Here is a 57,671-nt window from a genome sequence, read left to right as displayed (position 1 = left end):
ATCCATATTTCTTTTTTTCTGGATCCCAGTGTCAGCTACTTGGATGACAACATTTGGTACGGACGATTTTCTGCTATTACACCAATCATAAAGTATCGCACTGTAACTCTGATCTCTTTTGCTGCCCTCACTTAATATTTTAGCTAATCTTTTTATCTGCTCAATCGTTTCACTCTGTAAATCGTGAATCTTATCTGGGGCACTTAGTTTATCTTTGATATACCCTAAATTATTTTCTAGAGCTGATCTCTTTATACATAAGGTATAGAGCAAATCACTCAGCTTGTTTTCATCAAATTCAGCTGCAATGATATTTATATCGTCCTGCACAGTTTCATTATGAAGCGTTTTTTCAAATATGATGGAATGCAATTCTTTACATTCGCTCAACGTACAATTTGGAGCGATACCAGCTTCTGTAGGAAAGCTGGAGATTAATTTGTAACAAAAGGCGTGTATAGTTTGAATATTAAGACCAAGATTTTCCAGTTCAGAAAAAAGCCTTCTTGCTCTTGTTAAATAATCTTTATTTTCTCTGGTTACACACTGGGCTAATTGTTCTAAATCTGCGACCAATATACCCTCTGGATATATTGCCCACTTACTAAGTGTACTGTAAATGCGATCCTCCATTTCATTTGCTGCAGCATTGGTGAATGTTAAGCAGAGAATATTTCTCTTATTCTCTAATAGAAGTCTTAATACTCTGTCTATTAAGATCTTTGTTTTACCTGTACCAGCTGATGCACTTACCCATACAGAGAAGTTAGGATTTATGGCATTTGATCTCATTAGGAGTGTATAAAGTTTGACTGAAGTGGCATTTCAAGTATAGTAAATAAGATAGTGTTAGTGAAGATATACAGATGGAAAGTTTTTGTGTAAAGGCTCCTGCAAAGATCAATCTTTTTTTACATATTATAAATAGAGAAGAAAGAGGGTATCATTTAATTGAAAGTTTGGTTGTCTTTGCTAAACTTTCTAGTTTTTTAGAGATAAAAGTAGGAGAAAAAAACTTTAGATATGATAACTCTACAGTTGAATTTGTAAATTCTGAGTTTAGAATAAATTATCGATATAATACTATAACGAGAGCAGTGAGTCTACTGCTTAGGCATGCTCCTGTACGCACTAAAGTCACTGTGAAGGTTGTAAAAAATGTACCAATTGCTGCGGGATTTGGTAGTGGTTCCTCAGATGCTGGAGCTGTGATACGCATGCTGGGAGAGCTTTGGAACATTGATAGGCAATTTTTAAATGATATAGCTTTAAGCGTTGGTGCTGATGTACCTGCAAGTATAGATAGTAAGCCAGTTTTTGTCAGAGGTGTTGGTGAGGAATTATGCCCCATTAAACAATGCTCTTTACCCACAAGTCTGGTACTTGTGAAACCGAAAAAAAAGTTTTTGAATACATCAGAAGTATTTTCCAAGTATAAAGAGGATTTCTCTCAGCCAATTAAGTGGAGTGATAACACTGAGGAGAATTTGTTAGAGCTTCTTAAAGAGACAAAAAATGACCTGCAAGAAGCAGCAATAAGTCTTGTACCTGAAATTCAGAATGTAATATCAACACTAGAGTCACAAGAAGGCTCTATACTTTCTCGTATGTCAGGTAGTGGTGTAGGGTGTTTTGGAATGTTTGATAGTGAAGAAAGTGCAAAAGCTGCAGCGGCAAATATCAAAAAGGAATATCCAGAATGGTGGGTGTGCGACACGGAATTAATGGTTTGATTTATGCCCTTAATTTCCAAGAAGAAAAATCTTATAGATGGTTACAGGGAAGAAAGATTTTGGGTAAATAATCAAGAATATCATGGCTCAATTATAATTTTTCCTGAAAAGGTGATTGAATTGAAAGAAAGTGATATAAATAACAAGGAGTATTTTAAATCTTTTTTAACAGAGGAAATAGAGATTTTGATAATAGGTACTGGTAAGATACGCGATTGTTCAATGAAGTCTTATCTTATGGAGCAAAAGAATTTAAATTTTGAATTTATGACGACGGGTTCTGCATGCAGAACCCATAACGTTTTAATATCTGAAGATAGATTTGTTGTCAGTTATCTGATAGCATGTTAGAGATATTTACACAGAGTTTTTTTATAAACAGTCTAATTGCGGTAATTATGATTAGCCTAGTCACAGGAGCTCTAGGGTCATTTATGATATGGCAAAGGTTATCGTATTTGGGTGATAGTTTGTCCCATTCTTCATTGCTTGGTATTGCACTTGCTTTGATCTTTAATATCAGCCCATCGGTAAGTATAATGCTCATTGCAATTATGTTTGCTATACTACTTTCTCTTAATTTTAATAAATTATACTCTGCTGATACGATATTGAACATAGTTACCAATGTAGTTTTATCATCGAGTTTAATACTTATGTCTTTTCTTCCATCAGGTAATAATAGTATTATTAGCTCACTTTTTGGTGACATATTAATGATTGACCAAAGTAATATAATATCAATTTTTCTAACCTCCGTAATAGTTACTTTGATATTAATATTTAGATGGCGCTATTGGCTGATGATTTCGATTAATCAAGATTTGGCAACAGTTGAGAAAGTAAATGTTAATTTTGTTAGGCTAGAATTTTTGATTATACTCGCTATCTTTATTGCAATTTCTGCTCAATTAATAGGAATATTACTCATTGCTGCATTTTTGTTAATACCTGCTGCATCAGCAAGACTCATTTCAAAAACTCCAATGCAAATGATTATTGTTGCAACAGTTTTTTCTGTGATTTCTGGAGTATCAGGTTTGATATTATCTGCAAGTTTTGACTTATTAACTGGACCTGCAATTATACTTATCGCAGCTGTGTATTTAATCATTGCTTATTTTATAAGATTGGTGTTAAGTAGATTGACTTAATTTTGGTCTCGGAAGTTCATAATTCATTAACAAATGAGTGTAACTATCTGAGCGTAAAGTAGTTTTTGCTACGTTGTTTTTATGTGCTAATTGTTAATTTGTGGAGTGAAAGATATGGCCGAAGGATTTTTTTCTAGATATATAGGACAGCCTATAAAAAATTTTTATAATTATGTTACGGGAAAGAAAGAAGTGTCTGATGATATGCAGAATACAGCAAATCAAGAAAGCTCAGAATTGTTGGAAACTGATGTGCAATCAAATGATGTACCACCAAATAGTGATAATATAATATAGATGGCATGAGAATCACGCCATCTAAAGTTAAAAAATTCCTTGAGAAACCCGATACTTTAAGTGGTGTATTAATTCATGGGAGTGACAATAGTAAGGTCGATATTTTTGTACAGGAAATAATTGCCAACTTGAATGAGTATTCAGTTCAGGTGATGGATTTTGCAGTAGTGAATAAGTCGCCTGGCTTGTTATTTTCCGAGTTGGCAAACATTTCGATGTTTACTAAAAAAAGGTTAGTTAAGCTGATAAATGTCAGTGGAAGTATATCTAAAGAGTTAAGAAACATATTGGATCATAATATAGGCGATCATTATATAGTAATGATAGCAAATGATCTTCCATATAGTTCTACAACTAAAAGTTATATGGAAAGCTCAAAAATTTTCGGTGTCATTACCTGCTATAAGGACAGCGGTAGTAATCTTTGTGATATTATATCAAGTTACTTGAAACAAAATGATATAGAGTGCACAAGTGAGATAATCTACCACTTGCAGTCTTATTTTAATCATAGCAAACTGCCTATATATTCAGAGCTTGAAAAATTAGTTTTATATCTAGGAAAAAGAAAAGATCTTAAACTTGCTGATATAGATCTATGCTTTTCAACCTCCGGCAATGATTATGTTACACTTGATAATCTGTGCTCTGCAATAGTGAGTAAAGACATGGGACAATTCATCAAAATTTCCGATGTATTGATATTACAAGAGAATTTTTCACCGATAGCATTAATCCGTATTATATCAAATTATTTTCTACGGCTAGAAAGCGTTTTGCTGTTAATACAAAATGGAATGAATGAACAAGCTGCAATTGACCAGCTGAGTCCTCCATTGTTCTTCAAACAATTGCAGAGTTTTAAATCTCATTTGAAAAGTTTGCAACTTTCAGAACTTAAGAAGATCTTAGAAAATTTGATGAGCTTGGAAGTGACTTGTAAAAGAACTGACTTGGACCATAAAATGATCTTTCAGCATGAGATTAACTATTGGTGTTATTCGTTCAGCAGAGTAGTAAAATAAGGTAGACGAGAAAAAACAACTAAATGTTGTCATGAAAGTAGCTGACACTGGGATGGCTTTGTTGCATCACTCAAGTAAAAAGAGCTAGCAGTTACTGACAAAATTCACTATAAGACAAGCATTTAACCTACGAAAGAAAAATATGTCACAAAAAATGAGAGTCAGTAACTGCCATGAATATAACAAATTTCTCCAAGAGAGGGGAAATATTTTTCATTTTATTAATGAAGCAATTGAGAATTGGTACGAAAAAGGTCCAAAAATGGCTGGTGGCAACTATATTTATAGCGATAAAGTTGTGATTTTAGTGCATATAGTCGCTAATCTCTTTAGAATTGGCTTAAGACAAACGGTAGGGTTTATAGAAGGGTATTTGCAGCAAATAGGAAAAAATTTGCAGATTATCAGCTATTCACAAGCTTCAAGGAGGTTTAGAAAACTCAATATTAAGATCAGTGACTGTAGAGTTAACAAAAATGATACGGAAGGTATTGAAATTGCCATAGATAGTACAAGTATCAGATAATACCCCTGGTCACAGTAAGGAAAATAGCGAAGTATCGCAGTTATAAACAGGTAAGAAAGCTGCATGTAATGCTGGAAATAGGTAGCAAAAAAGTCATAGCTGCAAAATATAGTAGAGGAGTTTATTCTGATCATTACGGAACCTGTGATCTTATTGAAAGAGTTGAAGCTCAATATAAGCACACTGTATGGAGATAGGTCATATAACCGAAAGAAATTATATAAATTGTGCAATGAACTTGGGATAAAGACAAAAATTCCTCTGCAAAATAATGCAGTAGAGCATCCAAAGTTAGACTATATGGCAGAGAGAAATGCTGCAATTAGACTAATAAAGTCATATGATAAAGATAATATAAAGATGTGGAAAAAGCAAATAAACTACGGAAAAAGATCTTATATAGAAAGTTTTTTCTCGCGACTGAAACAAATATTCGGATTTAATTTTCGTAACAAATCTGAGGTTAATCGTGAAAAGGAACTGCTACTCAAGTGTTATTTGCTTAACAAATTTACTGATTTTGGTATGGCTAAATTTGAAATAGTTACATGAATTTGTCGTAAATCACCACTACATGAAGTGTTATGCAACAAAGCCCACTGGGATCCAGAAATATGGGATATGTATAGAAGTTATTTTAAAATACAACGTTTTGGCGAGATTATGGATTCCAGTGTTAGCTACTTGAATGACAGGAGCAGAAACTGGAATGACAAGAAATCTAATATTTTCACATTTCCTGAACAATGCTTATTGGTGTCATTCAAAATACATTCGGTGCATTTAAACCTTTTGTATAATTCTTTGGCTTTCTTCTAACCTTGCAATAATGCTCTCTCTACCGATAAAAATTAATAATTTAGCGAGTTCTGGACCTGTTTCTGTTCCTGTTAAAGCGAGGCGCAACTGCATAAATAGATCTTTTGCCTTTATATCAATTGTCTGTCGAATATTTTTAACCCACTCTGATAATGTGTTTTCATTACAATCACCTTGAGGTAATGTGCTTAGCGCTATTTTTATAAACTCTTTATTAAGAACCACAGGTTCTATACCAAATTTGCATATTTTCCACCATTTGGCCACTTCAGAAAACTTTTCTATATTACTCCTTATAAAATACCAAAACTCTGAGCCAATTTGACTTAAACGATCTTGCACCATTTCAAATGGCATTTGTTGTAGCACTTTGCTATTTAGCTTATAAATTTCACTCAAGCTGAATTGTAAAGATGCTGAACTAAATTTTTTGATATCAAATGAGTCAATTAAAGACTGCATATCAATATAAGCTTCTATCGGATCAGATGTTCCAAGCTTTGCTAAATAGCTAGTTAGCGCCATTGATTCAATCTCATCTTCTCTTATGGACTTAATATCCAGCCCGCCTTTCCGTTTCGATATTTTGCTATCATCAAAGTGTAGTAAGGGAAGGTGGGCAAAGATAGGAATTTTCGCTTTTAATGCTTGAATCATTTGAATCTGAACTGCGGTATTAGTTACATGATCTTCCCCACGTACAACATGGGTTACATTAAAGTCAATGTCATCAATAACAGAAGGTAGCATGTACGTATAAATTCCATCTTCTCTTTTTACTACAGGATCGCTGATATGAATTGTTGCAATATTTATTTCGCCTTTAACTTCATCATTCCATTTTACAGTTTTATTTCTATCCAATTTAAATCTGAAATGTGGTTTTCGTCCTTCTTGCTCATAACGAATTTTCTCTTGCTCAGTTAAAAGCAACGCACCTTTATCGTAAACAGGGGGAAGACCTTGTTTTAATTGCAATTTTCGTTTAGTGTCTAATTCTTCTCTTGTTTCATAACATGCATAAATATGACCTTCTTTCATTAACTGTAAGAACACCTCGTTATAGCGCTCAAAACGCTCTGATTGCTTAAAACTTGAATTCCAATTTATGCCAATCCATTTTAGGTCTTCTATGATATTATCTACATATTTGATATCTGAACGCTCAAGATCAGTATCATCAAAACGTAGTAAAAATTTTCCATTTTGATTACGTGTGTACATCCAACAAATGAGTGCAGTGCGTATGTTTCCTACATGTAGGTAGCCAGTTGGGCTTGGAGCGAATCTTGTTAGCATTTAAATGATTACTTTAGTTTATTTTAATTTTATATAAATGTACTGCTAAAGCAAGATTCTTCTTTGTCTTGGTGTTAGTTGCTACAAAGTACAGCGAACATGAAACCTTTTTGTTAGAGTTCCATGATCTGCCTAAAATACTCTGAAAGCACGGCTTTAGTTATTTACTCTAAATATATTATACGTATACTTGTTATTAAATTAAATTTGAAATGATAAGAAATGAGTGAATTTAAATCAATCCGCAATATTGCAATAATTGCACACGTCGACCACGGAAAAACTACTTTACTTGATAACATGTTAAAACAAAGTGGCACGTTTCGTGAGAATCAAGAAGTTCAAGAACGAGTGATGGATAGTGGTGATCAAGAACGTGAACGTGGGATTACAATACTTGCAAAATGTACGTCAATAATGTGGGGTGATGAGAAAATCAATATCATTGATACACCAGGACATGCGGATTTTGGTGGAGAAGTGGAAAGGGTGCTCTGCATGGCAGATGGTGTATTACTACTGGTTGATGCTGCAGAAGGTCCAATGCCACAGACTAAGTTTGTGTTGTCAAAAGCACTAAAGGCAAATTTAAAACCGATTGTGATAATCAATAAGGTTGATCGACCAGACAGCAGAATTGATGAAGTACTAAATGAAATATATGAGTTATTTTTTAACCTTGATGCAACCAACGAGCAACTAGATTTTCCAGTACTCTATGCTTCAGGTAGAAATGGTTGGTGTGCTAAGGAGCTATCTGATGAGAGAAAAGATTTAAGCCCATTATTTTCAACGGTGATAGATTACATAAAACCTTCCGTTTATGATCAAAATGCACCTTTTGCTATGCTAGTTACTTTACTTGAATCTGATAAATTTCTTGGCAGAATATTGACAGGAAAGATTTACCAAGGAATCGCGCAAGTTAACTCAGATCTTAAGGTAATTGATCTTGATGGTCAAGTGGTTGAGCGAGGGAGATTAACTAAGTTACTCTCATTTTCTGGCTTAAAACGCGTTCCAGTAGAGCAAGCTGTAGCTGGTGATATCATTGCCATTGCAGGACTTGAGAAAGCTTCAGTTTCAGACACTATAGCAGCACCAGAAGTTACAACTGCGATCAGCTCAACTCCAGTTGACCCGCCAACAATGGCGATTACTATAAGCGTGAATGACTCACCTTTTGCTGGGCAAGAGGGAACAAAACTTACCTCAACTGTTATAAAAGATCGTTTATATGCAGAAGCAGAAACAAACGTTGCAATTACTGTAACTTTGGCTCCAAGTGGTGAAGCATTTGAAGTAGGTGGACGTGGTGAGTTGCAGCTTGGGGTACTGATTGAAAATATGAGAAGGGAAGGTTTTGAACTTTCAGTTTCACGGCCTCGAGTGCTGTTTAAAGAAGAAGATGGCAAAAAACTTGAACCTATAGAGGAAGTAGTAATTGATGTAGATGATGAGTATAGTGGAATCATCATGGAAAAACTTAGCTTTCGAAAAGGTGAAGTAACTGACATGAGACCTTCTGGTAGTGGCAGAACTAGGTTGACATTTTTAGTGCCATCAAGGGGATTAATTGGCTATCAAGGAGAATTTTTAACTGATTCTCGCGGCACTGGTATAATCAACCGTTTATTTCACAGTTATGCTCCACATAAAGGTTCAATTTCCGGAAGGCGTAATGGGGTTTTAATTTCAACAGACAAAGGCGAAGCAGTAGCGTATGCAATTTTTAATCTGCAAGATAGGGGAATTATGTTTATTAAGCCACAGGATAAAGTATATTGTGGCATGATCGTCGGTCAGCATAGTCGTGACAATGATTTAGAAATAAATGTACTTAAAGGTAAGCAATTAACAAACGTAAGAGCTTCAGGTAGCGATGAAGCTATAAAGCTTACTCCACCAAAAATAATGACACTGGAGGATATGATAGCATATATAGACGATGATGAATTAGTAGAAGTAACTCCAAAATCTATGCGTTTGCGTAAGAAGTTCCTCGATCCAAATGAACGTAAACGTGCAGGAAGGGCGAAGAATAAAGAGTAATCAACGTTCCTGATAAAAATCTGGATGAGCTACTCGGATAACACCATCATAAAGGGAACCAGTGTCAGTTACTTGAGCAGGTATTGGGATGACAAGAGAAGGCTACAAAGGTGTCATGCAAGTGGCTCATCCAGCTTTTTTATAATCATCGAAAACATTGTATTTTAACATTACTTTTATACTTATAAGTTTCTAGGCACTGGGTTTGTTGTAGACTTACTTTTACTTTACCCCCTTATTTTACCACTCCGCTTGTATATTTTTATATGAGGCTTTTTGCGAAAATTTTTCATTTTGTGTAACATGATATATATGAAAATTGATCACGAAGTTAGTATAATTATTGAGGCCATAGAGAAATTTGGTGGTGAGGCAAGGCTTGTTGGTGGATGTGTTAGAGATTCAATTTTACAGCGTGACATTCACGACATCGATCTTGCTACTAATCTGCTGCCTAATCAAGCAGTTAAAGCGTTAAAACTCCGTAATATAAAAACTATTCCAACTGGCTTAAAACATGGAACTATTACTGCGATTTTAAATAAAAGATCCTTTGAGATTACAACGCTAAGGCATGATATAAAGTGTGACGGTAGACATGCGAAGGTAGAATTTACTAATGATTGGCAAGCTGATGCTTCAAGGCGCGACTTTACGTTTAATGCTCTTTATGCGGACAAGCATGGCCATATATACGACTACTTTGGTGGCATTCAGGACTTAAAAACACGAAAGTTAAACTTTATAGGTAACGCTGAAGATAGGATTAAGGAAGACTATCTACGTATTTTAAGAGCGTTTCGTTTTCACGCTAAAATATGCATAGGAGATTTAAGTGATGAAATATTGGATGTGTGCAAAAAGCATTCGCACATGATTCAAAACCTCTCTGGAGAGAGAATAAGAGAAGAAATATTTAAACTCTTGGAATGCAATGATCCTGCTCCAACACTTAAGAGCATGCAAAAATCTGATGTTTTACAAAAAATTATTCCAAAAGAAGTAAAATGCGAAATTTTATCTTCACCACTTCTTATCAACACTAAACCTCCTATAAAACCCTCAGCGTATGTCCATACGCCTTTCCTAGATCCCACAATCGATGCACTAACAAAATTAGCTTTGCTTATTAGGACTGCTGAAGATAGAGCGAGTCTTGGGGAAGAAGTGAGCAAGTTTTTACGTCTTTCAAATAAGCAAAAGAAAAAAATATTATTTTTATTATCAAACAATATCAAAACAGAGCTTTCAGAAAAAGAGCAAAAGAAATATATATCTTTATTTGGTAAGGAATTATATTGTGACTTAATGAAGATTTGTGGTATTGAGTCTGGAACAAATGTTGATGAGTATATTTTATTTGCCAATATATTCAATGTTCCAAAATTTCCTTTATCTGGGGATGATTTAATAATCATAGGTCACCAACCAGGAAAAAGTTTAGGTAGAAACTTAGAATTGCTACGACAACACTGGGAAGACAGCTCCTACACTTTAACAAAGGAGGAGCTGATACTTTATGCTAAGAGCCTACTCTAGTTACTCTCTGAATGTTTGATGAAGTAGTGTGACGCATGGAAGAGTTAGGTGTTAATTTGTATTCTTTTTTAGCTTTATCTGTTAATTGATACTCGTTTACTCCTCCTTGAGTCTGATTACACATTCCCTGATCTGGGGATAAAAATTTATCTCTTATACTTGATGCCAGTTGTTGAACCTTATCTGAAAAACATTTTATTTGAGCTTCCGTTAACTTCTGCACAACAAATTTTTTGACTGAATCATTATTGCTATCATTTCCCTGAGCCAAAAATTTTGTGAAAGAACTTATTATTGCTTCACTATCTTTTTCATTGAAATACAACTTGTTTACACAATTTTTAACAAAATCTCCATTTTTAATGGAATGTTTTTTACCAACTTCTGTAACAACTTTGTTAACATTAGTTTCTATGATCGCTCTTCCAGATTGAACCAAATTCTCTTCCAACAGTGCAAGTAACTTATCACTTTCAAATTTACCATCACCTTGATTTGATAGAGACTTTATAGTTTCCTCAAGCACGTTATGGCAAAAGTGTTCTCCTTTAAATTCAGGAAAACTTTTTTTCAATTTTTTATTTTGATCAGATAAAAATTTATCGAGATTCTTATTCCCACGAAGCTTAGAGAAACCATTTGAAAATTTTGACTTAATAGAACCAGAAGTAGAGAAAATACTCTTTGTATCTGCTTTAGTTTTTTTATTAATATCTTCTGGCTTTTTACTAGCGTCTTTTTGCTTGTTTTGTAACTTTTGTTGTTCTTGATTATTTGACAATTGCTGTTGCTCCAACTGCTTTGGCGTGCTTGATAAGCTTCTCTTTAATTGATCTATTTCAGCTAACAGACCTTTATTTTCTTCCTGTAGTTTTGTAATATCAATTTTCGATCGATTTTCTGCTTGCTTATGTTCCTCTTGTGACTGCTTAATCTGCTTCTCTTGCTTTGCAAGTTCTTCTTTTAACATTTCTGTCAGATTCGAATGAGTTTCCTTTAAGATATCATCTATTCCCGCTGATTCCCACTCTTTACTTTTTTCTAATGCCTGTACTTGTTCTTGTAGACTAGTAATCTTACTTTCTAATTCTTTTTTCTCTGTTTCAGTAGCATTTAGTTTACTAATTGAATCACTTTTGTCTTTCTCTAATTGTTGTTTAAGATTCTCTACTTCAGCATCTTTTTCCTTAGCTTGTTCTTTCAATTCATTAATTTCACTTTCTAAATCTTGTTTCTTTTTTTCAATGGTATTTAGATTAGTCTTTTCTTGCTCTAATTGTTGCTGAGCACTTTCCAATTTTTTTCTAAATTCAGCATTTTTTTCCTCAGCTTGTGTGAATTCTGCTTGTTTCTCCTCAAGTTGACTTTTTAATTCCCTTATTTTAGTATCAGATTCTTTTTTTAACTGATCAACTTTACTTTCTAAATCTGTGTTTTGCGCTCGTAGGCTTTTATTCTCTTTCTTCACAGTTTCATCTATGTCTTTATTTGTATCAGCAAGTGAAGTAATTAATGTGTCTTGTTCTTTTATTCTTTTATCTTGATTAGATATGGTTCGCTGTTGTGCATTATTTTTATTCTCCATTTCCTTTTTCTCTTGTTCTAATCTTTCATTTAATTGCGTTAAACTACCTATTTTCCCATCTTTTTCTTCTACCCTTACTGAGAGCATTTCTATTTTATTTGCAAATTCTTTGCTGCACTCAATTAATTCTTTCTGCAAATGTAATATCTCCTCAGACTTTTCCTTGAACTGTGCTAAAAATTCTTCTCCTCTTTTTTGTGCAATTTTTACCAATTCACTATAGTTCTTTTTAAGTCCTGCAAGTTTAGACTTTAACTCTTCATTTTCTAATTCTAAGTCTTCAATCTGCTGTGCTTGTGCTGCAAAAAATTTAGCAAATATTTCTTTTTCCTCTCCTAATGATTTTACTTGTTCTTTAAGTTTAGTAATTTCTTTCTCTTTTTTAGTTAATTCCTGATTTAAATTTGACTGATTTTCCTCCTTCTTACTACCTTCTTTCAACTTTTCTTTTAATCTCTCATTTTCATCCTTCAATTCCTTTTCTCTGTTAGAATTTAAAAGATCATCAGTCTGAACCACATTATCTGCAATATTGTAATGTAGGATACTCTTTGCCCATTGATTCCACTTTTCTGGCAACATTCGTCCAATTGTTTTTAGATATAGCCAAGCAAGCACAGTGGATAAGCTATATTTTTTTTCCTTTTGTTTAGGTTCGTAATTAACCTTATTGTTAGCATTTAGCATAAAATTACCTAATTTTTAAAGTATTGAAGTTATATATATTAATATAATTATTAAATAAATTATAATATAAATGTTAAATTGTGTGAAAATTTTTATAGATTTTAAGTAGAAATACACATGTTCGTAAGCACAGAATTTGCTTTTTCTATTGCTCTTGCTAACATTTCTTGTTCATTGTGCTGATTTTTCACGTTGATTACCTGAGCTGCCAAATTTGCAGGGAAAGTGACCAAACTAACTTCCCATAGCTCCACTTGTTTTAACACTCGAGCTCCGCTTTCATGATCAACATCATACTCTATTGGTATATAGCCAATCGAAAGCCCGTTAATAGTTCCAGTTTTGAGCATTAAATATGCTTCCTCTGCTTTTTGAATACCAAAAAGCAAATGTGCAGTTATATATAGGCCAATATCATTTTCGCAAATATCCGTAATATTACCTATAGGCTCGCTCGGATTGTGCTGCCAAAGAAGTTTTATCTGACTTTTATTTAAGTTATTCTTAAATGCTCCTGGTAATATCAGATCATTTTGCTTATCAACTATATTAAAAACGCTCGCATAGCCAGAAAATACTCCGTTTTCTTCTATGCTTTTTATTGATAATGGTGAATAGAGAAATTTCTTATTCATAAGTCCTCCTTGTAAATTATGGTATTGGGTTTGCCAGCGCTCTGAGCCAGCTTAAAATGTTGTATAGATTGTTTTCCTATATCTCAGGATGAGTATAAGGCACTACAATATAATTCTATTGTATGCAGTGCTTTGAAAATGTGGAAGTACTTTTTTAGTTATAAAATTTGTCATTTTATATACATAAGGGTAGGGTTTGTTGCACATTGGGTTGTTCAACAGCAGCGTTTTCCAGATTTGTAGAAACAGCTTCGTTTGTAGCTTTTCCTAGAAGGAAGCCAAATCCCAATGAAACAGCGGCTATAAAACCATTCATTAATGACTCTGTCCATGTTTCTCCCTCGTATTCTTGATAGATTTTAGAATATATCATTATTGGCTTCATTCGGGTTTAAATTTCTTCCCAACTCTTCTGATGTTTTCTCCCCAGCATCTTGGGATTTTGTTGATGAACTTTTCTGTAAGTTTTCTAATTCTTGTGCGTCCATCAACACCTCACTATTAAAGCTTAAGTACAAATTATACAGCACTATAATTGTTTAGTCAAGGTAAATACTAGTATATTAAGTAAATATTTACTATATTAATATGATTGCTTAAATTCACAACTAATTGTTTGGGGGAATAAAAAGATTGTGTTTTGTAGGTGATTTTCGTAGCGGAAGGTATTACCCCAGTTTTACAACACCCGGGGTAACGATAAAGAAGGAAGTAGGGAAAGTTATTTATAATAGTTTGAAGCTATTACAAGTTTATATGCTCTGTCCTTGAATATTTGTTTGTTCAATAGTAGTACTTTCCAAATTTGTGGAGATAGTAGCAAACATCCTTCTCGCTAAAGCCGTTGACAATGCAGCACCAATTCCAGCTCCAGTTGCAGCTATAAAACCAGGGCCTAATAATTCCATATTTGTTTCAGTGCTGCTGCTAGTTATATTGTTAATTAACATCATCGCGCCTGCTCCTAAAGCTGCTACTAACCCAATCCTTGACGGTTTACTTGTTGCATCAAGAGAATATTGTACTACTTCTCTAAGCTCTGAATTACTGTTTTTTAACGCTACTGCTATTGATGCTGGTAACATGACCATTATTGGCATGGATAATAGTCCTCCAAGTGTTGCACCAATAATTTCACTCGCTTTTGATTTTCCAAGATTAACTCCTAAGGCTGTTATACCTAATACTCCAATTGAGGTGATAATCCTTACATTTCTCTCTTCCATTTCTCTCACATGCGCCTCATATTGTATTGTAGCTTCTGCTACCGCTAACCCAATACTATTTGGTTGCTGTGGAATCTGATTTACTCGCCCTAACTCTTGTGAAGTTTTCCCTCCAATACTTTTGACGGCATCTTCTAAGTCTAATAACGATCTGTTATTTAACCTTACGTTATCTTGACTATCACAAAAGACAATGTAGTCTAAAATTGTCATTCTCAGATTATTCATTTCTATATCATCATTAATATGATCTTTTAATATACTTATAATCTCTAATGCTCGCTCCTTCATATCTCTTTCTTCTTCTGCACTAGCTGGTGCAAGTATGAGAAAAATTATTCTAAGCAACTCTAGTTGTAAGTTTTTTAAATCCATAATAATTATCATTAATATTGAGTTAAATAATATAGTACTATAATTACTTAATTAAGATTTATATTAATATATTAAGAAATAAGCACTAAAAAATGATATCCTTAGTCGTAAAATACAAAAAGAGCGGAGCACCCAGTGCCACAACACTGGATAACGATAAAGAAGGAAGTAGAGAAAGTTATATGTAATAGTTTAAAACTATTACAAGTTTATATGCTCTGTCCTTGAATATTTGTTTGTTCAATAGTAGTACTTTCCAAATTTTGTAAAGATTCAAATTCTTCTTGCATATCCAGTATGTCTTCTATTACTTGCTGATCTTCATCTCTTTCTTCTAATTGAAATGCTGCTGCTTCTTGAGGTGCTTCTAGCAGTTTTTTTAATATTTCTGTGCGCAGTTTCTCTGTTATTGATTTCCACTGTAGCATTACTAGCATTTCATTTTGCAGCACTGACATTTTCTGTAGTGTTTTCACTTTTTCTGACAGTCCTTTATTTTCTTTTTGCAATGCTTCTATTTTTCTTTGCTGATACTGATTATCTGAATTTGTCATTGGTAATCCATGCATAACCTACTCCAAGTTAAAATTTAGACATTATTAATTAAGTGATACAGTTTCTTTAGTCAATCAATATATTATAACATTACGATTAACAACTAAAAGAATAGAATGAAATATCAGGCAATATTCCGTATAATTAAACTTTTAAGATGGAAAAATGACAATTCGTGTAGGAATTAATGGTCTTGGTAGAATAGGCAGAAGTGTATTGCGTGCTATTTTTGAAGTAGAAAACTATAGCGAGCAAATAGAAGTTGTGGCGGTAAATGGGTCACTCAGTGCTGAGCAGCATGCACATTTGATTAAATATGACTCTGTTCATGGCAAATTTAACGGCGATATTGATTTTAACGAGTCTGAAAATTGGCTATCTATAAATAGCAGGAAATTTTCTTTATATAGAGAACGTAGCCCTGAAAATATTCCTTGGAATGTTGATGTAGTACTTGAATGCACTGGTGCATTCAACAAGCGTGCGGAAGCAGCAAAGCATAATGCAGAGAGAGTAATTGTCTCTGCTCCAGTTTCAGATGCTGATGTAACTGTAGTTTACGGCGTAAATAACGATATGCTAAAAAAGGAGCATAAAGTGATCTCAGCAGGTTCTTGTACTACAAACTGTCTGGCTCCGATTGTACACATTTTACACTCCAATTTAGGTATAAAAAGCGGTTTTATGACCACTATACATGCCTATACGAATGATCAAAATATTCTTGATGGCAACCATAGAGACTTACGTAGGGCAAGAGCTTGTGGCCTTTCTATGGTGCCAACTACAACTGGAGCAGCAAAAACAATTGGTTCTGTTATTCCTGAGTTAAAGGGTAAGCTAGATGGTACTGCTATTAGAGTTCCGGTTAGCAACGTTTCTATGGTTGATTTTAAATTTTTAGCTGATAAGAGAGCAACAACTAAGGAAATAAACGAAATATTTAAGAATTCAGCAAATCATGTGCTTTCCGTATGTAACGAGCCTTTAGTTTCAATAGACTTTGTCCATAACCCTTATAGTGCAATTGTGGATTTAGCTGGTACATATGTCACAGGTGATATCTGTAGAGTTGCAGCATGGTATGACAATGAATGGGCTTTTTCACTGAGAATGTTAGATATAGCGTTATTGTAAAGTATGAACGAAAACTCACAAAAATATGCTTCATTTTATGAGCACTTTGCGGAACTTAGAAAAAGGGTTATTTTTTGCTTTCTATTTTTTTGTGTTACCTTCGGGTTTTGTTACTACTTTAAAGAAAATATATACCGCTTTTTACTTGCACCTTTAATAGAAGTTACAAAAGATAGTGATGATTTTTCTCTAATCTATACAGACTTAACAGAAGCGTTTTTTGTATATCTCAGGGTTGCAATAATGAGTGCACTGTTGTTTTCTTTTCCTGTGTTTGCATGGCAATTCTATATGTTTCTAGCACCTGGCTTATATAAAAGAGAAAGGGCGGTGTTATTGCCATACTTAATTGCAACACCGGTTTTGTTTGTAACGGGAGCCGCTGTAGTTTACTACTACATATTTCCCTTAGCCTGGAAATTTTTTATTGCTTTTGAACATAGCGGTAAATCTTTCGGTATACCAATAGAGTTTATGCCATCAGTTAGTGAATATTTAGACCTTGTTCTTCAATTCGCGTTCGCTTTTGGTACTGCATTTCAAATTCCAGTCATACTAACCTTAATGGTGAGAGTAGGGCTAATCACTGCACAAAGTTTGTCAAATAAACGGAGGATTGCGATAGTGGTAATTTTCATTATTGCTGCAATCTTAACTCCACCTGATGTACTAAGCCAAGTAGGGCTTGCAATACCAATGCTGGTATTATATGAGCTGTCTATTCTGATATGTAGATATATTGAGAAGAAAGCAAAGGATTGAATCAAGAATATTATTTATAAACAAAGAATGAGCACCAGAGCACTTTTTCTTGAACATTGAAGTGGGATTATGTAAACTGCCCTTGTTGATTTTTTAGTAGACGCCAAGTGAATTAAAATATTACGAGGTGTGTTATGATAATAGTTGTTGGTGGTCAAAAAGGTGGTACTGGTAAAACGACCATAGCCACAAATATAGCGGTGATGCGTGCTAGGGAAGGTAGAAATGTCCTTCTCTATGATCTTGACCCATTAATGCTAGCTACCTTGTGGGCATCCCTGCGAGACAAGGACAAAAGTTTACCGAAAATTAACAGTATTCACAAGGTGTTAGGCCAAATTAACATTGGTGTAGTAATCAGAAATGAGCTACAAGCTTTACAGTCCAAATATCAAGATATTATTGTTGACGCAAGAAGAGCAGATGAAACTTTAAGGGCTGCCTTATCATTAGCTAATCTAGCTATATTTCCCATTAATCCATCTGGGATTGATATGTGGACGTTTAACACTCTGAGCAACTTAGTTAACGGTACTCAAAGTTGTAATAAAACCTTTAAAGCAAGAGTGCTATTTAATGGAGTACACACCAATCCAGGTGCAGCTAAAAAACACATTGAAGAATGTGATGATTTTTTAAGTGAATTTGACAACTTAACAAGGTTCGATAGTTTTTTAAGTTGGCGAGCTGCAGTTCAAGACGCCTCTGGCGAAGGTATGGCAATTGTTGAATATAAACCAGTAGATTTAAAAGCAATTAGGGAAATTGAATCTGTTTATGAGGAAGCCTTATCTACTGTTAGAAAATCAGAGCCAGCACAGTCAGTGTTAAGGTTGCCACCTAGTTTACATCAAAAATTGAGGGAAATAGCCTTTATAACAAAAGATACAGTTTCTAACATTGGATTCAGGGCTTTAACGGAATACATTAAAACTTTAGAGAAATAAGAAACCAATCAAAATGAAGAAGAGAGGTTTGTTTCCTTGATTGTCTTTCAACTATTTTTCTGAAGTTGGAGGTTCGATAGGTTGCTGTGTAAAAGATTAGGAAGTAGTTTTGTTAGTGTTGAAAATTATAGCTCTTTTCCTAATAGTCGGAACATGATGGAATAGGTAAAGTAGTGAGGAGATGTGAATGCCAGCAGCATATAGTTATGATTTAAGGAAAAAAGCATTGGATGTAGGGGAAAGTAGAGCATTTGTAGCCAAGAGGTTTAAAGTTAACATTCTATGAATGGCAAAAAAGTGCAAGAAAATAGGCGATTTTAAATCAAAATGTAGATCCAATAGAGCGTGATTGATATCTTGCTAGTAATAGTGTAACAGCTTTTATTAAGATATTTTTTTGCCATACGGCAGCAATAACAAAGTTAGAAAATTGATGGCTGAATATGTTGGCATTGATAAACAGTATATTATGCTTCAAGCAATATTTACTTTAGTAGCTTCTACAACTTTTTTAGTATATTGGTGCTGTGTACCAACAGCAGTATTTGCACTTGCTACGTGTTTCTTTGTTAAAAATGCTGTACATGCTGCATTTTCTGCAAAAGAACTTTCTCCTGAGTTTGCCGAAATTATTACTGAAAAAGTAGTAAATAATGTTGAGCTCAATGCAGAAGACAACTCTCAATCGAGAAGCTACTTGTATGAGACTGTGTTATGTAGCGAAACTAGATTTCACTTTTACACACCTAGATAAGGGGTAAAAGCAGATACTAGAATGACGAAATCGTTATTCTGCTACGCATTATCGCCGTATAACTATAGCTATATATGAACTAAAAAAGTAATATTCACTAGATCTTAATATTTTAGATCTATATTTCAATAAAATATTACAATTAGTATGAATGATCCATTTAAAAGTGAGGATTATAAAAAAAATCTCGATTCTCTGATCAAATCTATAAAGCTAGGGAATTCAGAGAAACAATATGGTAAAACAGTAACAGATTTATCTCATGCTTTAGAGGGTTTTACAGATAAGGCAGAAGATGTAGCTAAACTTGTTATACGTGATGACTTGAATAATTGTGTAAAGAAGGCAAATAAAAAGCCATTAATTCTTAGGATATTCAATAGAATATTAGGAAGAGATGTTTCGATTAGGAATATAAGTAATTTTATAAAAGATAAATTGCCTCCTTCAACTGCTAGAACAGCAATCGAATATACAGATGTTATTAAAAAAATTTCAGATTTAGAGCGAATAGAAAGAAGTCAAGATAAATATAGGTCATATGGAATAAATTTAGAAAATAGACAGCAAAAGAAAAATCTCTTATATGAGCGAGAAGATTCAGGTTATGGAGGTTCATTAAACGAAGATCCTGAGTATGAAGAAATATCAAATTATCAAGAGGAAAAGAGCAAATCTTTAACAAAAGATTTGCGTAATCTACAATCAATTAAAGAGGAGCCGATTTATGCAACAATTCCTAAAGAACATATAGAAGCAAAAAGAGAAAATAGGAAGAAACAACAACTTCAATCTCTTGCACCACCAAAACCACCAAGAGTACCACCAGTACCAGAGAAAATGTTTACTGCCAATCAAAAAATTAGACAAGAACCGAAAAAAGATAAACCTGCAGTACCACCAAAGCCTAAAGATTTAGGCGAAAAAGTAAGCACAGAGCAAAAAATAGTAGTGGAAAAATCAGCTGAGAGTAACCCTACACTACCACTAAAATCTGAAAATCAAGATGGTAAAGAATCAGCAAAAAAAGCTGATGGACCAAAAGTACTAGTAGTTGCTATGAAAAAAGAAATGACTCGCGAGAGTAGTAAAGTAAAGGCATTAAAAGAAAGATTTGAGCGAAATCAAGTAAAGAACGTGTTGCCTGCTGAAAACAAAACTGCTTCAGTAACACAAACGGATATCAGTGTGAAGAGAAAACAATCTCGTTCATTTCCAGTAGGGAATAAAAAATCTTCGATCAACCATCTTGCCAGCAAAAATTTACCTTCCACGAATGTAAGTGTAAAAGAAATGGTTAAAAAATTTGAAGGGAGAAAAGGTGAAAGATAGTAATATTTGGGTATTTCCCTACTCATGAAAATTAGCTCTTATCATAACATTTTCACAGCCATAAGAGGAAGTTTTTATAAGATTGGGGCTAAAGAAAACTTGCATGTAAATGTATCAAGGTATAAAATTATAAATATTAAGAATGAATAGGTTAGTTATGAATCTTGTAACAAAATCCGCTATCGATTTTACTGCTTCGGCTGTTCTTGCTAGTGGAAAAATAGTTGATGATTTCTGTTTAAGTAAACATATAAAGGATAAGTATGCTGTCCTTTTTTTCTATCCACTTGATTTTACTTTTGTCTGTCCAACTGAGTTGATATCATTTAGCAACAAAATAGAAGATTTTTCAAAACGTGATGTTGAAGTGATAGGAATAAGTATAGATTCAAAATTTTCACACTATAAATGGCGAAACACTCCAGTTAATGATGGTGGTATTGGAGAGGTTAGCTACAATTTAGTGTCTGATATCAAAAAGTCTATATCAAGAGACTATGGGGTCTTATATGATGACTCAATTGCACTAAGAGCAACTTTTGTTATTGATGATAAATTTGTTGTACGTCATCAATCGATAAATGATTTTCCTTTAGGGCGTAATATCGATGAATTCATTAGAATCATTGATGCAATAAAACATAATGAAGAGCATGGTGAAGTATGTCCAGCAGGGTGGAAAAAAGGCAAGCCTGCGATGCAGGCAAGCGATGAAGGAGTGGCTGATTATCTAAACTCACACAGTGCAGAATTATAAATTGAGTACAAAAGTTCTTATTATTGGATCTGGAGCAGCGGGTTATGCTGCTGCTATATATGCAGCACGTGCAAATTTAGAGCCAATTGTAGTAACAGGAATGCAACCTGGTGGTCAGCTTACAATTACTACGGATGTTGAAAACTATCCAGGTTTTATTTCTATACAAGGTCCAGAACTCATGGAACAAAAGAGGTTGCATGCAGAGAAGGCGGGAGCAAGAATAATAGACGATGAGATAAAAAGTGTAGAACAACTTGAGGATTCTAATGAGTATAGATTTAGATCTTGTGGTAATGCTAGTGACTACTATTCGAATGCAATTATAATCGCAGCTGGTGCGCAAGCGAAGTGGCTTGGCCTGGAGAGTGAAAAGAAATTTCAAGGTTACGGAGTTTCGGCATGCGCAACTTGTGATGGTGCATTTTTTAGAAATAAAGTTGTAGCTGTGGTTGGTGGTGGAAATACTGCTGTTGAAGAAGCAATATTTTTAACTCGATTTGCTAAGGAAGTTATACTGATACACAGGCGTGATAACTTAAGAGCAGAGAAAGTAATGCAAGACAGGCTCTTTAAAAATGATAAGATAAAGGTAATATGGAATCATACCGTAGAACAGGTTCTTGGAGAAGAAAATCCAAAAAAAGTTACTGGCATTACAATTAAATCGACAGACATCAATAAAACCCAGGAATTGAAAGTAGATGGAGTGTTTATTGCAATTGGGCATGCACCAAATACAGGTATTTTTAAGGGCTTTGTTGAAATGGATCAGCAAGGTTATATAATTACGAAACCTGGAACAACTCTAACCAGTAGGGCAGGGGTGTTTGCTGCTGGTGATGTTCAAGATAAGGTATATCGCCAGGCAGTAGTTGCAGCAGGTACAGGGTGCATGGCTGCACTTGATGCAGAAAAATTTTTGGAATCATAATTAGTTCTAAAATTTTTAACTAAATTACTTGCAATTTTCTTTGTTTTTTTTATAATTATGTCAATAAATTATAGGTTAGGGAGAATTTAGTATGCTTTCGAGAAGTAATGTAGGTTTTAGAAGAAGTGTTGTTAATGATACAGGATTACGAGCTCAAAATCAAACAACTTCAGGACAATCAACAAAAAAATTATTTAAAGCTATTGATGATGAAAATCTAGGAGATTTTGAGCGAGCTCTAGCAGAAGGTGCGAATGTTAATGCATTTGATAAGGGATATACACCATTAATGACTATTATCATGAATGGTGATGATAGTCCTACACACTTGAAAATGATGACGTTGCTTTTGCAACATCAAAGTTTAAAGATTAATGCTCAAGAAACTAAAGAAAACAATACAGCTCTACATCTAGCCTTGTGCATGGAAAATAGAAATTTTGTACAGATTTTACTTAGACATACTGGTTTGAATGTGAATATTAAAAATATTCATCGTATAGATTTTCAAGGTAATTTCTCTCATACTCCTGAAGAATATATTAGAAAAATTGGACAAGTACAGGATAAAAATTTTTCGCACCTTACGATAGAAATACAAAAAGCACAAACAGGAAAAGAATTATTAGATGTTCTTTCTAACAGAAATATTGACCGAGCAAAAAGACTATTAAATCAAGAACTCAACCCTAATTGTTGGAAAAGAAATTCAAATGAAGAAATAGAAACACCACTTAGCCTGATTATCAAATCATGTTTACAAGGAATAACAGAAGATAACGAGGAAGTATTGACTAAACTTTTAAAACATAAAGAGCTAGATTTTAGTCAAATAAAACCAATACCAGCTATAGAGCAAAATTCAAGATTGAAGCAAATCATTGAACAAGCTATGAAAGAGCGATTAACTGATGCTATTAATAGAAAAGATTTGGGTGATGTAAAAGAATTAGTAGAAGATCACTGCTTCATAAATCGTGCAATTGTCAACGCTGTGTTGGGGAATGTTAATAATCCAAGTGAATCTATTAAAAATTATCTCAATGAGAAATTTCCTGCAAGTGCAGAGCAACCTGTAGCAAATACACATAATGTTCAATCAGAAATAAACGATGAGTTTATTGCTCAAGAATTGCAGCGACTTGAAAACCTGGAAGGTGAACTTGAAAGAACAAAGGCTCAACTTGCAGAAAAAGAGCAAGAGTTGAATAGGACCGTAGATGAAAGAACAAGAGACACTGACAAAATTTCACAGTTAGAAAAGGAGTTGAGACAAGTAAGGCAGGGTAATCAGGAAAGAATTCACACTCTCACTGATCAAGTAGCTCGACTTACTAGAGAAAAAAGTCAACTTAAAAACCTTAGAGATGAGCTTGAAAGAACAAAAACTCAACTTAGAAAAAAAGAGCAAGAGTTGGATAGGGTTGTAAGTGAAAGAGACACTAACAAAATTTCACAGTTAAAAAGGGATTTTAGTCAACAGAGATCAGAACTTCAAACTCAAAATCAAGACTTAAATAACAAAAACAGAAAACTTTCAGAAGCAAGCATTTATAATAGAAGGCAAAGTAACTATGCCTCTGCCTCTTTTGTGTTATCTGGAGCGTTTGCTATTGGTGCATGTTTAACAATATCGAATTTAGAAATATGTATTTCACTTGCTGTAGCTGCATTTGTCTTCCTTACAATTGGATGCTACTGTTCATATAAAGCAAGTACAGTACTGAGTGATGTGATAAGCACTGAATTTGGTAATGTTATCAGTTTAAGATAGAGTTAAGGTTTTTACTTCTTGTCTAAACTCTTCTGAAAATTTTTGTACATCCTGAAAATACCTTGATAATTCGAGTGAATGTAAACCTGAGTGGTTTCAAGACTTAAATAGTTGATTGTAAACTTGCTTCTATTATCTTTTAGTTCAAGAAATTAAAAGTTTAACGATGAGAATTATAATTACAGACCAAAGTAAAAAGTAGGCTTTTCCATTTGATTTATTTTTCACCTGTAATTTTTTGTCAGCTATTAGGTTTAATTTTTCTATAAGGCTAAATATTCCCTGAATTGCTTTTATGGGATAAGAGCTTTTAATTTTTTCCCTATACCCTATTTTACTTTCATGTTGATTGTTTATCCATGTTTCAACTACTTTCCACATATTGATTTCTGGATAGACTTTCCTACATGTTCCTTCTAATAAAATCATAGTTTTCTGCAGCAATAACAATTGTGTTTGAACTTTCATATCAAAATCACCAGTTATTTTTAGTAGCTGAGTAAGTAATCGAGCAAATGAAATCTTCTGTATAGGCTGTCCAACAATGGGCTCACCTATTGCTCTGCAAGCTGTAACAAAATTTCTATGCTGTGATGGAACATAACCGGCTCTAAAGTGCATTTTTGCAACGTGATCATAATCCCTATTTAAAAAGCCTTTGAGTATCTCTATAACGTAATAGCATGTCTCACGATCTATTCTACCCATGATTCCACAATCCAGGGCAATAATATTGTTATTACTATCGATCATTAAATTTCCAGGATGCATATCAGCATGAAAAAAACAATCCCTATATACCTGATTACAAAAAGATTCTATAAGATTGATAGCTATTTGCTTTCGGTTATTCAGCTTTTCAACTTCGTATATTGGTATAGCTTCCATCCATTCTAATGTTAAAACCTTTTTTGAAGTTCTACTCCAATCTATTTCAGGTACGTAGAAACCTCTGTCATGTTTAGTATTTTCCTTCAGTTCCGAAGAGTGGGCAGCCTCAAAGCGTAGATCTAACTCTAATCGGCAAATTTCAGCAAAAGTTTTGACTAATTCAACTGGCTTCAGCCTTTTTGATTGTTCACTAAATTTTTCTGCAATTTCTGCAAGCCAAGAAAGCATTTTTATATCCCTTGAGAATGTTTTCTCAATATTTGGCCTCAAAACCTTTACAGCAACTTCCTTACCCTCAATTGTAACTGCTCTATGCACCTGAGAAATTGATGCTGCTGCAATTGGCTTTTCAGAAAAACTTGAAAAAATATCGCTTAATTTACAATTAAACTCACTTTCTATAGTTTTAACTGCTATTTTATACGAAAATGATGGCAATCTATCACATATCAATAGCAAGTTATTTGTTATGTCCTCATTTAAAATATCAGTGCGTGATGAAATGGATTGCCCAAATTTAATGAACACCGGACCTAATCTTTCAAGAGCACGCTTTAGTTTATGACCTTGTATTTTATTTATTGATTTTTTTGATGGTGGAAGTAAATAAGGTAACACATTGTAGCGTGTTAGCACTGTAGTTATTTGCAGAAGACGTAGAATATTTTGAATCATTTCGCTGCGTAACTGCCAAATATTTCATTTATCTCCATAATTTCATCAGGTTTACCTTGATAATAGATAGTATTATTTATGCAAATTATGTAATCTGAGGATGGTAGGGCAGAGTTAAGGTCATGAGAAGTCATGAGAATCGACACTGATCGTTCTTTTGCGATTTTATTTATAATATCATAAAATTTAGATCGTGCGTTAATATCCATTGCACTGACTGGCTCATCTAAAATGATCAAATCAGATTCTGAAATTAAACAGCGTGCAAGCAGCAGTAATTGTGTTTGTCCTGCAGAGATTTCTAATACTTGATTTTTTAGGATGTTACCGATACCAACCAATTCTATTGCTTCTGTAACAATGGGTTGATTTTTCTTCAATTTCTTCGAGGAGCTATTGAAAAGGAAAGACTCAACTGTTATTGGCATCAAATTACCAATACTAAAATTTTGTGGCATATAGCTAATTTTTATATTGTCAGCGAATACAATACTGCCAATAAAACCTTTATTTATACCAGCAACTGCTTTCACTAAAGAGGTTTTACCTCCGCCATTTGGACCAAGTATTGTAACTATATCTCCTCTTTGTACTGATATGTTGATATTATCAAGAACTTTTTTGTTACCGTATGAAAGAGTAAGGTTTTCTATTTTTAGAATGCAGTTATTGACACTACTTAATTTTTTGGCAAAAATTGACTTCTTCTCAACATTTATATGAGACATTTACTGTTTTTTTTTCTATTACTTTCATTTACATTATACTACAATAGTGCCTTTTCATCCAATTTAAAAATTGTAGCTACAATCAAACCTATACACTCACTTGTAGCTTCTGTTACAGATGGAATTTCAAAGCCAGAACTACTAATGTACGAAGTAGTGTCTGAACATAACTACATGCTCAGGCCTTCAGACGCAAGTAAATTAGAATCTAGCAATATTATATTTTATATCGATGATTCTTTGGAAACATTCATTAAAACTTTCGCTAAAGAAAATAAGAAGTTAATACCGCTATCAAGTGCAATCGATCTACTTCCTGCTCGAACACATTCATTTTCTAGTCACATTCAAGATGAAAAAGATTTGCATATTTGGCTGAATCCTGAAAATGCAAAAAGTATGATACTTTCTATCAGTGCAACATTATCTAATATAGATAAAGAAAATGCCTATCGATACAATACTAACGCAGAGGAGGCTATAAGAAAGATAGACCAAGAAGTAGAAAAAATTACGAAAGAATTGGATGAGTTAAAAAATCAAAAATACATAGTTACTCACGATGCTTATCAATATTTCGAAAAATATTTTGATTTAAGTTACCCAAGCGCCATTCTTTCTATAGAAGAAGATTCTTACATAGGTATGAAGAGTTTAATGAAATTAAAAAAGGTAATGAAAGAGGAAAACGTTAAATGTATTGTTTCTCATTCACGAGAGGATAGCATAAAGCCTAATGTCTTTTCTAGTGACGTAAAAATGGTGATTCTTGATCCTATTGGATCAGATGTAGAGCCTGGAAAGGATGCATATCTAGATATAATCAGCAGCATTGCACAAAATTTCAAGTCTTGTTTCACTGAGTAATGAGTTCTTTTATCTATTCAGATAGCATTGCAAACTTAGTGCTTTCTATTCCAATCACAACTATACCGACATTATCTACCAGAAGTATATCATCCCAGTCTGGGATTCAGTTAAGTTGGTAAGCATAAAAATATTATGTTAAAGCACAACGTTCTTGATGAGATTAGGGCAAGCCAATGTCAGCTACTTGAATGACACCATTTGCTATGCCCTCAAAAATGAATGCTCGTACAGCTGTGTGCCAGCTACTTGCATCTGCTATTTTTACTCATAATTATCTTGCCTGAACGAACTTAAATTCAAGTAGTTAATCATAGAAACAAAAAAAAGAAGATAACCAATATCTTCTTTTACTCTAATTAAAAAGACATTGAATTGTAATTGTCTATTTCATCTGATATAAGCGATAATTTTATGCTCTCAAAACGGAGATTACTTGCAATATCTGTTAACTGTTCACTAAGTGTTACTTTTTCTGGTGAATGGTGTTCAGGAGCTTTAATATTTCTATTACAGTCAGCCTTACACCAAGATCTATTAATTTTTGTCAATAAATCATTACCCTCGTATTTATTTTCACACTGTCTGTGGCACAAATTAAGTAAATCAACACCATGCAATGTCAATGAAGCAGAATCTTGTGTAAATTTTACCATAATATAATCCTTAATCTTATTATATCTATATTAACATATAAATGTGAATATTATACTAATATAGTTACTTTTTATGGCAAGTGGTTTTTGGTTATTTTCTAAACTTTCTTTATAAAAACCATAGGCGCCTATTGGTTTTTAGCTAAAGTAAAGATCAAGTATCTGGAATTCTGGACATAAAATCCTCCTGTGTAAAAAAGATTAGAAAAAAAGTGCGGCGCACATACGACAGAGATTAAGTATGTGTGTGCACCTACGTACGCTGAAGAAGATACGCCACATTTTTTAATGAATTTAATGAAAAAAGTCTGCAGATAAAGATAAATTTTGAGCTCTTAAAATATCTTTTACTATGATTATAGTCAGATTTAAAATATGCGCAAGCAATTTTTTTCTGTAAAAGTTTAACAAAAGAATTCAAAAGTTTGTGAACAACCTCTAAGTGTATGGTCCCAGAGTGTGATGGTATATAGACTATCTGGATCATTTAAAGTGTCAGATCAAGTCCCATTTAAGCAATAAAAAGACCAGATCAGGACAAAAACGCTACCATTTTCAGCCCTTATTCAGGTGGCTCAATTTCCCGTAACTTATATAAGTTACCGTAATCTTTCAAAACCTCAAACAGACTTTCTCTAATGCAAAACAGTATAACTAGTGAGCAATAAGCTACACTCCTTTTAGCTGTAAGCTTTGCATGATAATATACTTACTTTAATTTTTCTTCTTTAAATAATACGTGTCTTCTGACCACTGGGTCATACTTCCTAAACTCGAGCTTCTTGGGAAGGTTCTTAGGATTACGTTTTTTTACACAAAAATAGCCTGTTAGTTTCTCTTCTCCAGTTTTTGTTGTTTTAGTTGCAGTGCTAACTAGCTTGACAAGCAAAGAAGCATTTTTTTTCGCCATAATTGTTAGTGACATAATAAACTCTATGCAAGTTTATTACGCAAAACACTGAAAGTCAACCCAATAATGCAGATCGCAAAATTCTTGACAATCAATAATATATTAAGTAGTATAAGAACATTTCAGAATGAAAAGTAGACGGTAAATAAGTGGTGAGTGATGGCAAAAGGTTATTGTTGATAGAAAGTACTACCTGTTCTAACGAGGTAAGGGTTGCCCTACTAGTTAATGGTAGGGTTGTAGAGTTTGAACAAGAATTCAAGGAAAAAAAACAATTAAGAGGTAATATATACGTTGCTTATGTAAAGCGTATAGAGCCTGCTTTGCAGGCCGTGTTCATTGAGTATGGAAAAAATAAGCAAGGTTTTTTGTCTTTTTCTGAGATATCTCTAAATTACTTTAATATTCCAGAAAAAGAGAAGGAAATTTTCCCTGATGAAGACTATTCGAGCGGTGTGGACTGTTCAAATGATAATTGCACAGAAGAAGGCCTAGATTCTACAGCTAGTAATGAATCCAGCAGTGGTTTTGTGAGGGGGGTACCTTTACATAGAAAATATAAGTTACAAGATGTGATTTCAGTAAATCAAAAGTTATTAGTTCAATTAACTAAGGAAGAACGAGGAAATAAAGGAGCTTCATTTACAACATACGTAACTTTGGTCGGTAGATACTGTGTTTTCATGCCCAATTCCATAAGTAGGGGTGGAGTATCTCGCAGAATTGAAGATACCAACGTTAGAAAACAGTTAAAGGATATATTAAATTCAATAAATTTACCAAAAGGCTCAGGTTTAATAGTAAGAACTGTTGGTGCAGGAAAAAGTAAGAAAGAAATTGAGCAAGATTACAATAATTTGACCTTATTATGGCAAAATATTCAGCAAAACTTCTCTTCTTTAAATGTTCCATCATTAATTTACAACGAAGCAGATGTAGTTATGAGATCTGTACGTGACTTTTGTAGTAATGATACAGAAATTATAGTATCTGATAGAGAAGTTTGTGAAGCGGTAAGAAAATACACTAAAAATGTGTTACAAGGAAAATTGCGTCCTAGATTATATAGAGGTTCTGTTCCAATCTTTACTTACTATCGAGTCGAAGATCAAATTTCTGAATTATATAGCAATAGAGTAGAATTGCCATCTGGTGGGTCTTTGGTGATAACCTTAACTGAGGCATTTGTTTCAATAGACGTAAATTCAGGGAAAATGACAGGAGAAGATAACATAGAAGAAACAGCTTATAGAACTAATATGGAGGCATTATCTGAAATATCAAGGCAAGCGAATCTCAGGGGCTTATCAGGGTTAATAGTTGTTGATTTTATTGACATGTTGAAACTTGAGTATTGCAAAAATGTTGAATTTGCTATCAAGCAGGCGTTTAAAGATGATAAAGCTAAAGTTCAATTTAGCTTTATCAATGACTTTGGTTTAATGGTCTTTTCAAGACAAAGAATTAAACCAAATATACAGGAAATTAATACTACAGAGTGCTTACACTGTAAAGGTATTGGAAGAGTGAAATCAAACGAAGTGGTTGTTGCATCGATACTAAGGGATTTGCAACATATTGCTAATAAAAATCAAAATAAGTCCTTTGATTTAATAGCACGCAGTGCAGTTATAGCGCACATTTTTAATAATAAGCGTGATATGGTTTCTACAATCGAAAAAGAGTTCAATATTACATTAAATGTTAGTATTGATAATAGTTTAGATGCAGATACATTTATTTTAAAGCAAGGAGACCATATTAATTTTAATGATTATAAGCCATTGCAGAATTCTGGATGTCAAATTGTGAATAGCAGGGATAAAGAAGCTGGTAAACTACCGGGCAACTTTTGGTTAACTAAATGGCTTTCGCGCCTTTTGGGCTCTAACAACTAAACGGGACTTGTAATTAACGAGTTTTATACTTATATATTTTACATCAGATAATATTTAAAAGGGAGTATTCATTATGGGAAGAGCAATAGGTATAGATCTTGGAACAACAAATTCTTGTGTTGCAATAATGCAAGGCAAGGATGCAAAAGTAATCGAGAATAAAGAAGGAGCAAGAACTACTCCATCTATAGTTGCATTTACTTCATCTGGAGAAAGGTTGATTGGCGCTCCAGCAAAAAGGCAAGCAACTACCAATGCAAATAATACTTTTTTTGCAACTAAGAGATTGATAGGTCGCCAATATAGCGATCCTGAAATGAAGAATCTAGGTGTACCGTATAAGGTATTTGCAGCAAAAAATGGTGATGCATGGGTTAAAACAACTGATGGTAAAGAATACTCTCCTAGTCAAATTGGTGCATTTATACTACAAAACCTGAAAGAAGCAGCTGAGGCTTATCTTGGGGAAGAAGTAAAGGATGCTGTGATAACAGTGCCGGCGTACTTCAATGATTCTCAACGTCAAGCAACAAAAGATGCAGGAAAAATTGCTGGATTAAATGTCCTCAGAATAATTAACGAACCAACTGCTGCAGCACTTGCTTATGGTCTTGATAAAAAGCACGGACACACAATAGTAGTGTATGATCTTGGTGGTGGTACATTTGATGTTTCAGTTCTTGAAATAGGTGACGGAGTTTTTGAAGTAAAGGCTACAAATGGTGATACTCACCTTGGAGGGGAAGACTTCGATAATGCAGTAGTAAATTATTTACTGGGTGAATTCAAGAAAAGTAATGGCATTGATTTGAAAAACGATCCAATGGCTATGCAAAGAATCAAAGAAGCTGCAGAAAAAGCAAAGGTAGAATTGTCAAGTGCAATGGAAACAGAAGTAAATCTACCGTTTGTTACAGCTGATGCAAGTGGCCCAAAACACTTAAATATGAAGCTAACAAGAGCAAAGCTTGAAAGTTTAGTGAATGATTTAATTGAAAGGACTATAATTCCTTGCAAAAAAGCTCTTGAAGATGCTGGTTTGTCTGCTAGTCAAATTGGTGAAGTAGTTCTTGTTGGTGGCATGACTCGTATGCCAAAAGTCATAGAGAAAGTTAAAGAATTCTTTGGCAAAGATCCACACAGAGGGGTTAACCCTGATGAAGTTGTAGCAATTGGAGCTGCAATACAGGCGGGAATCATTCAAGGTGATGTAAGAGATGTATTACTACTTGACGTAACTCCACTTTCTCTTGGTATTGAAACTCTAGGGGGAGTGTTCACTCCACTTATTGAACGTAATACTACTATTCCCACAAAAAAATCTCAGGTGTTTTCAACTGCAGAAGATAACCAAACAGCCGTTACAATTAAGGTACATCAAGGTGAAAGAAAATTGGCGATTGATAATAAACTGCTTGGTCAGTTTAGTTTAGAAGGAATACCACCTGCTCCTCGTGGGGTTCCTCAAATTGAGGTGACATTTGATATAGATGCAAATGGAATAGCGCATGTTTCTGCAAAGGATAAAGCTACTGGAAAAGAGCAAAAAATACGTATTCAGTCTTCAGGTGGTTTATCGGAGGATGAAATAAATCGGATGGTGAGAGAAGCTGAGGAAAAAGCACAAGAAGATGAAAAGCGTAAGAAATTTATTGAAGTGAAGAATCAAGCGGATAGTTTAGTTCATTCTACAGAAAAATCTTTGACAGAATATGGTGATAAAATTTCTCCAGAAGATAAATCTGCTATTGAGAATGCAGTTAATGAATTAAAGGAAGTTAGTAAGTCTGATAATATTGATGATGCTGATTCAATACAACAGAAGGTTACTAATCTTTCTCAACTTTCTATGAAGCTTGGAGAAGCTATGTATAAGGAATCTCAACAACAACAAGGTGGAGAAAGCTCATCCACAACAAATAATGAGGAAGAAAAAGTAGTAGATTCTGATTATCAAGACATGGATAATAAAGAAGAGAATAAGTAATTCGATTGTCATCCCAGTGCCCAGATACTGTGGGATGACAAGAGGAGCGTATTGTTGCTTAAAGGAACTATTGTGGATATTATTAAGACAATAGAAGAAAAATTACGCGATTCAATAGGTGTAATTGATATTAATATTATCGATGAATCAGCAAAGCATGTAGATCATTATTTTGTTTCTTCTTCGACACTACCTTCACATATCAAATTAGTATTAATATCTAACGACTTTTCTGGAATGAGCTCTTTAAAGAGGCATAAATTGATCTATGAATTATTAAAGAGTGAAATAGAGCGATTACATGCGATTTCTCTTCACTTGTATACGCAAAGCGAATACAATCTAAAAAATAAATAGTAGAAACGTGAGAGAAGAGTCTTTATTAGTTAAAGCAGGAAGAAAATTTAATGATTATAAAGGGTCGATGAACCCACCAGTTTATCATTCTTCTACTATATTATTTCCTACTTACAAGGACTACTTAAATGCAGCAAATGGAGAAAGTATATACGATGTAATCAATGATGGTGTTGCAAGGGATTACAGTTACAGTAATGTTGGTACGCCTACTGTTCATTATTTTTCAAATGCACTGGCTGAAATTGAGGGTAGGGGACAAGCACTCATCTACCCTTCTGGATTATTTGCACTTACTTTTGCTATTTTGACTTTCACTAAAGCAGGTTCACATGTCCTGATACAAGATAATAGTTATTATAGGCTAAAGAGATTTGCCGAAAATGAGCTACCAAAAAGAGGAGTAGAAGTAACTTTTTATAATCCGACACAGGATATAACTGATTTAGTTCAGAGTAATACTTCACTCATCATGATTGAGACTCCTGGTTCTATAACGTTTGAGATTTCAAATATAGAGCATATAGTAAAAGTTGCTAAAGCACGTGGAATCGTAACCGTTTGTGACAATTCATGGGCCACTCCTTTGTTGTTTAAGCCGCTTGATTATGGAATTGATGTTGCACTATACGCGGTGACAAAGTATCTAGCCGGTCACTCAGATTTAGTGATGGGAGCTATGGTTGCTGAAGGTAAAATTTTTAAATTGCTTTATGAGAGCTATAAAAATTATGGAGTCACCATTCAATCGCATGACTGTTACCTTGCACACAGGGGACTTAGAACACTGCAAACACGCATGAGGAAGCATCAAAGTACAGCAATACAAGTAGCAAAGTGGCTGGAAAAACATCCAAAAATCAAAAAAGTCTTATACCCCGCACTTTTTTCCTATTCTCAGCATGATTTATGGAAAAGTTATTTCAAAGGGGCAAGTAGCGTATTTAGTATAGTACTCGATAGAGAATATTCATGTGAGGAACTAAGCTGCATGGTTGATCACATGAAAATTTTTGGCATCGGTGCTTCTTGGGGAGGATGTGACAGTTTGATATTACCAATAGAACATAGATCTATGTCAAGATCTGTAATGAATTCAGATTATGGTGGAAGTTTTGTGCGAATATTTTGCGGACTAGAAGATCCTGAAGATTTGATTTTTGACTTGAATACTGCATTAATAAGACTGCCATGTTCAAGTGTTAAAGATGATTGTGAGACTGAAAGAGCTACTGCATAACATTGTAAATGCTGACTTTGATATTGAAATCAAAGGCGTCACATGTAATCCTAAGAGAGTTAAAGAAGGTTACCTTTTTGTTTGTGTGTCAGAAAGGAGTAAAGAACACGTAACATGTCTTCCTAATGGATGTGTACACAACTGTGTAGACGTTGTAATACAAGGGGCCAAGAAAGATGTCATCCCAGTGCTCAGACACTGGGATCCAGAAAATTTAATTGTAAACAAGCATACTAGACAATTGTATAATGAAAACTGGATTCCAGTGTCCGCTACTCGAATGACAAGTACTCCAAGTTTTGCAGTGCTTTACCACTCGGACCCTCAAGGAATATACAGTGAAATAGTCAGCAGGTTTTATCAATTCAAACAACCTAAATATGTTGCTGCTGTAACTGGTACGAATGGTAAAACTTCAGTGGTGGAATTTTGTCGCCAGATTTGGCAAGATAATGTAGCGTCTATAGGAACACTGGGAACATGTGTCAATAATAATAGAAAAGATAATAGCCTTACAACGCCAAGTGCAGATGATCTTTATTCCACATTGCGTGACATAAATAATAAGAACGTAGAACACTTAGCATTAGAAGCTTCAAGCCATGGAATCGATCAATACAGAATCCATGGACTCAGGCTCAATGCTGCAGCTTTTACTAATTTCTCTCAAGATCATTTGGACTATCACAAAAGTATCGATGAGTATTTTGAGGCCAAGAAAAGGTTGTTTGATGAGGTATTGCCAAAAGAAAAAACAGCGATTTTAAATGCAGATATAGGCGAATATGGAGAGTTGCTCAACATAGCTGAAAAGCGTGGCAACAAAGTTATAACCTATGGAAAAAAAAACTCTGACATTACTTTATTAAAGCAGATACCCACTGCCAATGGTCAATACCTGACAATTCAAATCGGTGATGAAATTTATAACGCATTTTTTCCGATTTTTGGGCAATTTCAAGCATATAATTTGTTGTGTGCAATCGGTATAGTTATTTCATCTGGTATGGACTATCAAAGAATGTGTATAGATAAACTCGCTTCTCCATCTGGAAGAATGGAAAAAGTGAACACTTTTGCATTTGTCGATTACGCTCATACTCCAAGTGCACTCAAACAAGCTCTGTTGTCTTTAAAATGGCACTTCAATAAAAAGATAGTTCTAGTGTTCGGTTGTGGCGGGAATCGTGATCAAACAAAACGTGCAGAGATGGGTAAAATAGCACAAATGCTTGCAGGTAAAGTTATAGTCACAGATGACAATCCGCGTGATGAAGATCCGGGGAAAATTCGTCACGATATTTTGTTACATTGCCCTGATGCACTGGAGATAGGAGATAGAAAAAAAGCTATAGAGAAAGGTATAAATATAGCACATGATGAAAATATGATTCTGCTAGTTGCAGGAAAAGGACATGAAAGATTCCAAATAATAGAAGGCCAAGCCCTTGAATTTAGTGATGTTGAAGTTATTAGAGAGGGCCAAAAATTTGCTACTGCTGTTTTGCTCTCTCCTTCATCCAATGCCTGAATGGCTTTTTTCCTTAAGTCATAACTGTACGCTGCTGGCATTTTTACCTTCTTGTTACACTAAATCACTATCTTATCTTGTTCCTACTATTATGAGAAGAGCTATACAAGGATATGAAAGTGGAGATTGTGGTTACAAGATTAGTGAGAGAATATAGAAAAATTTAGGATGAAATATTGCGTGATATAGTTCATTTAGTGATAAAGGCTCTTACAGGTATAGTAGCGCTTCATAAGTAAGAATATTTTTACAAAGAATTTAATAATCACAATTTAGGCAATGATGAAAGTTCTTTAAGAAAAAAGTTTAATACTATCAAGAAAAGTTTGCATAGGCATAGCAATATAATACATAATAATCAAAATATTCCAAATTCTGTCAATTTATTTGCACAGTCAATCACTTGAGAATTCGGAAATTGATTTTTAAACCAAGTGTACTGGCGTTTTGCATAATGCCTTGTGTTTGTTTGAGCAATCTGTATTGCTTCGTCTAAAGTAATCTCCCCTTTTAAGTATCTTATAATTTCTGGTACTCCATGTGCTTTCATAGCTGGCAAATGTGGAGATGGGTTCATGCTAAGTAGGTTTTTTACTTCATCAATTGCTCCATTTTCAACCATTTCAATAAAACGAGAATTTATTTTTCGGTATATATCCTCACGTTTAGGTAGAATTGTATATACCTTAAAATTATTGAACAAAGGAGGCTGTCTATTTTCTTGCCATACAAAGATTGTCTTGCCAGTTTCAGTGATAACTTCAAGTGCTCTTGAGAGGCGATGTGAGTCATTAATAAATATTTTACCTTGAATCCTTGGATCTTTGCTTAGCACTAATTTGTAGAATTCCTCTTTACTTAAATTTTTTCTAAGTTCATTTACGTTTTCTCTCACTTCCTGGCTTATTTGTGGAATCGATGATAATCCCTTGATTAAGCTGCTAATGTAAAGCCCACTTCCTCCAGTGATGATCGGTATTCGTGAATTTTTCAGCGCGTTGTTAACTTCCCTATTTAAATCCTCTATCCATAAACCTACGGAATAATTTTCTCTTGCTGAAACATAACCGTATAGCCTATAAAATTCTTTCTGCTTTGGTGGTTGAGCAGTAATTACGGGAATCTCTTTGTATACCTGCTTTGAGTCACAGTTTATTATGCTAATGTTTTTATGCTTTTTTATCAAGTTATTGCATAATTCTGATTTACCTGAGGCTGTAATTCCTGTAATAATTACTATATTATCTTTCATTTATATTAATTTAACTAACCTATGATAGGGTGTAGTAAAAATTTGGATTCTACAATCTAAAATTTGGAGACTTTTATGGCAGAAAATGATAACGATAACTCGTTTACTAAGCGTTTTACAAATAGGACTTCTAATGAGACAAGAGGAGGTTTTTCCAGTAAGTATTCATCTCAAAATACCAAAGAACATGCACTAGGAGCAAAAGGAAAAATTTCTGAATTGGCAAACAAAAAAGCTGAAGCCAAGGAAGCTTTTTCTGAAAGTGGCGGCATAAAGAGTAAAAGCAGAACTATCAATGAAAGATCCTTTGCTGATGCAACAAGAAGAAGTAGATCAGATCTCATATATCTAGTTCGTGGTAAAGATCGAGGAAGATCAGCTTGGCACTATGTATTAGTTGATAAAGATAAAAGAGAAATGTTTCTGGCAAAAAGTAGAACTGGCTCTATAGATGTTGCAGATTATGGAGAGATTTTATATTCAGGATGGGGAGATGATCCACCACAGACGATAGTCGATAAAATCAATGAGGAGTTCGGATTGTAGTAAATCTGTTGTAAAAACGAGCAGTTGCTAATAAAATTTACTGTAAGTATACAACAGTAGCCATTTCGGTATCTTAATTGCTACCATATAGCGAGATAACTGTAAACCCAGAGCTATTGTAGACATAAGTTTTAGCTATATGGTATTTGAAGTAATAAATGCAATAAAAAATAATTTGTTAGCATGCTTTCCAACAGAGACAGTATATGCTCTTGCTTGTAATGCGCTAGGTAAAGAATCTATAGAAAAAATATACCGGATAAAGAAGCGTTCTCAAAACAAGCCACTCTCTATATTTGTTAGTGATGTTGATAGTTTGACAAATATAGCAAAGGTAAAAGAAGAATATATCAATTTAATAAACTACTTTTCTCCTGGACCAATGACCTATATTTTACCACTTCAAGATAACAGTATATTACCAAATGAGTTCTTTAAAGATAGTATAGGCATAAGAATTCCTGATCATCCTATTGCGATTTCAATATTAAATGAACTGAAAACTCCAGTAGTTGCAACTAGTATTAACATTTCAGGAGAAAAAAGTATATGCAAAGCAAGAGATATACCTCAGTCTATTAAGCAACACTTATCTGCAGTAATTGAAGATGATGAATTAGTTTCTGGTATAGAATCTACTATTATTGACTTAACTGGAGACAAGATTAAGGTTTTAAGAAAAGGTAAAATTTCATTACAAACAATAAATAACGAATTTTCAAACTAAGATCTATAGGAGAAAGAATGAAAAAGGTGATAGGCCACAACCAAGCAAAAAAAAAGATAATGAACAACTTGTCTGTTCAATCTTGGCTGATCTGTGGTAAAAAAGGCATAGGAAAAGCAACACTTGCACAATCCTTTTCTAATTGGTTTCTTATCAAAAATTACGATGAAGTAGCATTAGACTTACACATTGTTGAAGGTGATACAATAGGAGTGGAAAAGGTGAGAGAAATGAAAAATTTTCTGTACCTAAGCCCCATTCAATCAGAATATAAGATAGCTATAATAGATAGCTTGGAGGCAATGACTAGCAATGCTAAAAATGCAATATTAAAGATATTAGAGGAGCCGCCACAAAATTCTAAAATACTTATAATTAGCCATAAACTATATGATATACAAACCACCATCCGGTGTAGGTGCTTTCAGCTGAATTTACTTCCGTTAACTTACGATGAAACAAAGCAGGTTGTTTCATCTCAGTGTAAATTCGACGATAAAATATTTAGTGAGATCATTACTTTGTTTCCTGGAACTCCGGGAGTAATAATAAATGCAATAAACAGTGGTGCTTATGAGTCACATAAGCATTTTTATACATTTTTCCGTAATCTAAATAATTCTGATATAGTTAATAAAATAATTAATAGTGAAATTGAGCTAGAACTAGCATCACATATCATTCAAACCTCCATTTTAGAAAGTATAAAGAAAGAAGTAAATAATGTTGAAATTTTGCTAAGTCAATGGAAAGAAATAGATGAACTTTTCGTTGCTGCAAAGCAATTTCGCTTAGATAAAAAGCATGTTTTAGCTAATGTAGTTAACATCATGACACAAAAATATAATACTTTTAACATAAATTCATGATAAAATCCTGATAATTTAATACTTAAAGTATATAGTTTGACTGATAATAAATTAACTTTATGGCAATCAATAGAAGTTTTAACAAAAACCATATTGAACATGCAGAAAGAATTGAGTTTACTCAAGAATACAGCTTTAGACCAAGACGTCACTTTAGAAAAAGGGAAGGAGCTGTCAAGTGGTATCTATGAAGCAAATTTTAAGCTCAATAAGGCAATCAATATAGCTACTTTGCCAAAAATTGGCCATCGCATGCTCAGTGGCGAGTTAGTCATACTTAATCATATTACGAAAGAAGAAGTAAAGATTCCTAGAGATTTTCATTATCTTAAAGTTATTAAACTCAATCATGATGACTATAAACTAACGTTTTGTAATTTTTTAGGTAATGAGTTTTTTGAATATAAAAAGTATGATCCACAATATTCTGATCTTTCAGATGAATATAAATTCGTGGATTTTGGTAGTGTAAAAAAGACTAATAATCTAAAATTTAAGGAGTATGTTGGTCATGCACCTAAATTTTTTGCTGTAGAAGGTCTTATTGAGCCTGGATCTGAAAACCATGTAATTGATCTATTTGAGCTAGTCAGAGAAGGTAAAGGCAGAAAAGTGGGAACCCTTGCTGATGAATTTGGTTATTTTGATGATCAAAATAAATTACACTACTATAATTATCACAAAAGTGCAGAAAGTAATACTTATGATCCTGAAAGCTTCAGTGTAAAAATGATAAATTTAGATGTGAAGAAAATTGATAAATTTCATCTTATTGCAGAACAAGGTGATATAATCATTCATACTATTTTGGAAAATTTAGACATATTTTAAAGTTTTTTTAGAGTTATTATAATTAGGTTATGGAAGTTGAATCAGTAAAAAACAAAAGTTATTTCAGGAAAGCAGTAGAATGGTATTGCCACAGATACCTGTTCTGCGTTGTAGAAAGATCTTGGATGGCGTTAATAACGTTACTTCTCTTAGTATGTTTATTTTTATCATTACTAAACATATACCTATTACTTCCTGTTAAAAAAGATTTAAATTTTGTGAAGTACACGAACCACACAGAAGATGAGTTTTCTACAATACATAAACTTAGTTTTAGTAAAAAAGAAGATGAATACACTTCCATAGCAAGGTACTTGGTAAGTCAATACGTCGAAGCATACGAGTCCTCTCAGATCGTTGAATCAAAGTATCAAGAAAATTTTATAAAAAACAATTCTATATATAAAATCTATCAAGACTTTCAGGAAAAAGTAAACAATGAAGCTGTTTCATCCACAAAAAAAATTACCAACATAAACGTAACAACACTATCTATTGACCGATCGATCAAGGACTTAGTTAAATTTGCTGGAAATGCCACTGTACTTTTTGCAGCTGAGCAAAATAAGAAAATGAAAGACTATGCTGTGGAGGTTAGCTTTACTTTATCAAACATGAAAGCAACTCTAACTGGTATAATACCATTTAAATTTATTGTTAACGGCTATAAATACAGCTGATTACATTTAAAAAATTACTTGGTAGCTAAAAAAATAACTAAAGTGCATACAGCAGTAACAACTGGAGGTAAAATTAGAAGCATTGGTGTCTTTTTAATAAAATAATTTCTAGAAGGTTTTAAGAAAAAGGCATTGTAAATTATCGGTAAGAAGTATAGAGCGTTGAGTATAGTACTGACAATTAACACCAGAGCTACAAATACAGAAAGTGTTACATTACTAGAGTTAAAAACAGCTTGAAAAATGAAAAATTTGCTCCAAAAAGTCGGAGCAGGTGGTACCCCTATCATGGACAATGCACCTATAGTAAATGCTATCATACTAATTGGCATACTACGTCCTATACCGTGAATTCTATCTATGTATTTCTCACCTGTTTTCGTTATTATTGCTCCAGCAGTGAAAAATAAAGTGATTTTTGCAAATGCGTGGCAAACTAATTGAAAAATTGCAATCCTCATGCTAAATTCACTAAAAATTGAAGCGAACAATATAATATATGACAACTGAGAGATAGTAGAATAAGCAAGCAATTTCTTTAATTCCTTTTGCTTTAATGCAATTAACGATGCAGTAATAATAGTAAATCCAGCAGCGTACGGAAGCCATCCTCCAGCAAACCAACTTTGCTGTGCAAAACGTTGCATATTATCGATGCCAAAAGTGTATAATATAACTTTGATGATGATGAACACTCCTGATTTCACAACAGCAACAGCATGTAGTAGTGCGCTTACAGGAGTTGGTGCAACCATTGCTTTTGGCAACCAAAAATGCATTGGCATTAATGCAGCTTTTCCTATTCCATAAATCAGCATAGCAAAACACACTGCAATAAAAGTTATGAACGAAGTATCAAACTTGAATATTCCACCTCTTACAAAGTCTAAAGTATGGAATTCATTATATAAGAGACCTATTGCAGGAAAAAATAACACTAAAGAAGAGAAAAATAGTAAACCAAAGTAATAGCGTCCTGCAATTACTGATTCATTTGTTGAGTTGTGAGTAATCAGAGGGTATGTACTAATAGTTAGAAGCTCGTAAAAGACAAATGTAGTGAGCAAATCTCCAGAAAAAGCAATAAACATTGCACAGCTAATCGCTATTGAAAAAAAGCATAGAAAACTCGAGTAGTTACTATCAGCATAGTTATTTCGCATATAACATATTGCATATATACTGGTTAGTACCCACAAAAATGATATTAATAAACTGAATATTGCTCCACTAGACTCTAACTTTAAACTAATATGCAAATTATTACCAAAGTCCATGAGAATAAATTGAGAATGATCACCATACACCAAATATAAAGTGCATAGAGATGTATACGCAAATAGAAGCATAGAAGAAACAACAGTAATGCTATTGTTCACTCTGGGCCATTTACTAGTAAAAGAAATAGCTAATGCACTTAAAAGTGGGATCAACGCAGTAATTAACAAATAATTCTCAGTAATAAAAAGTGGCAAGGAAAGAGATATTAAAACAAAATCCATTAAGTAATTCATCTTTCTGTTTAGGTAAAGCTAAAATTATATTCAAGTTATAGAGAATTTGCTATTTTTTAGTTGTATATCGGAAGTGTTAAATAAACCATACGCATCAAGTTAAGAAAAAGTGGCGTAAGGAAGAAAGGAAATAAGAAAAAACTATTTTATATATTAAGTAATAAGGTTAGTAATTTATAGATCTTTCTAAAAAATCATCTTATCCTAGATAAGAATTTCCTAAAAAAATAAATGTAACAAATAAAATGCCAATCTTAAATATTGCTATGTTTCACGATAGCTTCTTAATTTGGCACGTATGGTTTGTTAAACACTTCCAGAATTACTCAAAACCGCTACAGACTATATCTTTCTGTATAATCTTTAAATGCACCTCTATTGGAGTCAAAATGTAGCTTCACACTGCCAATTGGCCCGTTTCTTTGTTTTGCAATGATCAGCTCTGCAATATTTCTAATTTTCTCCATTTTCTCTTGCCACTCTCGATGTTTATTACTTCCTTCATTTGGTTGCTTTCTTAATTCATAATATTCTTCTCTATAGAGGAACATTACTATATCTGCATCCTGCTCTATGCTTCCTGAATCACGTAAATCAGAAAGTTGTGGTTTTTTATCATCCCTTTGCTCAACAGAACGAGAGAGCTGTGATAGTGCAACAATGGGAATATTTAGTTCCTTTGCAATTGCTTTTAAACCCTGCGTCACTTCTGAGATTTCTTGCACTCTATTTTCACTACTCCTTTTTGTTGTTCCTCGAATTAATTGCAGATAATCTATAAATACCACCTCTACATTGTATAGTTGATATAGCAGTCGTATTCTGGTACGAAGGGCACTAATTGATAGAGCAGGAGTATCGTCTATTATGAAAGGTAATTCTGATAGATCTGTACTAGCATTAATGAATTCATGTAATTCAAAATCACTAATTCTCCCAGTCAGTGCCTTATAATAACCAATGCCTGAATCTATAGTAATCAATCTTGCGGTTAATTGCTCTGCTGACATTTCAAGTGAGAAAAAAGCTACGTAGTGTTGTTTATCTGTTCTTTTTTGCAAAATCTTACAAGCGTTAAGTGCGATGTTCAGTGCCAATGCTGTCTTTCCCATTGAGGGCCTTGCAGCTATAATTAACAGATCAGATTTCTGCAAACCACCAAGAAGCTGGTTTAGATCTTGAAGTCCGGTTGTAATACCTAGAGCCTCTGGGTTATTCTTCAGCTTGCTAATCTTCTCAACCACATCTTTAATTGAACTTGCAAGCTTTATGTATGTTTTCTCACCTTGCTTTTTTACTGCTAAATTGAACAATTTTGTCATTGCTTGCTCAATTTGTACCTGTGCAGGATTTTCGATGTCATAGTTATAACTATCGTCAATTGTCTCTTGTCCGAGCTTGATTAAGCATCTTCTTAAATAAGTATCACGGATTATTCTGGTCAAGCTATAGATATCAAGAGCAATACTTGCCTTCGCTGCAAGCTTTGCTAGGTACTCAACTCCACCACATTCGGCAAATGCTTTATCATTTTCAAAAAACATCTTAAGGCTTAGTTCATTGGCAACTATGCCGTGTTTTCTGGTTTTAGATATCTGGGTAAAAATGCTTTGATGTAGTGGATCGTAGAAATTGTCTGCTGCAATTATATCTTCAACTGCATCACAAATTCTATTATCACGAATCATTGCACCAATGAGCATTTGCTCTGCTTCTAAATTATGTGGCAATTTACATATTTCTTCTCTTGAATTAATAAGGTTAACTAATTCATTCATTTTAAGTTTTTAGAGTAATGATTGATTATTGTAGAATATTCAATCTCGACTTAAAAGAGAAAAAATTTGACTAATCCTGTGTTGCTTATAGCATTAAAATAGGCCCCTGTGGTGGAATGGTAGACACGGCAGACTCAAAATCTGTTGCTTGCAAGAGCATGCTGGTTCAAGTCCGGCCAGGGGCACTCAAACATTGGAAAGTGCTTTATGTTACACAAGTTTTTTAATCGTTCATTTGCCATTCTTTCTTCTATAAATGCTATTCAAAGGATAAAGAAAGATGAAAATGGAATATGTTACGTAACGGGACTTAGACGCTATTTGTCAGTGCTGCTTGATTTAATCATCATCGTTTTATTTTTACAGTTTTGCGGTCAGGCCTTAAATCAACTCTTTATGAGCTCGGAGAGCAGTAAAATATTAGGCCAAATTGCTGCAAAATATCAAATGCAGGTGCCACTATCTGCAGAGGAAACAGCAATGCAGAGTAAACTAATAAAGTTACTAGTTCTAAATCAGATAGTTCAATTTATTATGCTTTTTAGTTATGTAGCATATATGTGGATAAGATTTGGCGCTACACCTGGAAAATTCTTACTTGGACTTAGAGTTGTGAATGCACAAACTTTTGAAAAATTGACTCTGAAACAAGCAACAAAGAGGTTTTTTTCCTTCATATTGTCAACTGCACCATTATTCTTGGGTTTCATATGGGCAAGTTTCGATAAACGCTGCCAAACTTGGCACGATAAGATTGCAAATACAGCAGTTGTCACAAACAAAAGTCTTAAGTGTGATAAAATGAACTAAATTCGTTTAAAATAAGAAAATTTTAATAGTTTTATTGATAAATTTGATCAAATGCTTAATTAATGATATACTAAAATAGTAGGTAAAAAATATGCCAAGTATTACTCATGATCAAAGTATGGATTCTATTAGCGATAGTATTGTACATATTGATGATAATGAAATAAAAGAATGCGTAATTGAGGCACTAGAACCATTTAAGAACGAATTAGAAGCTCAAAGTTTTGACCTTAATGGGCTAGGAACTTCTGACCTAGTTAAAGCATGGAAGAAGATAGAAGATTTTAAAGGTGCTGAGTTAAAGGATGCTTCTGACCTTGCTGATCTGATAAAAGGGCAAATTGCAGAATTTGATGAAGAAAAATTATGGAAAATGTGTACCTTTAGCAAAATTTCCTATGGTGATGTGGATAGAAAATTAGAGAAAGGTAAATACAAAACTAAAAGGAAGTTTGAAGAAGAAGGTTATCAGATTATAAGATTTTACGATAATGAACTTATTGAAGATAAATATTGCTCAGATGTTGATTATAAATTAGAGCAACACGATGTTGGCTATGCTTTAACTGGTAAAAATTCATATAATCGAGATGCTGGTTATATTTTTATTAAAGATAACGAAGTAGATATAGCTTACCATGGCACTCGTGATTTAAATGATGTGAAGGAAGATCTGCGTGCTTCTTTAACTAAGTTGCCATTTTTGTCTGGAGATAATTATGTTCACTCTGGTTTTTACTCTCTATTCAAACGTTCTTGGCCCAGCGTACATAAAATATTACAAGGGCATGCTAATGATAAAGGATTAGCAATCAAAGATTTAAAAATCAATGTTACAGGCCATAGCATGGGAGGTGCTCTTGCTAGTATAACTGCTTTATGTCTTAATAAAACAGAAGGTGCTGAAGATGTTCATGTTGCAACTTTTGGCTCTCCAAGAGTGTTCTACAATGGTGCTGCTGAAGTTTACAATGAGTGTCTTGGACATAATACTATTAGAGTAGCTTGTCAATCAGATCCGGTACCATGTTTGCCACATGGTAATGCTGGTATGCACTATAAACATGTAGGTAAACCATTAAAATTAGAAACAGGTAAAACTCTGGAGTATTTAGAACTACACTATCATAAAATCGATACCTATTATAACCTTATTGAGAAAATAGAGCAGGAAAAATTTAAATCGGATAGCGAAGCATCTAAGTATCGTCATATTGCTTATATTTGTGGCCTATTTTACCATGCAGTTTTGTCATATGTTGATGTGGATGATAAGGAATTCTTTGAAGAAGTCAGAGAAGAAAATGAAGGCATTAAGCTTTCTGAGATACCAATTCAACGTGCTCCAAATTTAGAAGAGGAATTTAGACAAGGAAAACAAAAAGTAGCTCAGCTTACTAATGAAAAAATTCAACTAGAGGGAAGGTTAAATAGTATACAACAAAGTTTGGTTGGAAAAACTAAAGAGTTAGATGATGAAAAAGGAAAATTAACACAAGAACAACAGAAGACTAATCAACTCAATGATCAAGTAGATAAACTTACTGCAGAATTTAAAGGGACAAAAGATCAGCTTGCAGAAAACAAAGCAGAGTTGGATGAGCAAATTAGCAAAGTAACTAGGCTTAACGGTACTGTAGAAAAACTTGAAGAAACAAATGCTGGATTAGAAAGAAAGAATAGTAATCTGACTAATCAACTGAAGAAGCTTGAGAAAGCAAAAACTAAGCTAGAAGAAAAGGTAGAATGTGCAGAAAAAGAGCTAAAGGATGCTAGAGCTCAATTCAGAGAGAGTGAGGGAGGGCTAAGGGAAGTAAAAGCTCAACTTGAACAGGAAAATAGTAATTTGTCTAGTCAAGCAAGGGAGCTTGAAAGGAAATGTGAGCAAACAGAAGTTCAACTTGTAGCATCAAAGCAAAAATTAGCTGAAGAAACTAGTAAAGTCATGCAACTTAGCAAAGAATCTAATGAAGCAAGAGCTCAGCTTGAAAAGAAGAAAAAAGAGATTGGAAGGCTAAAAGATCAAGTAGATCAAATGACTATACAAAACAATCAATTGGAAGGGCGGCTGGATGATGCAAAGCAAGGTCTAATTGATAAAACTGATGAAGTAACCCGATTAACACAGGTTGCTGATACGCTAAATGGTCGGGTAGCTCAATTGACTACACAAAATGATCAGTTGGAAGGGCAGCTGAATGATGCAAGACAATCGTTCGCTGATCAAATAATGCAACGCGAAAATGAAAATAACGACTTAAAGACAAAGCTGCAAGAAATTGAAAACAAAAGTGAAGTACTAGAGAAGAGTCTACAGAAGCAATTTGAAAGCAAGAATGAAGAGCTAAGTGAAAAATTCTTGAAAGCAAGAACTTACAGTAAAAGGCAAGGTAATTATGCTTCTGTTTCTTTTGTATTATCTGGAGCACTTGCTGTTGGTACAAGTCTAACAATGGTTCATTTAGCAATGTGTGTTTCGCTTGCTGTAGCTGCATTAACTTTTCTTGCAGTAGGATGTTACTGTTCTTATAACGCAAATACCGCACTTAATAACGTTGAAATCGAAAATGGTAGTTATAGAATAGCTGCTTGAGTATTAATTTAAATATTCTTTATTGCTAGTTTTATATCATCACTTTAATTTGGTTGTATTTTACTAAAAAAACTTTAGATTTATTTTATAATCGATACTCAAATATGATTTGGAATTTATTGCAGACAGGGCAAAAGGAAGGCTATAAAATTGCGTATACCAATGCTCGTATTATTGACCCGGAAACTAAACTTGATATAAAAGGTTCATTATTGACTGAAGGGGGTAAAATTGTTGATTTTGGCGAATCATTATTTTCAACAAGTGGAGTTGATGAAATAATAGACTGTAAAGGGCTTGTTCTAATGCCAGGCCTTATTGACATTCACGTACATTTTCGTGAACCAGGTCAAGAGCATAAAGAAACTATACATACAGGCAGCAAATCTGCAGCTGCAGGGGGCGTTACAACTGTAGTTTGTCAGCCAAACACTGTTCCAGCGATTGATAGTGTTGTCTTGGCTCAGTATTTGAAATATAGAGCATTTGAAACTTCGCATGTGAATGTGGAATTTTACGCTAAAATCACCACTTCGGAAGAAAAATTAACTGAAATGGCACTCTTAAAGGAAGCAGGTGCAGTTGGTTTCACCGATGATGGTATGCCAGTTATGAATCCAATGATTATGAGACAGGCACTGCTTTATTCAAGTATGCTTGGTGTTCCTATTGCTCAACACGCAGAGGATTTAAATCTATCTGCTGGTGGCGCAATCAATGCAGGTAAAATTTCTGAAGAATTGGGAATAAAGGGAATCTTGAGTGCGTCAGAGTCGGTTATGGTAAATCGTGATATACTGCTAATGAAGGACATAGAAAATGTACACTACCATATTTTACATGTCTCTTCAAAAGATTCACTTGATGCTATTAAACGTGCAAAAGATTTGGGATTAAATGTTACATGTGAAGTAACTCCTCATCACTTTACTTTAACTGAAGATATAGTAAAACAACACGGAGCAATCGCAAAAATGAACCCGCCGCTTCGCACTGAAGAGGATCGTTTAGCTATGATTGAAGGTTTAAGGACAGGTGTGATTGATTGCATTGCAACCGATCATGCTCCGCATGATCTTAGTTCTAAAGATTTGCCACTTGAAAATGCTGCATTTGGTATTGTTGGCCTTGAAACAATGCTGCCCATTTCACTTGAACTATATCACAGTGGACAAATGGGTCTACTTGATGTGCTTGCAAAATTGACATATAAGCCTGCAGATATCATACATGTGCCACGTGGCCGCATACAGAAAAACCTTGCAGCGGACTTAATTTTAGTTGATTTGGATCATGAATGGAAAATTAAAGTTGACAACTTTGCTAGTAAATCAAAAAATTCCCCTTTCGATGGACGCAAAGTGAAAGGGCGCGTAATACGTACCGTTGTGTCTGGCAAAACTGTATATTTACAGAAGGATTAGTTATCATACAGTTGCGTTCTCAATTTCAATCAATTGTAAATATTCAATATAAGTGGTAAAATATAGCCACTGAATAAAAAATATATGCTAATTAGTACGACATCGGAGCTGGAGAATGCATGTGAAGAATTGATGGCAAAAGATCCAAAATTTATAGCAGTGGACACAGAGTTTATTAGAAACAATTTAACCTACTATCCTAGATTATCACTAATTCAAATTTCTTACGGAGAGAAGAGTTTTATTGTAGATGTGTTAGTACCGGGAATTGACTTATCGCTTATTAAGAAAATAATGCTGAATCGAGAAATAACCAAAGTTTTTCATAGTTGTCGGCAAGACATAGAATCCTTACTCACCGTGCTTAAATGTGTTCCTACTCCCATTTTTGATACCCAAGTTGCTGCTATGTTTTGTCATTATTATCACGACTTTATTGGTTATTCAAAAGTAGTAGAGCAATATCAGGGGGTAGCGCTGGATAAAATTAAAGCTAAAAATTCAGATTGGTTAAAACGGCCATTATCTGAGGATCAATTAGATTATGCAGTAAATGACGTGATACACCTATATGACCTACACCAAATATTGTGCAATAAACTTGAAGAAAATAATAGGATGGGCTGGTTTCAAGAAGAGATGGAATCAATAGTTGATGTCAATAAGTATTTGCATAATCCAAAAGATGCATGGAAGAGGATTAAATTTAATTATGAAGCAAATCCAAGGTTGATGTTAACTGTTAAAGCAGTTAGTGAGTGGCAAGAGACCTTAGCACAGCGTTACAATATAAATCGTAATAAGGTAGTCAATAATGCCGTAATAACTGGTTTAATTGAAAAAAACGTGGAACATATTGATGACATTTTAGATGACCTTAAGAGAAACACAAAAAATATAAAAGAGGAAGATTTATTAGAATTTATAGATATTTTCAATGAGAATGAGAAGGAATTTGTGCAGCAAAATTATACTCTGTCGGATAATTATGATAAATCTGTCTTTGATATACTCTCGATTATTTTAGAGAGCAAATGTAAGGAAAATAACATATCGAGAAAGTTAGTTTCGTCAAAAGATGAGTTAGCTGGATCAATATCTGGGAAGATAGATAAATTGTTCAAGGGATGGAGATATGATTTTTTCGGCAGATCAGTAGAATCGTTTTTGAATGCAGGCTCAAGGTTTGAAATTTTAATGGTAAAATCTGCTGATAGTACAGCTAAAATTCGGAGTAATCTTGTGGAGAATAACCGTATCACGTGTTGAGGTCTAACGAGTTTATTATATCTTTCACTTGAGAAAGAACATTTGCGCTGGTATCGATGATAAAGTCGCTCATTTGCTTTTTTTCTTCAATAGGGAGCTGAATACTAGACATTAGATCCAGCTTTTTTTTATCCATATTACGCTCACTAATCCTTTGAGCTTGCACAACGCTATCTGCATGGATAAAAACAATAAAATCGCAATACAAATGGAATCTCGTTTCCAGCAGGAGTGGAATGTCTAGAACTAGAAGTTTTCTGTTGTTTTCTTTCTCATGAGCAATAAAAAATTCTAATTCATTTTGCACAGCGGAATGTACTAAAGACTGGAATTGCTTCCAATTTTCATCATGTGCTAAAAAATATTTAGACAATACTGTTCTATCAATTTTTCCATTTACTACTACCCCAGGAAATTTTTCTTCTGCATAACTTATTATGTTTTTGTCCACTTTATAAAGCTGGTGTACGACAGAGTCAGCATCAAACAAAGCGGCACCAAATTCTTTAAAGCAATTGGCTACAAAGCTCTTTCCGACTGCAATTCCACCTGTTAGACCTATTATCATATATCAAAGACTTCTTAAAAAGAATATGTGTCGTAGCTGTTATGTCTACTTAAAACTGAATTTGTGTGCATTAAAAGAAAAGCTATTATTTTTTTAGCAATCAAGTAAAATAGAGTGAAAGATTAAGAGGAAATTTTGAAAAATAAGATAAAAAAGATAGCAATTTCAGGGAAGGAAGTATGGCCAATCATCGAGGGCGGCAAAGGCATTGCAGTCAGTGATGGAAGGTCAAGTGGAGCATTCGCTGCAGCAGATGCTGTTGGTACGTTTTCTGGTGCAAATGCTAAACTTATCGATGACAATGGCGAGCTGGTACCACTAATTTATAAAGGTAAAACAAGAAATGAAAAGCACGAAGAGTTAATTAAGTATAGTATTGAGGCTGGAGTTAGTCAAGCAAAAATAGCGAATGAAATATCAAAGGGTCGTGGAAGAATACATATGAACGTGCTTTGGGAAATGGGAGCAGCAGAACAAGTCCTTCATGGCATATTAGAAAAAGCAAAAGGCTTAGTTCATGGCATCACTTGCGGTGCTGGTATGCCTTACAGGCTTGGAGAAATTGCAGCTAAATATCAAGTTTATTACTACCCTATTATCTCATCGGCGCGCGCTTTTAAAGCGTTGTGGAAACGTGCTTACCAAAAAATATCTTCTTTTTTACTTGGTGGAGTAGTATATGAGGATCCGTGGCTTGCTGGTGGTCACAATGGCTTGAGTAATAGTGAAGATCCGGAATTACTACAGGCTCCATTTGAAAGAGTTGCAGAGCTTAGGTCTTTCATGAACGAAATTGGTCTTGCTGAAACGCCAATTGTTATGGCAGGGGGAGTGTGGCATTTAAAGGATTGGGAACATTGGTTTGAAAATTCACAAATCGGACCAATAGCTTTTCAATTTGGTACTCGTCCGCTTTTGACGAAAGAAAGCCCGATTTCTACAGAGTGGAAAAAGAAATTACTCACTTTAGAAGAAGGTGACGTATTTTTAAACAAATTTAGTCCGACAGGATTTTACTCATCTGCAGTAAGAAATAGCTTCATATATGAGCTACAGGAACGAAATTCACGTCAAATGAAATTTTCAGAAAATGTGAGTGGAGAGTTTAATAATGAATTTGCAATGGGTAGCAGAGGTAGAAAGATTTACCTCACTGCAAAAGACAAAGAGCTAGCAAATGCATGGATTAAAGCAGGGTATACAGAGGTAATGAAAACTCCAGATACAACTGTTATTTTTGTGACACCAGGCAAATTTGCGGAAATAAGACAAGATCAAATTAATTGCATGGGATGTTTAAGCCATTGTCTGTTTAGCAATTGGAAAGATCATGGTGACCATTCAACAGGGCGAAAGCCAGACCCACGGAGTTTCTGTATACAAAAGACACTGCAAAACATTGTACATGACGGCAATGTTGAAAATGAACTCATGTTTTCTGGACACAATGTGTACAGATTTAAGCAAGACCCATTTTATGAGAATGGCTACGTACCGACAGTAAAAGAATTGGTGGAAAGGATATTAACTGGGTATTAGGGTATGGTTGAATTGACAAGAAAACGTTACTCTGTTATAATAATTCTTTATTAATTTAATCTTAATTCTGGGGGAATTTTTATGCGTGATAGTGTTTTAAAAAGGTATGCACTTGCCTATATAAAAGAAAATGGCAGTGACAATGGTGTTCAAGAATTTTTATGTTTTTGTGCTATGCAAAATATTGAGAACTGGAGTGATAAAATTTTTGAAGATACGTATAAGGGATTTAAGCGCAGTAATCCAACTAATGATCAGCACAGTACAGAATATGATAGAAGCAATAGGCAACAAACTACAGGCCCTCAAGTCACGCACGTACATATAAACGATAATAGAGGTTTAGATTTTTGGGATTATTTACTACTTAGCAACCTGTTTGGTGGTCGTACTACAGTTATAAATAACCCTGGTTTTGATACTGTTAGCTACCAAAGCAGAGAAGATAAGAAAAAAGACTCAGAAGACAGCAGGAAATTATTAGCTTTAGGGATAGTAGCTGTAGTTGCGTGTGTTGCTTTCCATGCTTTAATGTGTGTTTGGTACAACAGCAGCGAAAAAACGGCTAGAAAGTCAGACAAAATAGATTATCTAGATAGTCAACTTAAAATGTTCAAAAATATAGAATTTGCAGTTGGTGCAATTTCTTTAGCAGCTTTGATAGGTTGCGCTATTAACCCAGTCTTACCAGTTTGGGGTTTAGTCATTCTTGGCATTAATTCTCTTGTGTGTCTTGCTGGTGGTGTGGCTTTTCATATGAAACATAAGAAAGAGTCAGAAAATATTAAGAAGGCTGAAGAAGCGGTAATTAACTATCATAAATCAGAACCTGGATATGATTTGGGAGATTCTTCTAATCTTGAACCACCACCTCCTTACTCTCCTCAAGATCCTAATACTGCTCCAAGTGCTCCTTCTTATGATGGCACACCTGGGTATGCATTTGGTGATCCTAATGCGACACAACAGTTTGGAGGTTGTGCTGCTAAACCATAAGTTACTAATCGAGGATACCGCTGCAACGCGCAGCGGTATAATGGATTTTCAGATTGCTTGTCTGGTAGGATATGTATTGATTTTTATTACTAGTGCAGATACGATAAAGCTTTAAACTAGTACAAAATGGAGCAATTTGAGAGCTTTTACATCACTACGCCAATATATTACGTAAACGACAAGCCACATATCGGCCACGCATATACTTCCCTTATCTGTGATGTTGCAGCTAGATTTATGAAATTAGCTGGAAAGAACGTCAAATTTACTACTGGTACAGATGAACATGGACAAAAAATTGAAAAAGCAGCTAAAACAAAGGGAATAGAGCCAAAAGAATTTACAGATGAAATAAGTGTTACGTTCAGAAAATTAGCTGAGCTAATGAACTTTGATTATGATGATTTTATTCGCACCACAGAAGAACGTCATGAAAAAGCAGTTATAGCTCTGTGGAATAGGCTTGAAGAGAGAGGGCAAATATATCTGGATTCTTACTCAGGTTGGTATTCAGTTCGTGATGAAGCGTTTTATCAGGAATCAGAGTTGATATATGGCAGAGCGCCAACAGGTGCTGAAGTTCAGTGGATAAAAGAAGAGAGCTACTTTTTTCGTTTATCAAGTTGGCAAAATAAATTACTAGAGTTATACGAAAATCAGCCGAATTTCATCTTTCCTGAGAGCAGAAAAAACGAGGTGGTATCGTTTGTAAAATCAGGACTTACTGACCTTTCGATTTCTCGTACTAGTTTTAATTGGGGAATAAAAGTACCAGAGAATGACAAGCACGTAATTTATGTTTGGATAGATGCGCTCACTAACTATCTCACATCAATAGGCTTTCCTAATATAGAAGATGAGGAATATAAGAAGTTTTGGACAAACTCCTTCAACATTCATGTGATCGGTAAAGACATATTGCGTTTTCACGCTGTATACTGGCCAGCTATTCTTCTTGCAGCAGATTTACCACTGCCAAAGCAAATTGCAGTTCATGGTTGGTGGCTAAACGAGGGGGAAAAAATATCCAAATCCCTTGGTAACGTTATAGATCCAATTAATCTTGCAGAAGAGTTTGGTGTTGATCAACTACGCTATTTTCTCCTTCGGGAAGCAAGTTTCGGTCAAGATGGTAATTTCAGTAAGAAGAACATGATCAGCCGCATAAACTCAGAGCTGGCAAACAATATAGGCAATTTAGTGCAAAGAACAATTTCATTTCTGCACAAGCAATGCTTTGGAGTTGTACCAGTGGTCGATCGCAATTTGCTTAAAGATGATGAGAGTTTACAAAATTGCAAAGCCATAATTGATCAAGTAATGGATCATCTATCAAAGTATGAATTTAACCAGATTATACTCCTGATTATCAATATCTCTTCCAAGGCCAATGCTTACATAGATAAAAGTGCACCCTGGACACTCAGTAAAACCGATAGAGAGCGCATGAATTTAGTGATTTATAAATTACTCGAATATATCAGAATAATTGGTATTTTATTGCAGCCAATTGTTCCAAAGTCAGCAGAAATAATACTTGACCAATTACAGACTCCAAAAGAACAACGTGATTTAAAATCTCTGTGCAACGCATGTGTAAGCTTAGGTGTTACATTACCTAAGCCTACGCCGATTTTTTTGAGGTTTGATATTTAAAGAACCCTTAGTAAACCAGGCTGAATTGGTCGTTGTGTAGTTAATTTGCTTAGTTCAACAGAATCAACAAAGGTACCTTGCTGTTTTGATGTGTTTATACCGTTGTCTACTTTGGAAGAAATGACTTTATTTTTGTTTTGATCAAGCTGCTTTATGATCTCGGCTACAGGAGGATTTGATGAATCTTCTACCTCACCTGGTTTTGTTGAAGAAGAAGCTGAATATGGATAATTATCCCTATTCTTCATTTTCTCTTGTTTTATATTATCACACTGAAAAGACATAGAATCTTGGGATGTATCCCACTCTTCATCATCAGATACATTACTACTATTGCTCAATAAATTATTACTAGGGCTATTTAGTAATGGATTTTCACTGGACATTATATTCTTTAATACTATTGGTAAGTTTAGCGGTTTTACGGGTTTCTTTAGCTCTTTATTGGACGTGTTATTTGGTTCTATAAGTGATTCTTCCAAACTACAAAGAGAATCATCTTATTTGTCTAAGGAATCTAGCTCTTCATCTTGAAAACCACTTTTATTTCTTTGCTTTAGAACTTTGCTTTTCAAACCCTCATTCATATAATTTCCTTGTTGAATACTCTCACTATTGTTTTGCTCTTTGTCAGTTTTTTGATTTTCAACTTTCCTTATTTGATGTACTTCTTTGTTTCGCGATTGTACGTCGCTCTCTTGCTTTTCAGCAACACTTTCCTCCTCTTGTTTTTGAGGTATTTTTAAACCATCCTTTGGAACTGGCTTCAAAATAACACCTTTTCTTATCTGTTCAAGCAGATCAGAACGATCATGCTTAGATTCATTAGCCTTTTTCGGTGCACCATTCTTAGGTTTCTCCGTATACTTGGAAGCTGTAGGAGGAGGCGGCGGAGATGGTAGTGGTGCAGCATTTTGTGGCAATGGAGGAGGTGGTGGAGGTAGTAGTGGTACAATGGGTATTCCAGACATTACTGGAAATGATGGTGTAGGAGTATTGCTATGTTCAAGTCCTTTTGCTTTCTGTAAATCTTGTGATTGTTTTCTACCAGGATCAACTCCTTTCTCGCTGTTTATTGCAGAAAGGTATGAATAGATAAGATATGCAGCTAAGCTCAACATAACCGATGCAGAAACAAAAGCAATAACTGCAGAAGAAACTGGCACTGCAGCACTACTTAATACTGCTGAAATGATAAAATACGTGCATACTCCAGCTACAGGACCGGATGTACACAATAACAAAATAGCAATTGAATATTTTAAGGCAGTTGCCTTTTTTTGTTCTGCTACAGATGACTTTTGATTTTCACTATCATAGTGTACACCATTATGTTGTTCAGTCATAGGTTTTTTCGGCACACCCTGTTTAGTATTGCTTCTATCATTTTTAGTTTTGTCACTCGCATTATCTTCTTCTTTATGACTGAGCGCTATTTCTGGTTTCTGGATTCTTAACATGAGTACTATTCTTGCTTCCTTCATCTGCATTTTTGCTATCCACATTATTTTTTTCTTGTATTTTCTTAAATAGTGGATTTTCTGCAAAATTAAGAGATGATTGTTGAACAGGACTCTTAGATTGACCTTTTTTTGGTTCAGTGTGACTGCTAATTCCTGATGTAGCCAAATTAGAAGGTTTTTTATTATCCTGTGGAAGTTTCCAATTCTTTAAACCTCCGGATGGTAAAGGAGGAGGTGGCGGTGGCGGAGCTGATGATGGTGTGTTACTATTAGATAAATCATTAGTAAGCATTTTTCTTCCTTATTATTAATATTATATTAATAATAATTAAATTATTAGTACTTGTCAATAATTTATGAGTAAGTTAATACTAAGATAATATATAATAAAAAGAAAAGAGAGAGGAGCAGTCTTCTAAGAAGAAATAGAAGCTGTTTTAAACCTCAAGTCATCACTTTGTTACTACAGCACATTATCGATGTTTTGGTATTCAGAATCATAAAAATAGCTTAGTGTTAGCTATTTTTATAATAACCTCTCTTAAACAATTGATATTTTACAGTGTTTTTGGTAAAATAATAGCTTAAGGCTTAGAATAAAAGCTTATGAGTGAAGCACAAGGTCCAAATATTGCAGAATGGCAGGCACAGCAGCAACACCAGGAAGCCGCTAGTGAGAAAAGTGGTTTCGGTCTTGGTCATAGTGACTCTGTTGCAACAATTGTGGATGGAATGAAGTGGATGTTCAACTTTCATGAAGGAGCAATTGCTGCTTATAATAATGTGTTTGAAGGTTTGGTAAGTGGTAGCAGTCTAGTAACGTTATTTGGGAAATCAGGTAATATGTTTGGCATAAAATTTCTTGAAAGTCTTGCTGAATATTTTTCAGGTGGAGGTGGAGAAGATATGCCATCAGAAGGAATGGGTATGGACTACGGTGATGAGGGGCATCATCCGGATGATTATCCCCACTCTAACAATGAAATAGCTCAAAGTGCTGATACTTGTAATGAAAAATAGATCAGCAAATTTTCAATCAACAACAGCTAAAGACCTTTCTGCAACGTTGATTTCTCTTATATCTGTAACTTCGTCATTCTGATTAAACGAAATTTGCAGAGACTTACTACTGTACTTCCTTTTTCCCAAGAAGTTAGCTTGTTTAATTTTATATGAGACATAGTACCAAACATTTTCGTCGAACTTTGATACTAATGTTGGCGATCCTAAAGTATGAACCACTTTTTCTCTATCATCACCTACTTTTATTTTGCTCCACAGTTCAACATTAATGCCAGGAACTCCGTGATTGTGAATAGTGTGCATGCAGCCTACTGAAAACAGCAAAACAGAAAATGTTAATACCCGCATTTTGTCAACTAATTATTTGAAATCATAATACACTGATAAACTATCTGTTGTCAAATTTCAAAAAAGTTAAATTGACTGATTCTCAATATCATTTAATATAATATTTACTTCAAAATAATTAGGTACCTTATGTCATTGCTA

At 34.2% G+C, this 57,671-nt stretch carries 54 protein-coding genes, 1 tRNA gene and 3 pseudogenes (2 of these 58 cut by a window edge); 38 read left to right on the top strand and 20 right to left on the bottom strand.

Annotation, left to right across the window (positions count from 1 at the left end; all coding sequences use genetic code 11):
- Nucleotides 1–792, bottom strand: the 5' portion of a protein-coding gene (locus CAI20_RS04490; RefSeq protein ID WP_149168871.1) for a UvrD-helicase domain-containing protein. 2,478 nt of this gene lie to the left of the window's left edge; 792 of the gene's 3,270 nt are visible here — the first part of the coding sequence; the start codon lies at nucleotides 790–792; its stop codon lies off the left edge, out of view.
- Between the two features lie 74 nt (nucleotides 793–866).
- On the opposite strand from CAI20_RS04490, the gene CAI20_RS04485 reads away from it, so the two are divergent.
- The 6 genes and pseudogenes from CAI20_RS04485 (at nucleotide 867) to CAI20_RS06925 (ending at nucleotide 5,287) form a co-directional block, all read left to right on the top strand.
- A complete protein-coding gene (locus CAI20_RS04485) occupies nucleotides 867–1,733 on the top strand; it encodes a 4-(cytidine 5'-diphospho)-2-C-methyl-D-erythritol kinase (protein ID WP_149168870.1) in 867 nt (288 codons plus the stop codon).
- A 3-nt stretch (nucleotides 1,734–1,736) separates the two neighbouring features.
- On the top strand, nucleotides 1,737–2,084 hold the full coding sequence (locus CAI20_RS04480; RefSeq protein ID WP_007302686.1) for an Mth938-like domain-containing protein: 348 nt from the start codon (nucleotides 1,737–1,739) through the stop codon (nucleotides 2,082–2,084).
- Complete coding sequence (locus tag CAI20_RS04475; protein WP_052264732.1) at nucleotides 2,078–2,887, top strand: metal ABC transporter permease; 810 nt, start codon at nucleotides 2,078–2,080, stop codon at nucleotides 2,885–2,887. The genes CAI20_RS04480 and CAI20_RS04475 overlap by 7 nt, the downstream gene beginning before the upstream one ends.
- Before the next feature lie 114 nt (nucleotides 2,888–3,001).
- Nucleotides 3,002–3,184, top strand: a complete 183-nt coding sequence (locus CAI20_RS04470) for a hypothetical protein (RefSeq protein ID WP_007302688.1) — start codon at nucleotides 3,002–3,004, stop codon at nucleotides 3,182–3,184.
- Between the two features lie 5 nt (nucleotides 3,185–3,189).
- Nucleotides 3,190–4,209: a DNA polymerase III subunit delta gene (gene holA / locus CAI20_RS04465; RefSeq protein ID WP_007302689.1), complete on the top strand. Its 1,020-nt coding sequence runs from the start codon at nucleotides 3,190–3,192 to the stop codon at nucleotides 4,207–4,209.
- A 142-nt stretch (nucleotides 4,210–4,351) separates the two neighbouring features.
- Nucleotides 4,352–5,287: pseudogene (locus CAI20_RS06925) on the top strand (IS5 family transposase).
- A 231-nt stretch (nucleotides 5,288–5,518) separates the two neighbouring features.
- Here the strand turns inward: CAI20_RS06925 and gltX are convergent.
- Nucleotides 5,519–6,853: a glutamate--tRNA ligase gene (gltX, locus tag CAI20_RS04450; protein WP_019236368.1), complete on the bottom strand. Its 1,335-nt coding sequence runs from the start codon at nucleotides 6,851–6,853 to the stop codon at nucleotides 5,519–5,521.
- Between the two features lie 222 nt (nucleotides 6,854–7,075).
- On the opposite strand from gltX, the gene typA reads away from it, so the two are divergent.
- Together typA and CAI20_RS04440 are read left to right on the top strand one after the other, a co-directional pair.
- On the top strand, nucleotides 7,076–8,905 hold the full coding sequence (gene typA / locus CAI20_RS04445; RefSeq protein ID WP_149168868.1) for a translational GTPase TypA: 1,830 nt from the start codon (nucleotides 7,076–7,078) through the stop codon (nucleotides 8,903–8,905).
- Between the two features lie 312 nt (nucleotides 8,906–9,217).
- Nucleotides 9,218–10,444 carry a CCA tRNA nucleotidyltransferase gene (locus CAI20_RS04440; RefSeq protein ID WP_149168867.1) on the top strand — a complete coding sequence of 409 codons (1,227 nt, stop codon included), beginning with the start codon at nucleotides 9,218–9,220 and terminating at the stop codon, nucleotides 10,442–10,444.
- On the opposite strand, the gene CAI20_RS04435 is transcribed toward CAI20_RS04440, so the two are convergent.
- The 6 genes from CAI20_RS04435 to CAI20_RS04415 form a co-directional block, all read right to left on the bottom strand.
- Nucleotides 10,428–12,716 (bottom strand): hypothetical protein, encoded by a 2,289-nt coding sequence (locus CAI20_RS04435; RefSeq protein WP_149168866.1) that lies wholly within the window; start codon nucleotides 12,714–12,716, stop codon nucleotides 10,428–10,430. The genes CAI20_RS04440 and CAI20_RS04435 overlap by 17 nt on opposite strands.
- Nucleotides 12,717–12,817: 101 nt before the next feature.
- Entirely contained in the window at nucleotides 12,818–13,351 is a 534-nt protein-coding gene (locus CAI20_RS04430; RefSeq protein ID WP_007302694.1) for an HK97 family phage prohead protease, read from the bottom strand.
- Nucleotides 13,352–13,526: 175 nt separating this feature from the next.
- On the bottom strand, nucleotides 13,527–13,736 hold the full coding sequence (locus CAI20_RS04425) for a hypothetical protein (protein WP_012481750.1): 210 nt from the start codon (nucleotides 13,734–13,736) through the stop codon (nucleotides 13,527–13,529).
- Entirely contained in the window at nucleotides 13,711–13,839 is a 129-nt protein-coding gene (locus tag CAI20_RS06780) for a hypothetical protein (protein ID WP_019078577.1), read from the bottom strand. The genes CAI20_RS04425 and CAI20_RS06780 overlap by 26 nt, the downstream gene beginning before the upstream one ends.
- Nucleotides 13,840–14,103: 264 nt before the next feature.
- A complete protein-coding gene (locus CAI20_RS04420; protein WP_149168865.1) occupies nucleotides 14,104–14,952 on the bottom strand; it encodes a hypothetical protein in 849 nt (282 codons plus the stop codon).
- Between the two features lie 209 nt (nucleotides 14,953–15,161).
- Nucleotides 15,162–15,521 carry a hypothetical protein gene (locus CAI20_RS04415; RefSeq protein WP_019236364.1) on the bottom strand — a complete coding sequence of 120 codons (360 nt, stop codon included), beginning with the start codon at nucleotides 15,519–15,521 and terminating at the stop codon, nucleotides 15,162–15,164.
- 151 nt (nucleotides 15,522–15,672) lie between these two features.
- On the opposite strand from CAI20_RS04415, the gene gap reads away from it, so the two are divergent.
- From gap to CAI20_RS04375, 9 genes and pseudogenes are all read left to right on the top strand, one after another.
- Nucleotides 15,673–16,644 carry a type I glyceraldehyde-3-phosphate dehydrogenase gene (gene gap / locus CAI20_RS04410; RefSeq protein ID WP_007302698.1) on the top strand — a complete coding sequence of 324 codons (972 nt, stop codon included), beginning with the start codon at nucleotides 15,673–15,675 and terminating at the stop codon, nucleotides 16,642–16,644.
- 3 nt (nucleotides 16,645–16,647) lie between these two features.
- The gene (gene tatC, locus CAI20_RS04405; RefSeq protein ID WP_149168864.1) at nucleotides 16,648–17,406 is read left to right on the top strand and encodes a twin-arginine translocase subunit TatC; all 759 of its coding nucleotides are present in this window, start codon (nucleotides 16,648–16,650) and stop codon (nucleotides 17,404–17,406) included.
- Between the two features lie 134 nt (nucleotides 17,407–17,540).
- Complete coding sequence (locus CAI20_RS04400; RefSeq protein WP_149168863.1) at nucleotides 17,541–18,353, top strand: nucleotide-binding protein; 813 nt, start codon at nucleotides 17,541–17,543, stop codon at nucleotides 18,351–18,353.
- A gap of 187 nt (nucleotides 18,354–18,540) precedes the next feature.
- Nucleotides 18,541–18,693: pseudogene (locus CAI20_RS06850) on the top strand (IS630-like element ISWpi11 family transposase); the annotation flags it as partial.
- Between the two features lie 57 nt (nucleotides 18,694–18,750).
- Nucleotides 18,751–19,107 (top strand): hypothetical protein, encoded by a 357-nt coding sequence (locus tag CAI20_RS06680; RefSeq protein WP_246111569.1) that lies wholly within the window; start codon nucleotides 18,751–18,753, stop codon nucleotides 19,105–19,107.
- Nucleotides 19,108–19,254: 147 nt separating this feature from the next.
- Nucleotides 19,255–20,439, top strand: a complete 1,185-nt coding sequence (locus CAI20_RS04390; RefSeq protein ID WP_149168862.1) for a hypothetical protein — start codon at nucleotides 19,255–19,257, stop codon at nucleotides 20,437–20,439.
- A gap of 157 nt (nucleotides 20,440–20,596) precedes the next feature.
- Nucleotides 20,597–21,196, top strand: coding sequence for a peroxiredoxin (locus CAI20_RS04385; protein ID WP_007302702.1), 600 nt, complete (start codon nucleotides 20,597–20,599; stop codon nucleotides 21,194–21,196).
- On the top strand, nucleotides 21,183–22,130 hold the full coding sequence (gene trxB, locus CAI20_RS04380) for a thioredoxin-disulfide reductase (protein WP_012481748.1): 948 nt from the start codon (nucleotides 21,183–21,185) through the stop codon (nucleotides 22,128–22,130). The genes CAI20_RS04385 and trxB overlap by 14 nt, the downstream gene beginning before the upstream one ends.
- Before the next feature lie 91 nt (nucleotides 22,131–22,221).
- A complete protein-coding gene (locus CAI20_RS04375; protein ID WP_149168861.1) occupies nucleotides 22,222–23,904 on the top strand; it encodes an ankyrin repeat domain-containing protein in 1,683 nt (560 codons plus the stop codon).
- Nucleotides 23,905–24,048: 144 nt separating this feature from the next.
- Here the strand turns inward: CAI20_RS04375 and ubiB are convergent, their stop codons facing one another.
- Together ubiB and CAI20_RS04365 are read right to left on the bottom strand one after the other, a co-directional pair.
- A complete protein-coding gene (ubiB, locus tag CAI20_RS04370) occupies nucleotides 24,049–25,470 on the bottom strand; it encodes a 2-polyprenylphenol 6-hydroxylase (RefSeq protein ID WP_012481747.1) in 1,422 nt (473 codons plus the stop codon).
- Nucleotides 25,467–26,198: a metal ABC transporter ATP-binding protein gene (locus CAI20_RS04365; protein ID WP_007302706.1), complete on the bottom strand. Its 732-nt coding sequence runs from the start codon at nucleotides 26,196–26,198 to the stop codon at nucleotides 25,467–25,469. The genes ubiB and CAI20_RS04365 overlap by 4 nt, the downstream gene beginning before the upstream one ends.
- Here CAI20_RS04365 and CAI20_RS04360 point away from each other — a divergent pair.
- A complete protein-coding gene (locus tag CAI20_RS04360; RefSeq protein WP_127464163.1) occupies nucleotides 26,190–27,065 on the top strand; it encodes a zinc ABC transporter substrate-binding protein in 876 nt (291 codons plus the stop codon). The two genes, CAI20_RS04365 and CAI20_RS04360, sit on opposite strands and share 9 nt — an antisense overlap.
- A gap of 359 nt (nucleotides 27,066–27,424) precedes the next feature.
- Here the strand turns inward: CAI20_RS04360 and CAI20_RS04355 are convergent, their stop codons facing one another.
- The gene (locus tag CAI20_RS04355; RefSeq protein ID WP_007302708.1) at nucleotides 27,425–27,721 is read right to left on the bottom strand and encodes a hypothetical protein; all 297 of its coding nucleotides are present in this window, start codon (nucleotides 27,719–27,721) and stop codon (nucleotides 27,425–27,427) included.
- A 709-nt stretch (nucleotides 27,722–28,430) separates the two neighbouring features.
- Nucleotides 28,431–28,631, bottom strand: coding sequence for a 50S ribosomal protein L33 (gene rpmG / locus CAI20_RS04345; RefSeq protein WP_012481745.1), 201 nt, complete (start codon nucleotides 28,629–28,631; stop codon nucleotides 28,431–28,433).
- Between the two features lie 149 nt (nucleotides 28,632–28,780).
- Between rpmG and CAI20_RS04340 the strand changes: the two genes are divergently transcribed.
- From CAI20_RS04340 to CAI20_RS04320, 5 genes are all read left to right on the top strand, one after another.
- Nucleotides 28,781–30,529, top strand: coding sequence for an Rne/Rng family ribonuclease (locus CAI20_RS04340; RefSeq protein WP_007302710.1), 1,749 nt, complete (start codon nucleotides 28,781–28,783; stop codon nucleotides 30,527–30,529).
- A gap of 73 nt (nucleotides 30,530–30,602) precedes the next feature.
- Complete coding sequence (gene dnaK, locus CAI20_RS04335; RefSeq protein WP_019236356.1) at nucleotides 30,603–32,516, top strand: molecular chaperone DnaK; 1,914 nt, start codon at nucleotides 30,603–30,605, stop codon at nucleotides 32,514–32,516.
- 72 nt (nucleotides 32,517–32,588) lie between these two features.
- Nucleotides 32,589–32,873 carry a BolA family protein gene (locus CAI20_RS04330; RefSeq protein ID WP_012481743.1) on the top strand — a complete coding sequence of 95 codons (285 nt, stop codon included), beginning with the start codon at nucleotides 32,589–32,591 and terminating at the stop codon, nucleotides 32,871–32,873.
- Nucleotides 32,874–32,880: 7 nt separating this feature from the next.
- Nucleotides 32,881–34,113 carry a cystathionine beta-lyase gene (gene metC / locus CAI20_RS04325; RefSeq protein WP_149168860.1) on the top strand — a complete coding sequence of 411 codons (1,233 nt, stop codon included), beginning with the start codon at nucleotides 32,881–32,883 and terminating at the stop codon, nucleotides 34,111–34,113.
- Nucleotides 34,082–35,644: a Mur ligase family protein gene (locus tag CAI20_RS04320; RefSeq protein ID WP_017532610.1), complete on the top strand. Its 1,563-nt coding sequence runs from the start codon at nucleotides 34,082–34,084 to the stop codon at nucleotides 35,642–35,644. Before metC ends, CAI20_RS04320 begins: the two co-directional genes overlap by 32 nt.
- A gap of 358 nt (nucleotides 35,645–36,002) precedes the next feature.
- Here the strand turns inward: CAI20_RS04320 and miaA are convergent, their stop codons facing one another.
- The gene (miaA, locus tag CAI20_RS04315) at nucleotides 36,003–36,896 is read right to left on the bottom strand and encodes a tRNA (adenosine(37)-N6)-dimethylallyltransferase MiaA (protein WP_149168859.1); all 894 of its coding nucleotides are present in this window, start codon (nucleotides 36,894–36,896) and stop codon (nucleotides 36,003–36,005) included.
- A gap of 75 nt (nucleotides 36,897–36,971) precedes the next feature.
- On the opposite strand from miaA, the gene CAI20_RS04310 reads away from it, so the two are divergent.
- From CAI20_RS04310 to CAI20_RS04290, 5 genes are all read left to right on the top strand, one after another.
- The gene (locus CAI20_RS04310) at nucleotides 36,972–37,442 is read left to right on the top strand and encodes a hypothetical protein (protein ID WP_019236353.1); all 471 of its coding nucleotides are present in this window, start codon (nucleotides 36,972–36,974) and stop codon (nucleotides 37,440–37,442) included.
- 139 nt (nucleotides 37,443–37,581) lie between these two features.
- The gene (locus tag CAI20_RS04305; RefSeq protein WP_007302717.1) at nucleotides 37,582–38,169 is read left to right on the top strand and encodes an L-threonylcarbamoyladenylate synthase; all 588 of its coding nucleotides are present in this window, start codon (nucleotides 37,582–37,584) and stop codon (nucleotides 38,167–38,169) included.
- A gap of 17 nt (nucleotides 38,170–38,186) precedes the next feature.
- Nucleotides 38,187–39,038 carry a DNA polymerase III subunit delta' gene (locus CAI20_RS04300; RefSeq protein ID WP_007302718.1) on the top strand — a complete coding sequence of 284 codons (852 nt, stop codon included), beginning with the start codon at nucleotides 38,187–38,189 and terminating at the stop codon, nucleotides 39,036–39,038.
- A gap of 36 nt (nucleotides 39,039–39,074) precedes the next feature.
- A complete protein-coding gene (locus tag CAI20_RS04295) occupies nucleotides 39,075–39,869 on the top strand; it encodes a hypothetical protein (RefSeq protein ID WP_019078583.1) in 795 nt (264 codons plus the stop codon).
- A 29-nt stretch (nucleotides 39,870–39,898) separates the two neighbouring features.
- Nucleotides 39,899–40,549: a VirB8/TrbF family protein gene (locus CAI20_RS04290; RefSeq protein ID WP_007302720.1), complete on the top strand. Its 651-nt coding sequence runs from the start codon at nucleotides 39,899–39,901 to the stop codon at nucleotides 40,547–40,549.
- A 14-nt stretch (nucleotides 40,550–40,563) separates the two neighbouring features.
- Here CAI20_RS04290 and CAI20_RS04285 read toward each other — a convergent pair whose 3' ends face one another.
- Both CAI20_RS04285 and CAI20_RS04280 read right to left on the bottom strand, forming a co-directional pair.
- Entirely contained in the window at nucleotides 40,564–42,063 is a 1,500-nt protein-coding gene (locus CAI20_RS04285; RefSeq protein ID WP_372436128.1) for a proton-conducting transporter transmembrane domain-containing protein, read from the bottom strand.
- A 335-nt stretch (nucleotides 42,064–42,398) separates the two neighbouring features.
- Nucleotides 42,399–43,841, bottom strand: coding sequence for a replicative DNA helicase (locus CAI20_RS04280; RefSeq protein ID WP_007302722.1), 1,443 nt, complete (start codon nucleotides 43,839–43,841; stop codon nucleotides 42,399–42,401).
- A 102-nt stretch (nucleotides 43,842–43,943) separates the two neighbouring features.
- Here CAI20_RS04280 and CAI20_RS04275 point away from each other — a divergent pair.
- From CAI20_RS04275 to CAI20_RS04255, 5 genes are all read left to right on the top strand, one after another.
- Nucleotides 43,944–44,026, top strand: a tRNA-Leu gene (locus CAI20_RS04275).
- Nucleotides 44,027–44,048: 22 nt separating this feature from the next.
- Complete coding sequence (locus tag CAI20_RS04270) at nucleotides 44,049–44,651, top strand: RDD family protein (RefSeq protein ID WP_007302723.1); 603 nt, start codon at nucleotides 44,049–44,051, stop codon at nucleotides 44,649–44,651.
- Between the two features lie 91 nt (nucleotides 44,652–44,742).
- Nucleotides 44,743–47,244 (top strand): lipase family protein, encoded by a 2,502-nt coding sequence (locus CAI20_RS04265; RefSeq protein WP_019236352.1) that lies wholly within the window; start codon nucleotides 44,743–44,745, stop codon nucleotides 47,242–47,244.
- A gap of 104 nt (nucleotides 47,245–47,348) precedes the next feature.
- Nucleotides 47,349–48,668, top strand: coding sequence for a dihydroorotase (locus tag CAI20_RS04260; RefSeq protein ID WP_149168858.1), 1,320 nt, complete (start codon nucleotides 47,349–47,351; stop codon nucleotides 48,666–48,668).
- Nucleotides 48,669–48,752: 84 nt separating this feature from the next.
- Entirely contained in the window at nucleotides 48,753–49,937 is a 1,185-nt protein-coding gene (locus CAI20_RS04255; protein WP_012481740.1) for a ribonuclease D, read from the top strand.
- Here CAI20_RS04255 and coaE read toward each other — a convergent pair.
- Nucleotides 49,927–50,505: a dephospho-CoA kinase gene (gene coaE / locus CAI20_RS04250; protein ID WP_007302729.1), complete on the bottom strand. Its 579-nt coding sequence runs from the start codon at nucleotides 50,503–50,505 to the stop codon at nucleotides 49,927–49,929. The genes CAI20_RS04255 and coaE overlap by 11 nt on opposite strands.
- 135 nt (nucleotides 50,506–50,640) lie before the next feature.
- Here coaE and CAI20_RS04245 point away from each other — a divergent pair, with 135 nt between their 5' ends.
- The 3 genes from CAI20_RS04245 to metG all read left to right on the top strand — a co-directional run bounded on the left by CAI20_RS04245 (nucleotide 50,641) and on the right by metG (nucleotide 54,696).
- Entirely contained in the window at nucleotides 50,641–52,044 is a 1,404-nt protein-coding gene (locus CAI20_RS04245; RefSeq protein WP_007302730.1) for an NAD(P)H-dependent flavin oxidoreductase, read from the top strand.
- 81 nt (nucleotides 52,045–52,125) lie between these two features.
- A complete protein-coding gene (locus CAI20_RS04240; RefSeq protein WP_149168857.1) occupies nucleotides 52,126–53,040 on the top strand; it encodes a DUF1129 domain-containing protein in 915 nt (304 codons plus the stop codon).
- Nucleotides 53,041–53,166: 126 nt separating this feature from the next.
- On the top strand, nucleotides 53,167–54,696 hold the full coding sequence (gene metG, locus CAI20_RS04235) for a methionine--tRNA ligase (RefSeq protein ID WP_019236350.1): 1,530 nt from the start codon (nucleotides 53,167–53,169) through the stop codon (nucleotides 54,694–54,696).
- Here the strand turns inward: metG and CAI20_RS06675 are convergent.
- The 3 genes from CAI20_RS06675 to CAI20_RS06670 form a co-directional block, all read right to left on the bottom strand.
- The gene (locus CAI20_RS06675) at nucleotides 54,693–55,082 is read right to left on the bottom strand and encodes a hypothetical protein (protein ID WP_246111568.1); all 390 of its coding nucleotides are present in this window, start codon (nucleotides 55,080–55,082) and stop codon (nucleotides 54,693–54,695) included. The genes metG and CAI20_RS06675 overlap by 4 nt on opposite strands.
- Nucleotides 55,083–55,196: 114 nt before the next feature.
- Complete coding sequence (locus CAI20_RS04225; protein WP_246111567.1) at nucleotides 55,197–56,186, bottom strand: WH2 domain-containing protein; 990 nt, start codon at nucleotides 56,184–56,186, stop codon at nucleotides 55,197–55,199.
- Nucleotides 56,116–56,451 carry a hypothetical protein gene (locus tag CAI20_RS06670; protein WP_246111566.1) on the bottom strand — a complete coding sequence of 112 codons (336 nt, stop codon included), beginning with the start codon at nucleotides 56,449–56,451 and terminating at the stop codon, nucleotides 56,116–56,118. Before CAI20_RS06670 ends, CAI20_RS04225 begins: the two co-directional genes overlap by 71 nt.
- A 314-nt stretch (nucleotides 56,452–56,765) precedes the next feature.
- Between CAI20_RS06670 and CAI20_RS04220 the strand changes: the two are divergent.
- Nucleotides 56,766–57,161: pseudogene (locus CAI20_RS04220) on the top strand (hypothetical protein); the annotation flags it as partial.
- Between the two features lie 30 nt (nucleotides 57,162–57,191).
- Here the strand turns inward: CAI20_RS04220 and CAI20_RS04215 are convergent.
- The gene (locus CAI20_RS04215; protein ID WP_149168855.1) at nucleotides 57,192–57,530 is read right to left on the bottom strand and encodes an outer membrane protein assembly factor BamE; all 339 of its coding nucleotides are present in this window, start codon (nucleotides 57,528–57,530) and stop codon (nucleotides 57,192–57,194) included.
- A gap of 129 nt (nucleotides 57,531–57,659) precedes the next feature.
- On the opposite strand from CAI20_RS04215, the gene CAI20_RS04210 reads away from it, so the two are divergent.
- Nucleotides 57,660–57,671, top strand: partial view of a ribonucleotide-diphosphate reductase subunit beta gene (locus CAI20_RS04210; protein WP_006013958.1) — the 5' end (the start) only. The gene runs 978 nt beyond the window's last position; only the first 12 of its 990 coding nucleotides appear in the window; it begins with the start codon at nucleotides 57,660–57,662; the stop codon falls past the right edge of the window.

Origin of the sequence: Wolbachia endosymbiont of Chrysomya megacephala (assembly GCF_008245065.1) — a bacterium.
Taxonomy (GTDB): domain Bacteria; phylum Pseudomonadota; class Alphaproteobacteria; order Rickettsiales; family Anaplasmataceae; genus Wolbachia.
Note: the sequence above shows the minus strand (reverse complement) of the source record. Positions and strands in the feature narration are given on the sequence as shown.

What these genes read in the sequence shown, in the direction of transcription:
- CAI20_RS04375 (WP_149168861.1), top strand. Translation starts at nt 22,222, where the DNA reads ATGCTTTCGAGAAGTAATGTAGGTTTTAGAAGAAGTGTTGTTAATGAT.
- CAI20_RS04300 (WP_007302718.1), top strand. Translation starts at nt 38,187, where the DNA reads ATGAAAAAGGTGATAGGCCACAACCAAGCAAAAAAAAAGATAATGAAC.
- CAI20_RS04475 (WP_052264732.1), top strand. Translation starts at nt 2,078, where the DNA reads ATGTTAGAGATATTTACACAGAGTTTTTTTATAAACAGTCTAATTGCG.
- CAI20_RS04400 (WP_149168863.1), top strand. Translation starts at nt 17,541, where the DNA reads ATGATAATAGTTGTTGGTGGTCAAAAAGGTGGTACTGGTAAAACGACC.
- CAI20_RS04390 (WP_149168862.1), top strand. Translation starts at nt 19,255, where the DNA reads ATGAATGATCCATTTAAAAGTGAGGATTATAAAAAAAATCTCGATTCT.
- CAI20_RS06675 (WP_246111568.1), bottom strand. Translation starts at nt 55,082, where the DNA reads ATGTCCAGTGAAAATCCATTACTAAATAGCCCTAGTAATAATTTATTG.
- CAI20_RS04225 (WP_246111567.1), bottom strand. Translation starts at nt 56,186, where the DNA reads ATGCAGATGAAGGAAGCAAGAATAGTACTCATGTTAAGAATCCAGAAA.
- CAI20_RS04305 (WP_007302717.1), top strand. Translation starts at nt 37,582, where the DNA reads ATGGTATTTGAAGTAATAAATGCAATAAAAAATAATTTGTTAGCATGC.
- CAI20_RS06670 (WP_246111566.1), bottom strand. Translation starts at nt 56,451, where the DNA reads ATGCTTACTAATGATTTATCTAATAGTAACACACCATCATCAGCTCCG.
- CAI20_RS04385 (WP_007302702.1), top strand. Translation starts at nt 20,597, where the DNA reads ATGAATCTTGTAACAAAATCCGCTATCGATTTTACTGCTTCGGCTGTT.
- CAI20_RS04415 (WP_019236364.1), bottom strand. Translation starts at nt 15,521, where the DNA reads ATGCATGGATTACCAATGACAAATTCAGATAATCAGTATCAGCAAAGA.
- CAI20_RS04485 (WP_149168870.1), top strand. Translation starts at nt 867, where the DNA reads ATGGAAAGTTTTTGTGTAAAGGCTCCTGCAAAGATCAATCTTTTTTTA.
- CAI20_RS04365 (WP_007302706.1), bottom strand. Translation starts at nt 26,198, where the DNA reads ATGTCTCATATAAATGTTGAGAAGAAGTCAATTTTTGCCAAAAAATTA.
- CAI20_RS04285 (WP_372436128.1), bottom strand. Translation starts at nt 42,063, where the DNA reads ATGAATTACTTAATGGATTTTGTTTTAATATCTCTTTCCTTGCCACTT.
- metG (WP_019236350.1), top strand. Translation starts at nt 53,167, where the DNA reads ATGGAGCAATTTGAGAGCTTTTACATCACTACGCCAATATATTACGTA.
- CAI20_RS04290 (WP_007302720.1), top strand. Translation starts at nt 39,899, where the DNA reads ATGGAAGTTGAATCAGTAAAAAACAAAAGTTATTTCAGGAAAGCAGTA.
- CAI20_RS04270 (WP_007302723.1), top strand. Translation starts at nt 44,049, where the DNA reads ATGTTACACAAGTTTTTTAATCGTTCATTTGCCATTCTTTCTTCTATA.
- CAI20_RS04255 (WP_012481740.1), top strand. Translation starts at nt 48,753, where the DNA reads ATGCTAATTAGTACGACATCGGAGCTGGAGAATGCATGTGAAGAATTG.
- CAI20_RS04480 (WP_007302686.1), top strand. Translation starts at nt 1,737, where the DNA reads ATGCCCTTAATTTCCAAGAAGAAAAATCTTATAGATGGTTACAGGGAA.
- typA (WP_149168868.1), top strand. Translation starts at nt 7,076, where the DNA reads ATGAGTGAATTTAAATCAATCCGCAATATTGCAATAATTGCACACGTC.
- CAI20_RS04215 (WP_149168855.1), bottom strand. Translation starts at nt 57,530, where the DNA reads ATGCGGGTATTAACATTTTCTGTTTTGCTGTTTTCAGTAGGCTGCATG.
- dnaK (WP_019236356.1), top strand. Translation starts at nt 30,603, where the DNA reads ATGGGAAGAGCAATAGGTATAGATCTTGGAACAACAAATTCTTGTGTT.
- gap (WP_007302698.1), top strand. Translation starts at nt 15,673, where the DNA reads ATGACAATTCGTGTAGGAATTAATGGTCTTGGTAGAATAGGCAGAAGT.
- CAI20_RS04470 (WP_007302688.1), top strand. Translation starts at nt 3,002, where the DNA reads ATGGCCGAAGGATTTTTTTCTAGATATATAGGACAGCCTATAAAAAAT.
- ubiB (WP_012481747.1), bottom strand. Translation starts at nt 25,470, where the DNA reads ATGATTCAAAATATTCTACGTCTTCTGCAAATAACTACAGTGCTAACA.
- CAI20_RS04430 (WP_007302694.1), bottom strand. Translation starts at nt 13,351, where the DNA reads ATGAATAAGAAATTTCTCTATTCACCATTATCAATAAAAAGCATAGAA.
- CAI20_RS04420 (WP_149168865.1), bottom strand. Translation starts at nt 14,952, where the DNA reads ATGGATTTAAAAAACTTACAACTAGAGTTGCTTAGAATAATTTTTCTC.
- CAI20_RS04440 (WP_149168867.1), top strand. Translation starts at nt 9,218, where the DNA reads ATGAAAATTGATCACGAAGTTAGTATAATTATTGAGGCCATAGAGAAA.
- CAI20_RS04280 (WP_007302722.1), bottom strand. Translation starts at nt 43,841, where the DNA reads ATGAATGAATTAGTTAACCTTATTAATTCAAGAGAAGAAATATGTAAA.
- CAI20_RS06780 (WP_019078577.1), bottom strand. Translation starts at nt 13,839, where the DNA reads ATGGACGCACAAGAATTAGAAAACTTACAGAAAAGTTCATCAACAAAA.
- CAI20_RS04355 (WP_007302708.1), bottom strand. Translation starts at nt 27,721, where the DNA reads ATGGTAAAATTTACACAAGATTCTGCTTCATTGACATTGCATGGTGTT.
- CAI20_RS04260 (WP_149168858.1), top strand. Translation starts at nt 47,349, where the DNA reads ATGATTTGGAATTTATTGCAGACAGGGCAAAAGGAAGGCTATAAAATT.
- coaE (WP_007302729.1), bottom strand. Translation starts at nt 50,505, where the DNA reads ATGATAATAGGTCTAACAGGTGGAATTGCAGTCGGAAAGAGCTTTGTA.
- holA (WP_007302689.1), top strand. Translation starts at nt 3,190, where the DNA reads ATGAGAATCACGCCATCTAAAGTTAAAAAATTCCTTGAGAAACCCGAT.
- CAI20_RS04240 (WP_149168857.1), top strand. Translation starts at nt 52,126, where the DNA reads ATGCGTGATAGTGTTTTAAAAAGGTATGCACTTGCCTATATAAAAGAA.
- CAI20_RS04360 (WP_127464163.1), top strand. Translation starts at nt 26,190, where the DNA reads ATGAGACATTTACTGTTTTTTTTTCTATTACTTTCATTTACATTATAC.
- CAI20_RS04265 (WP_019236352.1), top strand. Translation starts at nt 44,743, where the DNA reads ATGCCAAGTATTACTCATGATCAAAGTATGGATTCTATTAGCGATAGT.
- CAI20_RS04310 (WP_019236353.1), top strand. Translation starts at nt 36,972, where the DNA reads ATGGCAGAAAATGATAACGATAACTCGTTTACTAAGCGTTTTACAAAT.
- gltX (WP_019236368.1), bottom strand. Translation starts at nt 6,853, where the DNA reads ATGCTAACAAGATTCGCTCCAAGCCCAACTGGCTACCTACATGTAGGA.
- CAI20_RS04435 (WP_149168866.1), bottom strand. Translation starts at nt 12,716, where the DNA reads ATGCTAAATGCTAACAATAAGGTTAATTACGAACCTAAACAAAAGGAA.
- CAI20_RS04425 (WP_012481750.1), bottom strand. Translation starts at nt 13,736, where the DNA reads ATGAAGCCAATAATGATATATTCTAAAATCTATCAAGAATACGAGGGA.
- miaA (WP_149168859.1), bottom strand. Translation starts at nt 36,896, where the DNA reads ATGAAAGATAATATAGTAATTATTACAGGAATTACAGCCTCAGGTAAA.
- tatC (WP_149168864.1), top strand. Translation starts at nt 16,648, where the DNA reads ATGAACGAAAACTCACAAAAATATGCTTCATTTTATGAGCACTTTGCG.
- CAI20_RS04320 (WP_017532610.1), top strand. Translation starts at nt 34,082, where the DNA reads ATGATTGTGAGACTGAAAGAGCTACTGCATAACATTGTAAATGCTGAC.
- rpmG (WP_012481745.1), bottom strand. Translation starts at nt 28,631, where the DNA reads ATGGCGAAAAAAAATGCTTCTTTGCTTGTCAAGCTAGTTAGCACTGCA.